The sequence below is a fragment of the Saccharothrix sp. DSM 118769 genome (assembly GCF_052936295.1).
In genome coordinates, this window is the sequence record NZ_CP193627.1 from 2,157,808 (window position 1) to 2,215,478 (window position 57,671).

Genomic DNA, 57,671 nt, shown 5'->3' on the forward strand with positions numbered 1-57,671 from the left:
CCGCCGTGCCCGGCAGCTACATCGTGAAGGTCGAGGAGGGCCGCGCCGACGTCGCGTCCCGCCTCGGCGGCCGCGTCACGCGCACGCTCGACGCGTTCGGCGGCTTCACCGCCTCGCTCACCCCGCGGCAGGCCCGCCTGCTGGCCGGCGACCCGGCCGTGGAGTACGTCGAGCAGGACCAGGTCGTGCACGCCAACGCGACCCAGACCAACGCCCCGTGGGGCCTGGACCGCATCGACCAGCGGTCCCTGCCGCTGAGCGGCACCTACAGCTGGACCACGGTCGGCGCGGGCGTCACCGCCTACGTGATCGACACCGGCATCCGCACCACGCACCGCGAGTTCGCCGGTCGGGCGGTCCACGGCTACGACGCCGTCGACAACGACTTCGTCGCCCAGGACGACAACGGCCACGGCACGCACGTCGCGGGCGTCATCGCCGGCAGCACGTACGGCGTGGCCAAGGGCGTCCGGGTGTGCGGCGTCCGGGTCCTGAACGCCAGCGGCAGCGGCAGCACGTCCGGGGTCGTCGCCGGCGTGGACTGGGTGACCCGGAACGCGGTGCGCCCCGCCGTGGCGAACTTCAGCCTCGGCGGGGCGGCGTCCACCGCCCTGGACGACGCGGTGCGCCGGATGATCGCGGCCGGCATCACCGCCTCGGTCACCGCGGGCGGCAGCAACGGCAGCGTCGCCGGCGTCTCGCCGGCCCGGGTCACCGAGGCCCTCACCTCGGGCGCGACGACCCAGGCCGACGCGCGGGCGTCGTTCTCCAACTACGGGACCGGCGTCGACCTGTACGCGCCGGGCATCGGCATCACCTCGGCGTGGCACACCGGCGACACCGCCACGAACACGCTGAGCGGCACGTCGATGGCGACCGGCTTCGTCACCGGCGTCGCCGCGCGGTACGCGCAGGGCGCGCCGACCGCGACCCCGGCCCAGGTGCACGCGGAGATCGTGCGCGAGGCGACCCCGCTGCCGTGGGGCGGTCGACTCCTGCACTGGTCGCCGGCGCGCTAGCCGGGCAGGTCGGCGGGGGCGAGGTCGTGGGCCATCACGACCTCACCCCCGTCCACCTCGCCGGTCTCGGTGAAGCCGAACGCCCGGTAGAGGCCGACCGCGACCGCGTTGCCGGGCACCACGCCCAGCCTCAGCCGGGTGCGGCCCTCGGCGCGCGCCAGGTCGGCGATCGCGGCCAGCCCCCTGCGGCCGAGGCCGCGGCCCTGGGCGCGGCGGTCGACCATGAACCGGACGACGTGCAGCACGTCGGCCCCCTCGCGTTCGAGCAGGGTGAAGCCGACCAGGTCGTCGCCGTCGCGGAGCGCCAGCGGCTCCAGCCCCGGGCGGTGCACCCACGCGTCGGCGATCGACCGCAGGTTGGTCGCGACGAAGGCGCGCTGGTCCTCGTGCACCTCCAGGTCGATCACGACCGGGTAGTTCTGCTCGGTCACCGGTTCCAGGCGCATGGCCCCGGACGGTAGCGCCGACCGGGCGCAAGGGGCTTTCGAACTCTGGGAAAACGCAGGTCGAACGTCTTCTTGACGCTCCTGCGAAACCGTCAATTGTTCACACTTCCGGGTTAACGGTTCCGTTGCTTACGTTTGTGACCGTCAGCGAGGGCGAGGTGGCCCAACGTCATCGTCCCTGGTCCCTGCAAGAACCGGGGCGGTGCCGAGCCACCACCGAAGAACGGACAACGCATGCGACAGTCACGACAGGCCCGGTTCCTGGCCGGCGTCGGGGCGACGGCGCTCGCCGTCACCGCGACCTCCCTGTTGGCCTCCCCGGCCCAGGCCGCGGAGGGCGAGATCCGTGCGGCGGACGCCGCCGTCAAGGTGCAGAACCACTTCATCGTGAAGCTGAAGGACGGTTCGGCGGCGTCCGCGGACAGCCTGGCGAAGCAGTACGGCGGCCAGGTCGACACGGTCTTCAGCAAGTCGCTCAACGGCTTCACCGTCTCCCTCCCGGAGAAGGCCGCCAAGCGCCTCGCGGCCAACCCGGCCGTCGAGTACGTCGAGCAGGACCAGGTCTTCACCACGCAGGCGACGCAGAGCAACGCGCCGTGGGGCCTGGACCGCATCGACCAGCGCAACCGGCCGCTGAGCACCACCTACAACTACACCTCGACCGGTTCGGGCGTGAACGCCTACGTCATCGACACCGGCGTGCGCATCTCGCACAACGACTTCGGCGGTCGGGCCCGCAACGGCTACGACGCGGTGGAGAACGACAGCGTCGCCCAGGACGGCAACGGCCACGGCACGCACGTCGCGGGCACCATCGCCGGCACCACCTACGGCGTGGCCAAGGGCGCGACGGTCTACGCCGTCCGGGTGCTCAACAACCAGGGCTCCGGCACCACCGCCGACGTGGTCGAGGGCATCGACTGGGTGACCAACAACCACGTCAAGCCGGCCGTCGCGAACATGTCGCTCGGCGGCGGCGTCTCCTCCACGATCGACGCGGCCGTGAGCCGTTCGATCGCGGCGGGCGTCACCTACGCCGTCGCGGCGGGCAACAGCAACGCCAACGCGTCGTCCTTCTCCCCGGCCCGCGTGGCCGCCGCCATCACCGTCGGCGCGACCACCAACACCGACGCCCGCGCCAGCTACTCGAACTACGGCTCGGTCGTGGACATCTTCGCGCCGGGCTCGTCGATCACCTCGGCGTGGTACACCGGCAACACCGCCACCAACACCATCTCCGGCACGTCGATGGCCACCCCGCACGTCGCGGGCGCCGCGGCTCGCTACCTCCAGGGCAACCGCTCGGCCACCCCGGCCCAGGTCGCCAGCTACCTGGTCGCCCAGGCCACCACGGGCGTCGTGACCAGCCCGGGCACCGGTTCCCCGAACCGCCTGCTCTACCTGGCGCCCAGCGCCTGACCGCAGCAGCACCCGACCAGGGCCGCCTCCCCGCGCGGGAGGCGGCCCTGCGCCGTCCCCGGGGGTCGCCGCCGCCGTCGTGACGGCCGGCGCGGTACCGGCCGAAACCCCCTCCCACCTGCGGATTGAAGATTTCTTCAACATTCGTTCAGCACCCGCGGTCCAGACTGGTCACCACGGCGGACCGGGGGGGACCGCCGCATGGGGGGGACAGGACGGCAGGGGCCGCCCCGGCTCACCGGGGTGGCCCCCGCCGTCCGGGGCCCGACGCCGGCACGACGTCGGGAAACCCGGCGGCACCCGCCGCGGGACCCTCGGGAAACCTGGTGGCACCGGCCGCGGGGCCGTTGGCTAGCCTTGACGACCAGTCGTTGGTCGAGCTACCCCGAGGAGAGCAGTACCCGTGATGCGCACGCACGAGGCCGGGACGCTCCGCGCCGAGCACGCCGGGCAGTCCGTCACCCTGACCGGGTGGGTGGCCCGCAGGCGCGATCACGGTGGCGTGATCTTCATCGACCTCCGGGACGCCTCCGGCGTGGCCCAGGTCGTCTTCCGCGAGGGCGAGATGGCGGAGCGCGCCCACCGGCTGCGCTCCGAGTTCGTCGTCAAGGTCGTCGGCGAGGTGTCCCGCCGCCCCGAGGGCAGCGAGAACGCCGACCTGCCCACCGGCGACGTCGAGGTCTACGCCTCCTCGCTGGAGGTGCTGAACGAGGCCGCGCCGCTGCCGTTCCAGCTCGACGACCACCTGGAGGTCGGCGAGGAGGCCCGCCTCCGCCACCGCTACCTGGACCTGCGCCGCAGCGGCCCGGCCAAGGCGATGCGGCTGCGCAGCGAGGCCAACCGGATCGCCCGCGACGTGCTGCACGCGGAGAAGTTCGTCGAGGTCGAGACCCCGACCCTGACCCGCTCCACGCCCGAGGGCGCCCGCGACTTCCTGGTGCCCGCGCGCCTGCGCCCCGGCTCCTGGTACGCGCTGCCGCAGTCCCCGCAGCTGTTCAAGCAGCTGCTGATGGTCGGCGGCCTGGAGCGGTACTACCAGATCGCCCGCTGCTACCGGGACGAGGACTTCCGCGCCGACCGGCAGCCGGAGTTCACCCAGCTCGACATCGAGATGAGCTTCGTCGAGCAGGACGACGTGATCGCCCTCGGCGAGAAGATCGTCTCCGCGCTGTGGAAGGAGCTGGCCGGGCACGAGATCGCCCAGCCGTTCCGCCGCATCTCCTACGCCGAGGCGATGGCCAAGTACGGCACCGACAAGCCGGACCTGCGCTTCGGCCTGGAGCTGACCGAGCTGACCGAGTACTTCAAGGACACCCCGTTCCGGGTGTTCCAGGCCGCCTACGTGGGCGCGGTCGTCATGCCCGGCGGCGCCTCCCAGCCCCGCCGCACGCTCGACGCGTGGCAGGAGTGGGCCAAGCAGCGCGGCTCGCGCGGCCTGGCGTACGTGCTGGTCAACGAGGACGGCACGCTCGGCGGCCCGGTCGCGAAGAACCTCTCGGACGCCGAGCGCGACGGCCTGGCCAAGGCCGTGGGCGCGAACCCCGGCGACTGCGTGTTCTTCGGCGCGGGCGACCCGGACACGGCGCGCGCCCTGCTCGGCGCGGCCCGCGTGGAGATCGCGCACCGGGTCGGCCTGATCGAGGAGGGCTCCTGGTCCTTCGCGTGGGTCGTGGACTTCCCGATGTTCGAGGCCGTGGACAAGATCGGCGACGACGTCGCGGTCGGCAGCGGCAAGTGGACCGCGCTGCACCACGCGTTCACCTCGCCCACCCCGGAGTGGGTCGACCGCTTCGAGGAGGACCCGGGCAACGCGCTGGCCTACGCCTACGACATCGTCTGCAACGGCAACGAGATCGGCGGCGGGTCCATCCGCATCCACCGCGCCGACGTGCAGCAGCGGGCGTTCCAGGTCATGGGCATCACCCCGGACGAGGCGCAGGAGAAGTTCGGCTTCCTGCTCGACGCGTTCAAGTACGGCGCCCCGCCGCACGGCGGCATCGCGTTCGGCTGGGACCGGATCGCCATGCTGCTCGGCGGCTACGACTCGATCCGCGAGGTCATCGCGTTCCCCAAGAGCGGCGGCGGCTACGACCCGCTGACCGCCGCGCCCGCGCCGATCACGCCCCAGCAGCGCAAGGAGGCGGGCGTGGACGCCAAGCCCGCCGAGAAGAACAGCTCCGAGAAGAACGCCGAGAAGAACAGCGCCGAGAAGACCGCCGACAAGCCCGAGAAGAACGCGTAGCCGGACGTGCTGCACTTACGGGCGCTCAGCCCGGTCGGGCAGACCGAACAGGTGCTCGACCTCCTCAAGCGGCACCCCGGCGTCACGCACGTCGTGCTGCTGAAGGGCGCGGCCGTGCTGCCCGAGGGCGACGTGGTCGAGGCCGACGTCGCCCGGGAGGCCACCGACGAGGTGGTGGCCTCCCTGTGCGCGCTGGGCCTGGACCGCGACGGCGGCGTGACGCTGGAGCAGATCGACACGGCGCTGTCCGACGCGGCCGACCGGGCCGAGGAGTCCGTGCCGGGCGACGGCGCGGACGCCGTGGTGTGGGAGGAGCTGCTGGCCCGCACCGGCGAGGAGTCCAAGCTCAACGGCACGTTCCAGGCGTTCCTGACGATCGCGTGCCTGCTCACGGCGGTCGCCGTGGTCACCGACTCGCCGGTCACCCTGGTCGGCGCGATGGTCGTGGGTCCCGAGTTCGGCCCGCTCGCCGCCATCGCCGTCGGCCTGGTGCTGCGGCGCCGGGACCTGGTGAAGCGCGCCTCGCTGGCGCTGGTCGTCGGCTTCCCGCTGGCCATGCTCGTCACCGCGTTCGCCACCTGGCTCGGGTCGTACACCGACCTGTTCGACCGGGACCTGGCGCTGTCCGGGCACCAGGTCGACTTCGTGTTCGAGGTCGGCCCGTTCTCGCTGATCGTCGCGCTGCTGGCGGGCGCGGCGGGCATGCTGTCGATGACGTCGTCCAAGTCGGCGGCGCTCGTCGGGGTGTTCATCTCGGTCACCACGGTGCCCGCCGCCGGGTACGCCGCGGTCGCCGCGGTTCTCGGCCAGTGGGACATATGCCTCCGTTCGGTTGCCCAGTTGGCGGTGAACCTGGTGGGCGTCGTCGTGGCCGCGGCGCTGGTCCTGGTCGTGCGGCACCGCCGAGGGCAGGTTCGTGACCTGGGCAGACCGCTCGCGAAGGGCTGACTCGGCCACCATTTCGACATACCGTTGAGCCCGGCGGTCGGCGCGCACCGCCGGCGCGGCGCCCGGACGGGTCCTGTCAGCCCGGGCACCACCGGGAGTAGGGTCGGAGGCAATGAGCGTGGACATCACCGCCGGCCCGCAGGACATCGACGACGCTGCCCCTTCCGAGCTGGACGACGCGGTGGCGGCGGCGGAGTCGGTCCTGAGCGGGAGGTTCGGAGCACCGGTCCGGCTGGCCGATCCCGAGGACCTCGGGGGAGCCGGCCGGTCCGTGGTGGCCCGCGTCCGCGTGGCGCAGACGCCGTTCTCGCTGCCCCGCACGCTCGTCGTCAAGCGCTACCCGCAGCCGGTGGCCGACCGCGACCCGTTCGCGCACGAGGTCGTGAGCCACAAGCTGCTCACCGCCCTGCCGTCCGAGGAGCGGTTGACGCCCGAGCTGGTCGCGCAGGACAACGCCAAGCGGCTCGTCGTGCTGGAGGACCTGGGCAAGGCGCCGCGCCTGGCGGAGAAGCTGCTCGGCCCGGACGCGCGGGCCGCCGAGCGCGGCCTGCTGTCGTGGGCGCACGCGATGGGCCGGCTGCACGCCACCACCGCGGGGCGCGACGCCGACTTCGACGCGCTGATGCGCCGCCAGGGCAGCCAGTGCTGCGCCGACCCGATCGTGGTGGACGTGCACACGGCCCTCGGCGGCCTGCCCGACCTGCTGTCCTCGTCGCTGGGCGTCGACACGCCCGAGTCCGTGCGCGGGTTCGCGCAGGACGCGGTGCGCGGGTTCACCACGTCCCGCCGGCGGGCGTTCAGCCCGTCCACCTCGTGCCCGGACAACCACCTGGTGACCAGCAGGGGCGTGCGGTTCCTCGACTTCGAGGGCGGCTGCGTGCGCGACATCGTGTTCGACGCGGCGTGCCTGCGGGTGCCGTTCCCGTCGTGCTGGTGCGCCTACGGGCTGCCCGCCGGCATGTCCGAGGCGATGGTCGCGGCGTGGCGGGCCGAGGTGTCCTCGGTGTGGCCCGACCTGGACGACGACGCGGTGTTCCTGCCCCGGCTGCTGGAGGCGCAGCTGCTGTGGGTGTGGCTGGGCACGTGGCGCGGCCTGCCGGGCCTCGACTCGGCGCTGCCGTCCGGGCACCGGCCGCTGGACTCGCCGCCGCGCAGCACCGTGCTGACCGCGCGGTGGGTGCGGCTGCGGGCCGACGCGCTCGCGATGGGCGTCAAGCACGTCGCCGCGCACGCCGACGAGGTGGTCGCGGCGCTGGTCTCCCGCTACGGGTCGACGGTCACCGAACTGCCGCTGTACCCGGCGTTCCGGTAGCGTTCCGCCGCCCGTGGCGGTGGCGGCACCCCCCGGTGCGCCGCCACCGCCCCTGACCGCCGGGGGTCAGCTCAACCGGTAGACGGTCGCGCCGCCGACGGTGGTCGGCTCGTAGTTGTCCGCGACCCACGTCGGGATGTCGCCGCCGCCCCCGCCCACGCCGCCGCCGCGGCCCTCGGCGACGAAGTAGCCGACCCGGCCCTCCGCGACGTACCGCCGGAACTCCTCCAGCGTCGGCGCGGGGTCGCCGCCGCTCCAGCCGCCGATGCCGATGACGGCCTTGCCGGAGGCCAGGGACAGGCTCGCCGCGCCCTGCGCGCTCAGCGTGGCGGCGGCCCACGTGCCGGTGGTGGCCTTGAGCAGCTCGGCCAGCTCGGAGTTGTCGTCCCCCCTCTCCGCGCCCGCGCCGCCCTCGCCCGCGTACCCGGCGGGACCGGACATCGGGATCGAGCCGGAGTGCGGCGTGGCGGCCGTGGCGACGCCGAACGACGCCGCGCCGAGCAGCGAGGTGACGACGGCGAGCGCGGCCACCCGGCGCGCGCCCACGACGATCGCGGTGGCGACGGCCACGGTCAGCGCACCCACCACCCAGCGCAGGGCGGGCAGCCAGTCCGGGAAGCGGTCGAGCAGCGCGAAGCCCCAGAAGCCGCAGGCGGCGACCACCACCGCGAGCGACACGCGCACGGGCAGGTGCGCGCGGCCCCGCCACAGCTCGCGGCCGGTGATGGCCACGAGCGCGGCGACGCCCGGCGCGGCGGCCACCGTGTAGTACGGGTGCGTGATGCCGCTCATGAAGCTGAACACGACACCGTTGACCAGCACCCACAGGCCCCACAGGACGAGCGCGGCGCGGGTGCGGTCGGTGCGCGGCGCGCGGCGGGTGAACCACAGCCCGGCGACCAGGCCGACGAGCGCGGCGGGCAGCAGCCACGAGACCTCCGCGCCCATGCTCGCGCCGAACAGCCGGTCGACGCCGGTGCCGCCGCCGAACCCGAGGCTGCCGTCGCCCGTGCCACCGCCCACGGCCCCGCCGCCGGCACCGCCGAAGATGCGGCCCAGGCCGTTGTAGCCCACGGCCAGCTCCCACAGCGAGTCGTCGGCGGAGCCGCCGATGTACGGGCGCGCGTCGGTCGGCCACAACCCGACCAGCAGGACGAACCACCCCGCCGACACCGCGACCGCGGCGCCCGCGCCGATCAGGTGCAGGAACCGCCTGGCCAACGACGTCGGCGCGGCCAGCAGGTAGGCGACCGCGAACGCGGGCAGCACCAGGAACGCCTGCCCCATCTTCGCCAGGAACGCGAAGCCGACCGCGACGCCCGCCAGCGCGAGCCACCGGCCCGACGCCCTCTCCAGCGCCCGCACCGTGCAGTACGCGCCCGCCACCATCAACAGCACCAGCAGCGCGTCGGGCAGGTTGAAGCGGAACACCAGCACGGCCACCGGTGTGACGGCGAGCGCCGCGCCCGCGAGCAGCCCGGCCACCGGGCCGCTGGTGCGCTTCACGGTGGCGTGCAGCAGCCACACCGCCAGCACGCCCTCGACCGCCTGCGGCGCGAGGACCGTCCAGCTGGAGAAGCCGAACAGCCGCGCGAACACGCCGCTGACCCACAGCGCGGCGGGCGGCTTGTCCACCGTGATCACGCCGCCGGCGTCGAGCCCGCCGAACAGCAGGGCCGTCCAGCTCTGCGCGCCGGCCTGGGTCGCGGCGGCGTAGTAGCTGTTGCCCCACCCGCTGTCGGTGAGGTCCCACAGGTAGAGCGCCGCCGTGCCGACGAGCAGCACGACCAGCGCGGGCGTGGTCCAGCCGCGCTCCGGCGCGGGCACGGCGGGCGCCGGCGCGGGGGCGGGCAGGGTGGCGGTCATCGGGTGGTCTCCAGGGTCTGGTCGGGTGCGGTCCGGACGGGCGCGGCGGCACCGCGCCGCGCGCGGAACACCCAGTTGCGCAGCAGCAGGAACCGCAGCGCGGTGGCGAGCAGGTTGGCCCCGACGACCGCGACCAGGTCGGCCGCACCGCCGGGCGCGGCGAACAGGTGCAGCACGGCGAGCGCGCCGCTGGTCAGCGCCAGGCACAGGCCGAAGACGACGAGCCCCTCGAACTGGTGCCTGCCCGCGCCGCGCCCGCCGCGCACGCCGAACGTGAACCGGCGGTTGGCGGCGGTGTTGGCGACGGCCGTGACGAGCAGGGCCACCAGGTTCGCGCCCTGCGCGCCCAGCCCGCCGCGCAGCAGCACGAACAGCAGCAGGTAGGCCAGCGTGCTGACCGCGCCGACGGCGGCGAACCGCACGAGCTGCCGCACCAGCCCGGCGGGCACGCCCGGCGCGTGCGGCTCCAGCGGTCGCCTCCCCAGCTGCGCGCTCAGCTCGCCGATCGGGATGCGGCCGGTGACGAGGCCGCGGGCCACCCGGGCGACGCCCCTGAGGTCGGCGACCGCGGTGGAGACGATGTCCACCCGGCTGTCGGGGTCGTCCACCCAGTCCACCGGCACCTCGTGGATGCGTGCGCCCGCCCGTTCGGCGAGCACCAGCAGTTCGGTGTCGAAGAACCAGCCGGTGTCTTCCACGTGCGGCAGCAGCCGGTGGGCCACGTCCGCGCGGATGGCCTTGAAGCCGCACTGCGCGTCGCTGAACCGGGTGGCGAGCGCGCCGCGCAGGAGCAGGTTGTAGCAGCGGGAGACGAACTCGCGCTTCGGCCCGCGCACGACCCGCGCGCCGCGCGCCAGGCGGCTGCCGATGGCGAGGTCCGAGTGGCCGGAGATCAGCGACGCGGTGAGCGGCGCGAGCGCGGCGAGGTCCGTGGACAGGTCCACGTCCATGTACGCCAGCACGGCGGCGTCCGACGCCGACCACACCGCCTTGAGCGCGCGGCCCCGGCCCTTCTCGGCCAGGTGCACGGCGGTGACCCCGGGCAGGTCGCGGGCCAGCCCGTCGGCGACGTCCTTCGTGCCGTCCGTGCTCGCGTTGTCCGCGATGGTGATCCGGAAGGTGTACGGGAAGCTCTCGGTGAGGTCCGCGTGCAGCTTGCGCACGCACGGCGCGAGGTCGCGCTCCTCGTTGTGGACGGGGACCACCACGTCGAGCACCGTGGTCGCCGTGGGCGTCGCGAAGGTCATGGCGCCACCGTCGTGCGCGTGGCTGGGCGCTCCGTGTGTCATGCCTGTGCCCCGCCTGTGAGGACCGGCGCGGTGAGGTCGTGGACGGCCACGCCGTCCACCTCGGTGACCTCGAACGTGTCCTCGACCCACTCGGCGATGCGCCGCGACGCGTCGCTGCCGCTCTCCGCGGGCATGCCGGCGCCGCCGAGGAAGTAGCGCACCCGCCGCTCCTCGACCAGCCGCCGGAAGCCCTCCGGCGTGGGGGAGGGGTCGGTGCCGTTGAACCCGCCGACCGCCATCACCGGCACGCCGCTGCCCAGCTGGTACCCGGCCGCCGCGTTCGACCCGACGGCCGCCGCCGCCCACGTGAAGCCCTCGCCGCCGTCCCGCAGCAGCGCCGCCAGCGCCTCGCCGGGTTCCGCCGCGTTCAGCAGGCCGCCCGCGCCGCCCCTCGACGTGCCGCGCCCGCCGTCGAACAGCACCACCCCGCCCGCCTGGCCTCCCCGCGCGGGTCCCGCGGCGGGGATCGCGCCGGAGTGCGGGGTCGCCGCGGTCGCCACCGAGTACGCGCCCGGCCCGAGCAGCGCGGCCACCAGCGCGACCGGTGCCAGCACGGCGACCGGCACGACCGCGGCCAGGAACAGGCCGACGGCCGCCAGCAGGCCGAGCACCAGCACCACCGCGGCGAACGTCGCCGACCAGTCGAGCAGCAGCAGGTAGCACTGGAGCGCCGTCACCGCGAGCGCGCCGGACAGCGCCGCCGCCGCCGGCGGCTCGTGCCGCCTGCGCCACAGCGCCACCGCGCCGGTGCCGGTGACCGCACCGATCGCGGGGGCCAGGGCCACCGTGTAGTAGGCGTGGATGATGCCGTTCATGAAGCTGAACACGGCGGCGGTGACCACGAGCCACCCGCCCCACAGGGCGAGCCCGACCCGTTCCGGTCGCCGGCCGGCCCACCACCCGGCGACCAGCAGCACCAGCGCGGTCGGCAGCAGCCACGCGATCTGACCGCCCATCTCCGCGCCCAGCAACCGGCTCCAGCCGGTGGAGCCCCAGCCGCCACCGCCGCCGACGCTGCCCACCTCGTCACCGGTCAGCCGGCCCAGGCCGTTGTAGCCCAGCGCCAGCTCCAGCACGCTGTTCCGCTGCGACCCGCCGACGTAGGGGCGTGCCGACGCGGGTACCAGCTCGACGGCCAGCACCCACCAGCCGCCCGCGACGACCAGCGCGCCGAGCGCGGCGGCCAGGTGCCACGCCCTGCGCAGCACCGGCGCGGGCGCGAACACCAGGTACACCAGGCCGAACGCGGGCAGCACCAGGAACGCCTGGAGCATCTTCGCCAGGAACCCGGACCCGACCGCGACACCCGCGAGCACCAGCCACCCGACCCGGGCCCGTTCGGTGGCGCGAACCGTGCAGTAGGCGCCCGCCACGAGCAGCAGCACCAGCAGCGCGTCGGGGTTGTTGAAGCGGAACATCAGCACCGCCACCGGCGTCAACGCCAGCACCGCGCCCGCGACCAGCCCGGCCGCCTCGCCCGCCGTGCGCCGGACGGTGGCGTGCAGGAGGGCCACGCTCGCCACGCCCATCAGCGCCTGCGGGACGAGGACGCTCCAGGCGTTGACGCCGAACAGCCGTGCCGACAGCCCCATCACCCAGGTGGCGGCGGGCGTCTTGTCCACCGTGATCGAGCCGGCCGGGTCGGTGGCGCCGAAGAACCACGCCTCCCAGCTCGCCGCCCCGGCCTGCGCGGCGGCGGAGTAGTAGGCGTTCGCCCAGCCGGAGTCGCCCAGGCGCCACAGGTACAGCACCGCCGTCCCGGCCAGCAACAGCAAAAGGGGTAGTCGCGCTCGCATGCCCACACCCTGGGCCCGCCACCTGAGCCACCCCTGTCCCCACCCTGTGAACCACCTGTGCCGCGAGAGTCCAACGCTCAGACCCCGAGAGTCCAACGCTCAGACCCCGAGAGTCCAACGCTCAGACCCCGAGAGTCCAACGCTCAGACCCCGAGAGTCCAACGCTCAGGCCCGGTGAGTTCTTCGTTCGAGCCGACCGGTCGGTATGCCCGAATGAAGAACTCAGGGGTCCTGAGGGTTGGACTCTCGGGACCTGAGCGTTGGACTCTCGGGACCTGGGGGTTGGACTCTCGGGGGTTAGCGGGGGAGGCGGGCGGTGAAGGTGGTGCGGCCGGGGCGGCTGTCGACGCGGACCGCGCCGCCGTGGGCGGCGACCACGGCGGCCACGATGGACAGGCCCAGGCCGGTGCTGCCCGCCGCACGGGAGCGCGACGTGTCGCCCCGGGTGAAGCGCTCGAAGACCTCCGGCTGGAGGTCGTACGGCACGCCGGGGCCGTCGTCGGTCACCGCAACCTCGACGTGCTCGCCCACAGTGGACAGTCGCGTCACGACGGTGGTGCCCGGCGGCGTGTGCGTGCGCGCGTTGGACAGCAGGTTCGCCAGCACCTGGTGCAGCTTGTGCCCGTCACCCGTCACCACCAACGCCTCGGGCGGCAGCTGCAACCGCCACTCGTGCTCCGGCCCGGCGATCCGCGCGTCGCTCACCGAGTCCACCACGATCCGCGACAGGTCGACCGGGTCCCGCGCGAGCGGCCGGCCCGCGTCCAGGCGCGCCAGCAGCAGCAGGTCCTCCACCAGCGACGTCATCCGCACCGCCTCGGACTCCACGCGGCGCATGGCGTGCCCGATCTCCGGCGGCACGGTGTCCTTCGTGCGGCGGGTCAGCTCCGCGTATCCGCGGATCGCCGCCAACGGCGTGCGCAGCTCGTGCCCGGCGTCCGCGACGAACTGCCGCACGCGCGTCTCGCTGGCGTGCCGCGACTCCAGCGCGCTCCCGACGTGGCCGAGCAGCTTGTTCAGCGCCAGGCCGACCTTGCCGACCTCGGTGTCCGCGTTGGTGTCCGCCTCGGGCACGCGCTCCGCCAGCGCCACCTCGCCCTGGTGCAGCGGCAGCCCGGCGACGCGCGTCGCGGTGTCGGCCACCCGGTCCAGCGGTCTGAGCGCGCGCCGCACCACGAACGTCCCGGCCAGGCTCGCCGCCAGCAACCCGGCCAGCGACACCCCGCCGAGGATGAGCCCCAGGCGCAGCACGGTGCCCTCCACGTCGTCCATCGGCAGACCGGTGTAGACGGTCCGGCCCGAGGGCAGGGCGACGGTGACGACCCGGAAGTCCCCGGCGTCGCCCAGCGACACGGTCCGCGGCGGCGAACCCGCGGGCACCGACTCGACGGCGGCGACCTGCTCGTCCACCAGCGCCACGGTCTCGCCGGAGGGGGCGACCAGGCTGCCCCGGAAGGTGCTGCCGGTGTCCTTGATGATCACGATGGTCCCGACGCCGAACCCCGGCCCCTCCAGCGGGTCGTCGGGCCGGCGGTTGCCCGGCGGCGCGAGCTGCGCCCGGATCGCCCGGTCGGCGGTGCCGAACAGCTGCTCGTCGAGCTTGTCGACCAGGAAGTCGCGCAACGCGAACCCGCTGACCACGCCGACGGTCGCGCACACCACGGCGAGCAGGGCCAACTGCCCGACGACGAGCCGCGTGCGCAGCGACCACGTCCTAGGGCGCAGGCTTGAGGACATACCCCGCACCCCGCATCGTGTGGATCATCGGCGTGCGGCCCGCGTCGATCTTCTTGCGCAGGTACGAGATGTACAGCTCGACGATGTTGGCCTGGCCGCCGAAGTCGTAGCTCCACACCCGGTCCAGGATCTGCGCCTTGGACAGCACCCGCCTCGGGTTGCGCATCAGGAACCGCAGCAGCTCGAACTCGGTGGCGGTCAGGTCGACCGACGTGCCGCCGCGGCGCACCTCGCGGGTGTCCTCGTCCAGCACCAGGTCGCCGACGACCAGCTCGGAGCCCGCGGTCGCCCCGGTGACGCCGGTGCGGCGCAGCAGGGCGCGCAGCCGCAGCACGACCTCCTCCAGGCTGAACGGCTTGGTGACGTAGTCGTCGCCGCCCGCCGTGAGCCCGGCGATCCGGTCCTCCACCGCGTCCTTCGCGGTCAGGAACAGCACCGGCAGGGCCGGGAAGTCCGTGCGCAGGCGGCGCAGCACCTCCAGGCCGTCGAAGTCGGGCAGCATCACGTCCAGCACGACCACGTCCGGCCGGAACCCGCGCGCGACGCGCACGGCGGACGTGCCGTCCAGCGCGGTGCGCACCTCCCACTTCTCCATCCGCAGGGCCATGGACATGAGTTCGGCCAGGGTGGACTCGTCGTCCACCACGAGGACCCGCACCGGGCTCCCGTCCGGCCGCCGGATCTCGGGGGAGGTCACCGCGCGCATGCTCCACATCATCGTGCGGGCGCTTGAGCCGCTCCTGTGGCGACCCTGTGTACCACCTGTGAACCGTCCTCGCCGGTCGACGGCGTGCGGGAGGGGCACGGGCGGGTGACGCACAGGCACCGCCCAAGGGCCGCACAGCCCCCGCACAGGCTCGCCCGGGACGGTGGCCGTCATGACTACCGAAACCGAGAACCCGACCTGGGGTGACGAGCCGCCGCCGGGGGCCGCCGCTCCCGGACCGAGCTGGAACGGCCGCAGGACGCTCGTCGCGGTCGCCATCGCCGTGGGCATCGCCGCCGCCGGCGGCGGGGTCATCTACGCCGCGAGCAACTCCGAGGCCGCCCAGCAGGGCATGGGCGGCCCGCGCGGCGCGTACGGGATGCGCGGCGGTCCCGGCTTCACGATCATGGGCGGCCCGTTCGGCGACGCCCAGCACGGCGAGTTCCAGAACGGCGAGGTCACCGGGGTGACCGACTCGTCCATCACGGTCGAGAGCGACGACGGGTTCGTCAAGACCTACCAGGTCGACGACGACACGCAGGTCAACGGCGGTCGGGGCGACCTGGACGACATCGCGGCCGGCGACGCCGTCACCGTGGTGGCGACGGGCTCCACGGCCGACGCGGTCCTGGCGGGCGACGCGGTGCGCGCCGACGGTCGGCAGGGCCGGCAGCAGCCGGGCCAGGACCAACCGCCGGCTGACGGGCAGGACACCCCGCCGACGCGGTAGAAACTACGGCTATGACGCGATTGGCGCTCTCGGCGCTGCTGGCGACCCTGGCCCTGCTCGGCGTCGCGCCCCAGGCGTGGGCGCACACCGACCTGGTGTCCAGCGACCCGGCGAACGGTTCCGCACCGGCCCAGCGGCCCACGCGGCTCACGCTGACGTTCACCGAACCGGTGCCCGCCGAGAGCGCCACCATCACCGTCACCGGCCCTGACGGCAGCGCGTGGCCGTTGGGCGAGGTGGCGGCGCAGGGTGCGACGCTGACCATCCCGATGAAGGACTCCGGCGCGCCCGCCGGGCAGTACTCGGTGACCTGGATGGTGCAGTCGCTGGACGGCGACTTCGTGGACGGGACGTTCGCCTTCACCCTCCCGGCCCCCGCCCAGCCGCCGGCCGCCACGGGCACGCCGGGCGTGCCCGGCACGACCCCGCCCCCGGCCCCGGCGGGGACCACCACCGCCCCGGCCGCCTCGACCACCGGCCAGGTCACGCCCACGACGGACGGGACGGTGGACGCGACGACGGACGGGACGACCGGCGCGCCGACCGCCACGACCGGCGCCGCCACCCCGGCGGGGGAGGGTGGGGAGGGCGGCGGCGTCCCGGTGTGGGTGTGGATCGCCCTGGCCGTGATCCTGGTCGGCCTGGGCGTCGCCATCGCCGCGGGCCGCCGCAAGGGCGGTGAGGGCGACCGGACCCCCACGCCGCCGACCGCCGGTGCCGCGGGAACCGCGGGTGCGGCCGGTGCCGCAGGTGCCGCCGGTGCCACTCCGACGCGGGTGCTGCCCGCCGACGCGCCGACCGAGCGGGTCGACCCGCCGACCGAGCGGGTGGACCCGCCTACCGGGCAACTGCCCGACCCGACTCCCGGCGACCCCACCCCAGGCGACCCGGCGCCCGGCGAGCCGACCCAGCGGTTGACCGGCGAGGCCCCCGACGACCGACCCGGCCCGACCGGCAACGCGACCGGCAAGGCGTGAGCGCGCCACCGCGTCAACGGTCAATGGCTACGGTCACCCCATGACCGGGTCCCCCCTGCCCCGCCGTGCCGTGCTCGCGGGCACCGCCGCGGGCGTCCTCGCTGCCGCCGGGTTCCACGCCGGGACGGCGCAGGCCGCCCCGGACGGGCGGACCGGCGGTCGCCGGTTCACGCTCACCGTCCTCGGCACCACCGACCTGCACGGCAACGTGTTCAACTGGGACTACTTCGCCAACCGCGAGTTCGACGACAGCGCCCACAACGACATCGGCCTGGCGAAGCTGTCCACGCTGGTCAAGGCGGTGCGCGGCGAGCGCGGCGCGCACCGCACCCTGCTGGTCGACGCGGGCGACACCATCCAGGGCACGCCGCTGGCCTACTACTACGCGAAGGTCGAGACGATCGGCCGCCGCAAGGTCCACCCGATGGCCACGGCCATGAACGAGCTGGGCTACGACGCCGCCGCGCTCGGCAACCACGAGTTCAACTACGGCATCCCCCTGCTGCGCGCCTTCGAGAAGCAGCTGGACTTCCCGCTGCTCGCGGCCAACGCGCTGGACGCCGCCACCGGCCGCCCCGCGTTCCGCCCGTACGTGGTGAAGACGGTGTGGCGCACGGGCGCGGCCCCGCTGCGGGTCGGCGTCCTCGGCCTCACCAACCCGGGCATCGCGATCTGGGACAAGGCCCACGTCGAGGGGCGGATGACCTTCCCCGGCGTGCTGGAGCAGGCCCGCGAGTGGGTGCCGAAGGTCAAGCGGGCGGGCGCGGACCTGGTCGTGGTCGCCGCCCACTCGGGCGCGGACCTGTCGTCCTCGCTGGGCGACCTGGTGCCGTTCCCGGAGAACTGCTCGGCGCTGGTCGCCGAGGAGGTGCCGGGCATCGACGCGATCCTGGTCGGCCACGCGCACACCGAGATCGCCCAGCGCTTCGTCACGAACAAGGTCACCGGCCGCCCGGTGCTGCTCACCGAGCCCCTGTTCTGGGGCAAGCGGTTGAGCCTGATGGAGTTCGACCTGGAGTGGACGGCGCGCGGCGGGTGGGCGCTGACCGCCTCGCGCTCCCAGGTGCTCGACACCGCCACGGTCCCCGAGGACGCGGTCATCACCCGCAAGCTGCGCGCCGACCACGACCGGGTCGTCGCGTACGTGAACTCGAAGATCGGCACCTCGCGGTCCGCGATGTCCGCCGCCACCGCGCGCTACGAGGACACCGCCGCGCTGGACTTCGTCAACCGCGTGCAGGGCGAGGCGCTGAAGGCGTCGCTGACCGAGGCGCTGCCGGTGCTGTCGCTGGCCTCGCCGTTCAACCGGGCGGCGGCGATCCCGGCGGGCGACGTGTCGGTGCGCGACGTGGCCGGCCTCTACGCGTTCGACAACACCCTGTTCGGGGTACGACTCACCGGTGCGCAGCTCAAGGACTACCTGGAGCGCTCGGTGAGCTACTTCAAGCCGCTGAACGGTCCCGGCCCGCACGCGCCCGACGCGGTGACCAACGCCGACAACACCCCCGACTACCTGTACGACGTGGCGGCGGGCCTCGACGCGCCGTTGACCTACGACGTCGACCTCGCGAAGCCGGTCGGGCAGCGGGTCACCGGTCTGAGCTACGGCGGCACGCCCGTCGCGGCCGACCAGGCGTTCGCGGTCGCGGTGAACAACTACCGGCAGTCCGGCGGCGGCAACTTCCCGCACGTCGCCACCGCGCCCGTGCTGCACAACCGGCAGCTGGAGATCAGGCAGCTGCTGATCGAGTGGGTGCAGGAGCGCGGCGAGATCGACCCGGCCGAGTTCTCCCGCACCGACTGGCGGCTCGTCGTGGACGGCGTCCCGGTGGTGGTCGCCGGGTGACCAAGCCGCTTCCGGACGTCGTCGGGCCGGGGTTGGACGTGCTGTTCTGCGGCATCAACCCGGGCCTGATGTCGGGTGCCAAGGGGCAGCACTTCGCGCGGCCGGGCAACCGGTTCTGGCCGGCGCTGCACCTGTCGGGCTTCACGCCGCGCCTGTTCACGCCCTCCGAGCAGTTCGAGCTGCTGGAGCACGGCCTGGGCATCACCAACCTGGTCGACCGGCCCACGGCGAAGGCCGACGAGCTGTCGCGCGAGGAGCTGCGGGCCGGCGGGGTGGCGTTGACGGCGCTGGCCGAGCGGTACGCGCCGGAGGTGGTGGCGGTGGTGGGCGTCACGGCCTACCGGACCGCGTTCGACCGCAAGAAGGCCGGGGTCGGCCCCCAGGACGAGCTGGTCGGGCCGTCGCGGCTGTGGGTGCTGCCCAACCCGAGCGGGCTGAACGCGCACTACCGCCTGAGCGACCTGGCCGAGGTGTTCGGGCAGCTGCGCTCAGAGGTGGCGAAGACCGGCTAGCACGCGTTCCAGCAGGGTCAGGTCCGGACCGCCGGGCGCGGACGCGTTGTCGTGCACCGCCACCACGCCCAGCGCGATCAGGTCGCCGAGCAGCACCCGCACCACGCCCAGCGGCACGCTGAGCAGCGCCGACACCTCGGCCACCGAACGCGGGTACCGCGCGCACATCTCCACGATGGACCGCTGCTCGGTGGTCGACTCGCGCATGGCGACGGCGATGCCGTTCTCCTCCAGCGAGACGAGCGTCTCCAGCCTCAGGTCGTAGTCGGACGCGGTGCGCCCGCCCGTCCACGCGTAGGGGCGCACCAGCGGGCCGGAGAACTCCTCGACCGGTTCCGGCTCCGGCGTCGGGGCGGGTCCGCCGCGCGCCACCGGGATCGACGGCCGCGTGGAGTCGTCGAACGGCTCGTCGAACGAACCCCCGAACGGCTCGTCGGACGGTTCCCCGGCCGGCTTCCCGGCCGGCGCGGTCCCCTCCGACCGGTCCTGCTCCTCGTCCAGGGAGCGCCGCAGCGCCGCCGAGCCGAACCGGGCACCGGTGGCCCCGACCTCACCGCGCAGCGACCGCCGCCGGCGGGGCTGCTTGGGCACGTCGACGTCCGGTTCCTCCAGGCTGCGCCGCAGCGCCGACGAGCCGAACCGGGCACCGGTGGTGCCTACCTCGCCGCGCAGGGACCGGCGGCGCTTGCGCTCCCCGCCACCGGTAAACTCCGGGTCCGAGCTGGCTGTGCTCACATTGCGGGAACCGTAGCCGCCTGCGCGCGCGGCGCGTGTCGATCGTGTTTCGAGTCCGTGCAATCCTCGTTAACCGGTGCACGTGCGGGCGCACGTGCGGCCGAGAGGATGATAGGACGATGCGCATCCGCGAGGTCGGGATCTCCGACGACATGATCAGGTTGGGCCAGTTCCTCAAGCTGGCGGACCTGGCGGACAACGGCGCGCACGCCCGTGACCTGGTGGAGTCCGGGCAGGTGACGGTCAACGGCCGGGTGGAGAACCGGCGCGGGGCCCAGTTGGGCGACGGTGACGTGGTGGCCGTCGGCGACGAGAAGGTCCGCCTGGTGACGAACGCGTAGCCGCACCCCGCCGCACTCCCGCGGCCCCGCGCCACCGGGGTGGGGTGGGGCGCGGACCGAGGTGAACCGGCGCTCACCCCCGCCCGTCGCGGACCGCCCCCGGTGGTGTCGCCCAGTGGTGTCCGTCACCCTTGATCGGCCGGCCGGGTGGGAATTGCCCGGCGGCCATCACCGGAAGTGGCGACGCCGTTGCGCCGAATAGCTGCTGCCGGTCTGTGAATGGGTGATCGCGGCCCGCCACGATGCGGTCTCGGAGAAGGGGCGGAAGACCCTTTCCGGACTCATTCCCGGACGACGTCGGCGACGACCGGAAACCCCCTGTAACAGAACGCGGCCGTGCGGCGATAGTGGGGTCCGCTCGTACCCGGCGAGGTCTCCGACCACTGTGTACGGGCACGCTACCGGTTTCCGGCAAGCCTTTCCGGCCCGGACGCCGGTAACCCGAAGTCACCTCGTGATGCTCCTGGGTGTGCGCCGTGTGCCGCACCGGGGAATGTCCGACCGGCCCACGTTCGCCGTGTGTGTAACGCACGTCGGTGCCAAGACGAATCACGGTTTGCCGAGGCGAAAAATCGCCGAGCGCCATTTGCCGTACACCACACGCGGGTCCGTCGGGGATGCCCTGCGAACGTGCACGTCCGAACCGGCTCAACCGGGGGAGTACCACGATGAGCGAGCAGGTCCAGCCCACGCGACGCAGACCGGTCGCGCGGGTCGGCACCACCACCAACCGCACGACCCACCCCACCGTCGACAGCTGGGAACCCGCCTACCGCTACGGCGTCATCGCCGCAGACGTCCTGTGCACCCTGCTGGTCGTCGCCCTGGCGGGCGCCGTGCTGTCCCACTACCACGCCTCCTTCGGCCCGCTGCCGCTGCTCGCCCTCGAGGCGGTCACGGTCGTGGTGGTCATCGGGTCGCTGTTCCTCAACCGGGTGTGGAACACCACGGTGCTGGGCCAGGGCGCGGAGGAGTTCCGCCGCCTCGGCCGGGGCCTGTTCGGCTCCGTCGTCGCGCTGGGCCTGGGCGCGCTGGCGGCCGGGCTGCCCGGCGCCCGCCTGTGGGTGTTCGTCGTGGGACCGGCCGTCGCGCTGGTCGTGTTCCCGGTCCGCTACGCGCTGCGCCGCCCCCTGCACCGGGCCCGCGGCGAGGGCCGCTGCCTGCTGCCGGTGCTGGCCGCCGGCAACGTCGACACCGTCAAGGACCTCATCTCGCGCACCCGCCGCGCCCCGCACCTGGGCTGGCGCGTGGACGCGGTGTGCACCGTGGACGGCCGCGCCGAGATCGGCGTCGAGCTGGAGGGCACGCCCGTCGTCGGCCGGTTCGCCGAGCTGGCCGAGCAGGTCCGCCGCGGCGGCTACCGCGTCGTCGCCGTCACCCCGGACGCCTACTGGACGCCGCGCCGGCTCCAGCAGCTCGCCTGGGACCTGGAGGGCACCGGCACCGAGATGGTCGTCGCGCCCGCCCTGATGGACTTCGCCGGACCGCGCCTGCACGTCACCGGCGTGCTGGGGATGCCGCTGCTGCGCGTCTCCGAGCCGTCGTTCACCGGCGTGCGCCGCATGGTCAAGGCGACCGTGGACAAGATCGGCGCGTTCCTCCTGCTGAGCCTGCTCGCGCCGGTGCTGCTGGCGGTCGCCGTGGCGATCATGGTCGACACCCGCGGCCCGGTGCTCTACAAGCAGCGCCGCGTCGGCAAGGACGGCGCGCACTTCACGATCCTGAAGTTCCGCACCATGGTCACCAACGCCGACGCCCTGCGCGCCAAGCTCCAGGCGGTCAACGAGGGCGCGGGCGTGCTGTTCAAGATGAAGCGCGACCCCCGCGTCACCGCGGTCGGCCGCGTCCTGCGGCGGTACTCGATGGACGAGCTGCCGCAGCTGCTCAACGTGCTCACCGGCGCCATGTCGCTGGTCGGCCCCCGGCCGCCGCTGCCGGAGGAGAGCGCGAAGTACGGCCCCGACATGCGTCGCCGGCTGCTGGTCAAGCCGGGCCTGACCGGCCTGTGGCAGGTCTCCGGCCGCAGCGACCTGTCGTGGGAGGAGTCCGTGCGGCTCGACCTGCGCTACGTCGAGGACTGGTCGCTCGCCCTGGACGCGCTGATCCTGTGGAAGACCTTCCGCGCCGTCTTCGGTGGGCAGGGGGCCTACTGAAGTGGTGGCCGAGAGAATGGGGAACGAGATGGACCAGCCGATCGGCATCGCCGTCATCGGCGCCGGCTACTGGGGACCGAACCTGGTGCGCAACGCCCAGGCCACCCCGGGGCTGAAGCTGCGCTACCTGTGCGACCTGGACACCGAGCGGGCCCGCCGCGTGCTGGGCGACTACTCGACCGTCCGCGTGTCGGGTTCGCTCGACGACGTGCTGGCCGACCCGGCGGTCGACGCGGTGGCCATCGCCACCCCGGCCGCGACCCACCTGCCCGTCGCCCTGGCCGCGCTGCGCGCCGGGAAGCACGTGCTGGTGGAGAAGCCGCTGGCGGCGGGCTACGCCGAGGGCCTGGAGCTGGTCCGCGAGGCCGAGGAGCGGGGCCTGACCCTGATGCTCGACCACACGTTCGTCTACACGCCGACCGTGCAGCACCTGCGGCACCTGGTGCGCTCCGGCGAGCTGGGCACCGTGCAGTACCTGGACTCGGTGCGCATCAACCTCGGGCTCGTGCAGCCCGACGTGGACGTGTTCTGGGACCTCGCGCCGCACGACCTGTCGATCTTCGACGCGATCCTGCCCGACGACGTGCGCGTCACCCGCGTGTCGGCGCACGGATCGGACCCGATCGGCGCGGGCCGCGCGTGCGTCGGCCACCTCACGCTGGAGCTGTCCGACGGCGTGCTGGCCCACGTGCACGTGAACTGGCTGTCGCCGACCAAGATCCGCACCATGATCGTCGGCGGTTCCCGCCGCACCGTCGTGTGGGACGACCTCAACGCCGTGCAGCGCCTCTCCGTGCACGACCGGGGCGCGGACCGCATCGAGAGCGACGAGGACCGCCACCAGGCGATCATCTCCTACCGCCGGGGCGACACCGTCGCGCCCGCGCTGCCGGAGAAGGAGGCGCTGCGCGGCGTCATGGCCGAGTTCGCGGCGTCCATCACGGAGAAGCGCGCACCGCTCACCGACGGCTGGTCGGGCCTGCGGGTCCTCGCCATCCTCGAAGCGGCCTCCGCCAGCCTCGCCGCCGGCGGGGAGTTCGTCACCGTCGGCCGGACCACCGGCCTCGCGGCCGTCTGAAGAAGCACCGGAAGGAACAGGCATCATGTCGGAAGCGGCTCAGCCGATCAGCGGGCAGCGGGCCCTCGTCACCGGAGGGGCGGGCACCATCGGCTCCGCGGTGGTCGACCAGTTGCTCGCCGCCGGGGCCGCCGAGGTGGTCGTGCTGGACAACTTCGTGCGCGGCCGTCGGGAGAACCTGGCCGACGCCACCGCCGCCGCGGGGGACCGGCTCACCGTCGTCGACGGCGACATCAACGACCGCGACCTGGTCGGCCGCCTCACGCAGGGCGTCGACCTGGTGTTCCACCTGGCCGCCATCCGCATCACGCAGTGCGCCGAGGAACCCCGGCTCGCGCTGGAGGCCCTGGTCGACGGCACGTTCACGGTGGTCGAGGCCGCCGCCGCGGCGAACGTGAAGAAGGTGATCGCCTCCTCGTCCGCGTCGGTCTACGGCCTGGCCGAGGAGTTCCCGACCACCGAGCGGCACCACCCGTACAACAACGACACGTTCTACGGCGCGGCCAAGGCCTTCAACGAGGGCATGCTGCGCAGCTTCAAGGCGATGTACGACCTGGACTACGTGGCGCTGCGCTACTTCAACGTCTACGGCCCGCGGATGGACGCCCACGGCAAGTACACCGAGGTGCTGATCCGCTGGATGGAGCGCATCGCCGAGGGCGAGTCGCCGCTGATCTTCGGCGACGGCGCGCAGACCATGGACTTCGTCCACGTGCACGACATCGCGCGCGCCAACGTGCTGGCCGCGAAGGCGCCGGTCACCGACGCCGTCTACAACATCGCGAGCGCCCAGGAGACCAGCCTCAGGGAGCTGGCGCTGGCGCTGCTGTCCGCGATGGACTCCGACCTGCCGCTGGAGCACGGTCCGGAGCGCGCGGTCAACGGCGTCACGCGCCGCCTGGCCGACATCTCCGCCGCCGCCCGCGACCTGGGCTGGAAGCCGGAGATCGGCCTGGTGGACGGCCTGCGCGAGCTGGTCGCCTGGTGGGTCGGCCTGGGCGACGGCGCCGCCGAGGCGGTGCGATGATCCCGGTCATGAAGCCCTGGCTCGGCCAGGAGGAGGCGGACGCCGCCGCGGCGGCCGTGCTCTCCGGCTGGGTCGCGCAGGGGCCCAAGGTGGCCGCGTTCGAGGACGCGTTCGCCCGCCGGGTCGCCGCGCTGCACGCGGTCGCGGTGTCGTCGTGCACGACCGCGCTGCACGTGGCGCTGCACCTGCTCGACGTCGGCCCCGGCGACGAGGTCGTCGTGCCGTCGCTGTCGTTCATCGCGACCGCCAACGCGGTCCGCTACTGCGGTGCCACGCCGGTGTTCGCCGACGTGGACGCGGAGACCGGGAACCTGTCGGCGGCCACCGTCGGGCAGGTGCTCACCGGCCGCACCAAGGCCGTCATCCTGGTCCACCAGGGCGGCGTGCCCGCGGACGTGGAGGCGCTGCGCGCGCTCTGCGACCCGAAGGGCGTCACCGTGGTCGAGGACGCGGCCTGCGCGGCCGGGTCCACCTACCGCGGCGTGCCGGTCGGCGCGGACGCGGCGATGGCCGCCTGGTCGTTCCACCCGCGCAAGCTGATCACCACCGGCGAGGGCGGGATGCTCACCACGAACCGCGAGGAGTGGGCGGTCCGGGGCAGGCGGCTGCGCGAGCACGGCATGAGCGTGAGCGCGGCGGAGCGGCACTCCGGTGGCGGGGCGGTGGTCGAGAGCTACCTGGAGACCGCGTTCAACTACCGCATGACGGACATCCAGGCCGCCGTCGGCCTGGTGCAGCTGGGCAAGCTGGACGCGATCGTGCGGCGCCGGCGCGAGCTGGCGGCGCGCTACCACGAGCTGCTCGCCGAGGCGTTCGGCCAGGACGGCCCGGACCTGCGCGCCGTGCGCGACCCCGCGCACGGGACCACCAACTACCAGTCGTTCTGGGTGATGCTGCCCGAGGGGGCGGCGCCGGGCCGCAACGAGGTCCTGGCCAGGCTCGCCGCGCGGGGGGTGTCGGCGCGCCGGGGGATCATGGCCGCCCACCTGGAACCCGCGTACGCGGGCCACCCGCACGTCGACCTGCCGGTGACGGAGGCGTTCACCGGTCGGTCGCTGATCCTCCCGCTCTACCACGACATGACGGCCGCGGAGCAGGACACCGTGGTCGAGGAGCTGCGCGCGGCGCTGGCCCTGCCCCTGGTGTCGCACTAGCAAGGTCGACGACCACCCACACGACACCCCCGGCGGCGGGCGCCCATCACCGCCCGCCGCCGGGGCGTGTCGCATAGCGGCTACTGCCCGTGACCGCCCACCGAGGTGGGCCGGTTCTCGGCGGTGAGTCCGCTTCCCCTGTGGTGTAACGCGTAACAGGACTCGCACGACGATCGGAGCAACAGCGCTCCGCTGGTCGGGGCAGTGCCGACGCGGTCACGCCCAGTGAACAGGCCGCTTTGTCCGAAAGGTGAACTCCCATGACCGCCGATGCGACGCGGGCGAGACCCGCGCTTGCGGTGCACCTGCTGCGACTACTGGTGGTGACCGCCCTCGTGGCCTCGACGGTGGTCGTCGTCTCGGTGCTGCGCGCACCCGAGGCCGTCGCCGCGCCGTGCGACGCGCCCGTGGTCAACAAGGTGGCGTGCGAGAACACCCTGACGGGCACCCCGGACTGGCAGGTCGGCTACCGCGACGAGGCGATCCTGGGCTTCACCACGGACATCAGCGTCAACCCCGGTGGCCGGGTCGACTTCAAGATGCTGACCGCCGGCACGAACTACCACCTCGACATCTACCGCCTCGGCTACTACGGCGGCGTCGGCGCGCGCTTCAAGCAGCGGGTCGACCCCGACAGGCTGACGAACCAGCCGCTGTGCAAGCGCGGCACGGACGGCAGCGCGCTCATCGACTGCGGCAACTGGGAGGTGTCGGCGCACTGGAACGTGCCGACGAACGCCGTCTCCGGCCTCTACTACGCGCGGGCCGTCCGCGACGACGGCAGCGGCGCGGAGAACGAGATCGTCTTCGTCGTGCGCGACGACTCCAGCACCTCCAAGGTCCTGTTCCAGACCTCGGACTCCACCTGGGTGGCCTACAACCGCTACGGCGGCAACAGCCTCTACTTCGGCGACGGCCCCGGCCAGGGCGGCCAGGCGTACAAGGTCAGCTACAACCGCCCGTACACCGGCGGCGACGGCGACGACAACTTCATCTTCAACGCCGAGTACCCGATGCTGCGCTTCATGGAGGCCAACGGGTACGACGTCAGCTACACCACCGACGCCGACTCGGCCCGCCGCGGGCACCTGATCAAGAACCACAAGGTGTTCATGGCCGTCGGCCACGACGAGTACTGGTCCAACGAGCAGCGCGCCAACGTCGAGGCCGCCCGTGACGCCGGCGTGCACATGGCGTTCCTGACCGGCAACGAGATCTTCTGGAAGCACCGGTGGGAGAAGTCCATCGACGACTCCCGGACCGACTGGCGCACGATCGCCTGCTACAAGGAGACCAAGGGCACCCAGAACGACAACCTGGCCGACTGGACCGGCACCTGGCGCGACCCGCGCTACAGCCCGGCGCAGGACGGCGGACGGCCGGAGAACGCCCTGCTGGGCAACATCTTCACCGTCAACGGCCGCCGCGAGGACTCCCTCCAGGTGCCCGCCGCGTACGGCAAGATGCGGCTGTGGCGGCACACGTCGCTGCAGAACATGAGCGCCGGCTCCACCTACACCTTCCAGCCGGGCACCCTCGGCTACGAGTGGAACTCGGTGGAGGACAACGGCTTCCAGCCGCCGGGCGTGGCGCAGCTCTCGCGCACCACGGTCACCATGGACGACGGCCCGTACGTGCTCCAGAACCACGGCGACCTCTACACGCCGGACACCAAGACCCACGCCATCACCTACTACAAGCACCCCAGCGGCGCCCTCGTGTTCGGCGCGGGCACGGTGCAGTGGGCGTGGGGCGTGGACGACGAGCACGCGTTCCTCACCAACACGCCGACCTCCGACATCCGGATGAAGCAGGCCACGGTCAACTTCCTGGCCGACATGGGCGTGCAGGCGACCACCCTCCAGCCGGGCCTGGTGCAGGCGACCGCCACCGGTGACGCCGCCGCGCCGACGGTGGCGTTCACCTCCGTCCCGCCGGTGTCGTCGGTCGGCACCCCCTACGCGTTCGCCGGCACGGTGGCCGACGCCGCCGGCCGGGTCGCGGGCGTCGAGGTGTCCACCGACGGCGGCACCCGCTGGCACCCGGCGGTGTGGCAGGCCGGGCAGACCTCGTGGAGCTACACCTACACGCCGGGGAAGTCCGGTCCCGCGAGCCTGCGGGTCCGCGCGGTCGACGACTCGCTCAACCTGTCCACCCCCGTCGTCGCCACCCCGGGCGTCACCGCCCGCACCTGCCCGTGCGGCCTGTTCACGAACAACGACGTGCCCGACACCGCGGACAGCGGCGACCCGTCGCCGCTGGAGCTGGGCGTGAAGTGGCGCGCCAACAGCGACGGCTACGTGCGCGGCGTGAAGTTCTACAAGGGGCCCGGCAACACCGGCACGCACACCGGCACGCTGTGGTCCTCCACCGGTCAGGTGATGGCGACCGGCACGTTCCAGGACGAGACGGTGACCGGCTGGCAGACCCTGGTGTTCGCGCAACCCGTCGCGGTCACCGGCGGTACCACCTACGTCGTGTCGTACTTCGCGCCCAAGGGGCACTACTCCTACGACCTGGAGTACTTCTTCCAGCAGGAGCGCCACCTGGAGCCGATGACCGGCCTCAAGAACGGCGTGGACGGCGTCAACGGCCTGTTCCGGTTCGGCTCGACGGGCTTCCCGACGCAGTCGCACTGGGGCAGCAACTACTGGGTCGACGTCGTGTGGGCGCCGGACCCCGGCCCCGACCTGCGCGCGCCGCTGCTGGTGTCGAACAACCCGCTCAGCGGCGAGGGCACGGTGTCGCTCACGCCGGCCGTCTCCGGCACCTACGACGAGGTCATCGCACCCGGGTCCGCGCAGTTCACGGTCACCGGCCCGAGCGGCGCGGTGTCCGGCTCGACCGCGCTGTCCAACGGGGACAAGACGGTCGCGTTCACGCCGAGCGCGCCGCTGACCCCGAACACCTCCTACACCGCGGCCCTGCGCGTCAAGGACGCGGCGGGCAACCAGACCGTGCAGACGACCTGGACGTTCACCACCGGCGCGACCCGGCCGGCCACCTGCCCGTGCACGGTCTGGGACGACTTCGCCCGGCCCGCCACGTACACCGCCGACGACACCACCCCGATCGAGGTGGGCACCAAGGTCCGCTTCAACGGCAAGGGCGAGGTGCTGGGCATCCGCTTCTTCAAGGGCGCGGGCAACAGCGGCACGCACACCGGCACCCTGTGGTCGTCCACCGGCCTGATCATGGCCACCGGCACGTTCCAGGACGAGACCGCCGCCGGCTGGCAGAAGCTGACGTTCGCCTCGCCGGTCCAGGTGCAGGCGAACACCACCTACATCGTGTCGTACTACGCGCCCAACGGCCGCTACTCGGTCACGCCCGGCGGGTTCGCCGGCGTGGGCGCGAGCTACGCGGGCCTGCGGGCCCTGGCCGACGGCGTGGACGGCCCCAACGGCGTCTACCGCTACGGCGCGGGCGGCGGGTTCCCCGAGTCGACCTACAACGCGACGAACTACTGGGTCGACGTCGTCTACCGCAACGGCCTCAACGGCGACACCACCCCGCCGACCATGACCGCCCGGTCGCCGGGCGTGGACGCCACCGGCGTGGCCGCGACCGCCCCGCTCACCGCGACGTTCACCGAGGCCCTCGACCCGGCGTCCGCGCAGATCTTCCTGGCCGACCCGCGCGGCGCGAAGCTCACCGGCTCGCTGTCGCTGTCCGGCGACCAGAGGACCGTCACCTGGACGCCGTCGGCGAAGCTGGTCGCGAACACCCGCTACACGGCGAGCGTGCTGATCGCCGACGCCAACGGCAACCCGCTGCCGGAGCCGGTGACGTGGTCGTTCACCACGTCCCCGACGGTGATCTGCCCGTGCTCGCTGTTCAGCCCCGCCACCGTGCCGACCGTCCCGGCGGCGGCCGACAGCGGCACCTTCGAGCTGGGCGTCCGGTTCACCCCGACCGCGGGTGGCCAGATCACCGGCGTGAAGTTCTACAAGGGCGCGGGCAACACCGGCACCCACACCGGCACCCTGTGGTCCCCGACCGGTCAGGTGATGGCGACCGGCGCGTTCCAGAACGAGACGGCGACCGGCTGGCAGACGCTGGTCTTCGCCGCACCGGTCTACGTGCAGACGGGCGTCACCTACACCGCCTCGTACACCACGACCGCCGGCCGGTACTCGGTGGACGCCGGGTACTTCAGCGGCTACTCGGTGGCCTCCGGGCCGCTGAGCGCGCCGGCCGCGGGCGACGGCGGCAACGGCGTCTACCGCTCCGGCACCGGCCACCCGACGAACTCCTACGGCGGCGGCAACTACTGGGTCGACGTCGTCTACCTGCCCAACACCGACAACACGCCGCCGGTGGTCACCGAGCGCACGCCGCTGGCGAACGCCACCGGGGTGTCCCGGACCTCGCCGCTGACCGCGGCGTTCGACGAACCGGTCGACCTCGGCTCGGCCCAGTTCACCCTGGTCGACGCCGGCGGCGCGAAGCTCGCGGGCGCGCTGACCCTGTCGGCGAGCCAGCAGCAGGTGACGTGGACGCCGGCCGCGCCCCTGGGCGGCGGGACGACGTACACGGCGAGCCTGCGGATCGCGGACGTCTACGGCAACCTGATGGCCGCGCCGACCACCTGGTCGTTCACCACGACGACCGCGGGCGCCTGCCCGTGCTCGCTGTTCAGCGCGGCCACCGTGCCGACGGTCCAGTCGGCCGACGAGGGCGACCCCTTCGAGCTGGGCGTGCGGTTCGTGCCCTCGGCGAACGGGACGGTCACCGGCGTGAAGTTCTTCAAGGGCGCGGGCAACACCGGCACGCACACCGGCACGCTGTGGTCGGCGACCGGCCAGGTGATGGCGACCGGCACGTTCCAGAACGAGACGGCGACCGGCTGGCAGACCCTCGTGTTCAGCCAACCGGTCCTGGTCAACGCGGGGACGAGCTACGTGGCCTCCTACACCGCCCCGAACGGCCACTACTCGGTCGACACCGGGTACTTCATGGGCAACTCGGTGACCGCGCCGCCGCTGAGCGCCCCGGCCTCCGTCGAGGGCGCGCCGAACGGGCTCTTCAAGGCGGGCACGGGCTTCCCGGAGCAGTCCTACTCGGGCGGCAACTACTGGGTCGACGTCGTGTTCACCACCGGATGAGCACGACACCACGACCCCTGCTGCTGGTGGGCGGCGGCGGACTGGCCCGCGAGGTCCTCGCGGCCGTCCGCCTCCTCCCGGAGCGGTGGCGACCCGTCGGCGCGCTGGACGACGACCCGGCGCGGCGCGGCGCGGACCTGGACGGCCTGCCGGTCATCGGCGGGTCGGACCTGGTGCACGAGATGACCGACGCGGCGGTGCTGGTGTGCGTGGCGAACGCGCACCGGCCCCGCGGCCGGCTGGGCGTGGTGGCCCGGCTCGGCCTGCCGGAGGACCGGTACGCGTCCGTGGTGCACCCGGCGGCCTCGGTGGCCGCCGGCGCGGTGGTGGGACCGGGGACGGTCCTGCTCGCCGGAGCGGTGGTGACGACACCGCTGCGCCTGGGGGCGCACGTCGTCGCCATGCCGCACGTGCTGGTCACGCACGACGACGAGGTGGGCGACGGCGTCACGTTCGCCGGCCGCGCGTCGCTCGGCGGGTCGGTGCGCGTGGGTGAGGGCGCCTACCTCGGACAGGGCTCGGCGGTCCGGGAGGGCGTGTCGATCGGCGCGGGCGCGGTGGTGGGCATGGGCTCGGTGGTGCTCACGGACGTGCCCGCGGGTGAGGTCTGGGCGGGGAACCCCGCCCGGAGGCTGCGAGAGGGGAACGGTTCGTGATCGACATCCCGCTGGTCGACCTGGGTGCCCAGCACGAGCAGGTGGCCGACGAGGTCGCCGAGGGCTGGGCGGAGGTCCTCAGGACCACCGCGTTCATCGGGGGGCGGCAGGTCGCCGCCTTCGAGGCGGAGTTCGCCGCCTACCAGGGCGTCGCCCACTGCGTCGGCGTCGGCAACGGCACCGACGCCCTGGAACTGGCGCTGCGCGCCCTGGACGTGGGTCCCGGCGACGAGTGCGTCGTGCCCGCCAACACGTTCATCGCCACCGCCGAGGCGGTCGCCCGGACCGGTGCCACGCCGGTGCTCGTGGACTGCGCGGCCGACACCGGGCTCCTCGACACCTCGCTGGTGGCCGACGCGCTGTCGCCGCGCACCAAGGCGCTGCTGCCGGTGCACCTGTACGGCCAGGCCGCCCCGGTGGAGGAGCTGAGGGCGTTCGGCGTGCCGATCGTCGAGGACGCGGCGCAGGCGCAGGGCGCGCGGCGGCACGACGTGCCCGTGGGCGGTCTCGGCGACCTCGCCGCGACCAGCTTCTACCCCGGCAAGAACCTCGGCGCCTACGGCGACGGCGGGGCCGTGCTCACCTCGTCCGCGTCGTTGGCCGAAGCCGTGCGGCTGCTCAGCCAGCATGGGTCGCCGCGCAAGTACGAGCACACCGTGCTCGGCTTCAACAGCCGCCTCGACACGCTCCAGGCCGTGGTGCTGTCCGCGAAGCTGCGCCGCCTGGAGGGCTGGAACGCGGCCCGCCGCGCCGCCGCCGACCGGTACACCGGGCTGCTGGCCGGCGTGGACGGCGTGACCACGCCCGTCGTGCTGGACGGCAACCTGCCCGTGTGGCACCTGTACGTGGTGCGCGTCGCCGAGCGCGACCGGGTGCTCAAGGCCCTGCACGCGGCGGGCGTCGGCGCGGGCATCCACTACCCGACCCCGGTCCACCTGACCGGCGCGTTCGAGAACCTGGGCCACGCGCCCGGCGACTTCCCGGTGGCCGAGGCCGCGGCGGGGGAGATCCTGTCGCTGCCGCTGTTCCCGGAGATCACGCCCGCCCAGCAGGAGCGGGTCGTCGAGGCGCTGGCGGAGGCCGTGCGGTGAACGTCTTCGTCCACCCCAAGGGGTTGTGCGAGAGCGACGAGGTGGGCGACGGCACGCGCGTGTGGGCGTTCGCGCACGTGCTGCCGGGCGCCCGCGTCGGCCGCGACTGCAACATCTGCGACGGTGCCTTCGTGGAGGGCCGCGCCGTGCTGGGCGACCGGGTGACGGTGAAGAACGGCACCCTCGTGTACGACGGCGTGACGTGCGAGGACGAGGTGTTCCTCGGCCCCAACGTGCTGTTCACCAACGACCTGCGCCCGCGCGCGGCGATCAAGCGGGGCGGCGACGAGCTGCTGACCACGCTGGTGCGGCGGGGCGCGACGCTCGGCGCGGGCACCGTCGTGGTGTGCGGCGTCGAGATCGGCGAGCACGCCTTCGCGGCGGCCGGGTCCGTGGTGACGAAGGACGTGCCGGCGCACGCGTTCGTCGCCGGCAACCCGGCCCGCCACAAGGGCTGGGTGTGCGCCTGCGGGCAGCGCCTGGACGCGTCGCTGACGTGCCCCGACTGCGGCGACCGCTACGCCGAGGACGACAAGGGCCTCACCCGGGCCTGAGCCGCGACGCGCCGCCGGTGCAACGCCGGCGGCCGTTCGCGGGTGTACGGGTGTCCGCCGACAGAGGAGAACCCGTGGGCAAGGTCACCGGCAAGGTCGTCTTCGAGGACGACGAGGGTGAGAAGAGCCAGGTGCCGTTCGGCACCTGGCTGCTGCTGACGATCAAGCAGAAGGCGCCGGCCGCCCCCGCCGACCCGCGTCCGCGCGGACGCGGGTCGGCGGGGGCACCCCTCGGGCGGACGTGCCCGGGTGACGGTGCTCAGGTGTCGAGGAACGGGCCCTCCGGGCGGTCGCCCGCCCGCTCCGCCTGGGCGATGCGCAGGGCCGCGCCGGACAGGCCGATCATGGTGAACACCATGCCGGTCGCCACGCCGAAGCTCAGCAGGTCGAACGTCACCGACGCGATCCCGCCCACCAGCACCGCCGCCAGCAGGCAGCTCGCCAGGCCGCGCAGGCCGTCGTCCCGGGTCAGGTACCGGGTGCGGACCGCCGCGTAGCAGGCCGCCAGGAACATGCCGATCAGCGCGAACAGCCCCAGGTAGCCGTTCTCGATGATGGTCAGCAGGAACTGGTTGTCCAGGATCGTGTACTTCGTCGGCAGGAACGTGCCGAAGCCGCGCCCCAGCAGCGGGTGCAGGTCGATCTGGTCGGCCGCCGCCTCGTAGTCCGCGGTGCGGGCCTTCACGCTCGGGTCGTCCTCGATGTTGGCGAACATGCCGCGCAGCGTGCCGAACAGGCCGGGCACGACGAGGCTCGCGCCGAGGAAGAAGCCCAGCCCCAGCACGGCCACGGTCATCTTGCGCTCGCGCGGCAGCGTGGCCACCAGCACGATGCCCGACACCGCCATGCCCAGGATCGCGGTGCGCGACAGGGCGGTCAGCGCGCCCAGGCCCACCAGCGCCAGGCAGAACCACCAGCGCAGCTGCGGCTCGCCTTGGTCGCGCGCGTGGAACACGTAGTGCACGCCCAGCGGCACCGCCATCGCGCACACCAGGCCGAACTCGATGGGGTGGTTGGTGGTGCCGGTGGGCCGGCGGAAGATCGACCGGCTCTCCATCGCCGAGTACGCGTTCTCCTGCACCCGCAGGCCGGGCAGGCCCACGTAGGACGCGAGGTCGACGCCCGCGCCGAACTGCACGAGCCCCACGAACGCGATCATGCCGGAGCAGGCCAGCACCAGCTTGAGCACCCGGTCCAGGCGCTCGCGGGTGCGGATGGCGTCGCAGGCGAAGATGGCCACGCTGATGGTCGCCACGATCCGCACCATGCTGCTGTCGGCGACGGTCAGCTCGTCGGTGGGCATCCAGCGGCGCGTGGCGACCGCGTAGGTGGCCAGGTGCATGGCCAGGTAGACCGCGACGGCGGTGCGCAGGGCGTTGCGGCCCTTGCCCATGCCGAGGGTGTCGACCATCTGCGCGGACAGCCACAGCACGCCCAGCAGCAGCGCCACCACCAGGGCGGGCGGCAGGGTCATCGGCACGAACGACAGCACCAGCCGCGCCGGCACCACCAGCAGGGCGAGCAGGTAGAGGCAGACGAGCGTGGCGCCGTCCGCGCGTTGGCGCACGCGGGTGAGGGCGGTCATCTCACGGTGAGTCTTCGCGCGTGGGCCACGCGGTGCCGCCGTTCGGCGGTGCCACGCCGTTCGGCGGCTTCGCACCGTCCGGGACGCCCACGGCGGAGATCTTCACGGTCCGCTCGCTCGCCGTCGGCTGGGGCTTCACGGGCGGCTGGGGCTTCGCGGGCGGCGGCGCGAGGGCCTGCCCGTGCACCTGCCCGGGGGCCTGGACGGGCGCCTGCACCTTGACCGTCTGCTCGCTGGCCGTGGGGGGCCTGCGCACGGGCGGGCGCGGTGCGGTCCCCTGCGCCGGGGGGAGGTGCGGGGCGTGCGCCTGCTCGGGACGGCGCGGCGGGCCGTTCAGCGGCGGCCTGGGGCCGTTCTGCGGGACTTCCTCGTGCGGCCGCGGGTTGTCCGGGCGGAAGTCCGACGGCGTGGCGGGCGTGGTGGGCGCCGCGGCGGGCGTCCCCGGTCCGCCGTCCGGCCCGTCGTCCGGTCCCTCGTCGGGTCCGTCGTCCGGCCCGTCGTCGGCCCCGCCACCGCCCCCGGCCGCCTCGCGGCGGCGCTTGAGCTTGCCCATGACGCTGTCCGAGGCGAACGTGGCCGCCAGCGTGAACAGCATCAGCAGCACGAACGCCGCGCCCGCGTACCGGACCTTGCCGCCGATCTGCGCCTCCGCGGTGGTCGGGTTCACGATCACCTGCGAGGTGATGAACGTCGACTCCGGCGCGTTGAGCTTGCGCTGCTGGTCCGCCAGCTCCTTGTGCGCGAAGTCCAGCACCGTGGTGACGAGCTTCTCCGCCTCGTCCGGCGACTCGGCGTCGGTCACCACGAACATGAACGGGCCGTTGACCCCGCCGCCGGCGGCGGTGAAGTTCGCCGTCGAGCTCGCGGTGATGCCGAGCCCCTCGCGCGTCTTCGGGTCGGCCAGGATCTGCGCGATGATCTGCGACGTGGTCGAGAGGCTGCCGTCGAACGCCAGCAGCGGGTTGATCTTCACCGCTTCCTCGGGCGAGACGTTCTGGTTGAACGTGCCCCCCGCCGACGGCGAGGTGAACACCATCACACCGGTGGACTCGTAGCGGGTCGGGATCGACACGAACACACCCGCCGCGAGGCCCACGGCCAGGAGCGCCGACGGCAGGGCGATGTACCACCGCCGCCGCAGCACACGCAGCGCGCCCCAGAAGTCCATCCGCTCCCCGATCCGCATTTACCCCGCGTAGAGGTGCGCAAGGTGTTGTTACCCTGAAATCGGCCGACTCGCGGCTTTCCGTTACAGGTGGTGATGATTTGGCCCCGCGCCGCACCGTGCTCGCCGTGACCGCCATCGTACTGGTCGTCGTGGCCGGTGCGGTCTACCTGACGGCGGTGGCCCGCGAGGACCGGCCGGTGGCCGCCGCGGAGGGCGCCCGCAGCCCCGACCTGCTGTACGTGGAGCTGGCCGACGGCCGGTCGCGGGTCGAGCAGCTCAGCCTGGCCGACCCGGCGGCGCGGTCGGCGACCGACCTGACGTGCCAGCGGTTCTACCGCGCGGGCGGCACGGAGGTGTGCCTCGCGCTCGCCGGCCCCGGCCCCACCTACGCGGCGGAGATCAGCCGGGACGGGGTCGTGCTGCGGACCGTGCCGCTGCCCGGCATCCCGAGCCGCGCCAAGGTGTCCGCGTCCGGTCAGGTCGTGTCGTGGACGTCGTTCGTGACGGGCGACTCGTACTCGGTGCCGGGCGGCTTCTCCACCCGCACCGGGTTCTTCGACGTGCGCAGCGGCGAGGTCGTGGAGTCCCTGGAGGGCTTCGCGGCGGAGGTCGAGGGACAGCCGCACTCGGCGCAGGACGTCAACTACTGGGGCCTGACGGTGGGCGCGGACGACCGGACGTTCTACGCGACCCTCGCGTCCGGCGGCCTGACCTGGCTGGTGCGGGGCGACCTGGTGGACCGCCGCGTGCGGTCGCTGCGCCGCGACGCCGAGTGCCCGTCGCTGTCCCCGGACGGCACCAAGGTCGCCTACAAGAAGCGCATCGGCCGCCTGGGCCCCTGGGACCTCGCCGTCCTGGACCTCGCCACCGGCACCGAGGTGCGCCTCCCCGGCACCGCGGGCGTCGACGACCAGGCCACCTGGCTGGGCGCCGACCGCCTGGCGTTCGCCGCCGTGCCGAAGGACGCGCAGCGGGCCGCCGTCCACCTGGTGGCCGCCGACGGCGCGGCGCCCGCCGAGGTCCTCGTGCCGGACGCCACCTCGCCGTCCCCGGCCTGAACCGCCGGTCACACCAGCAGCTCGCGGCGCAGGACCTTCTCCAGCTCGTGCCCCGCCGCGTCCCACGAGCGGCTCGACACGCTGGCGGAGGCGGTGCGGGCCACCGAGGCGAAGTCGGGCAGGCCGACCACGTCGGACAGCGCGCGCGCCAGGTCGTGCGGGGTCGCGGGGGCGTAGCGGACGTGGTCGTTGTCCAGCACCACGCGGTTGTGCGCGGCGTCGTTCACGACCGGCACGCAGCCCGCCGCCAGCATCTCGTGCGGCACCAGCGACACGTTCGTCATCGACAGCGTGAGACCGGCGTAGCACCGGTTGTAGATGTCGTTCAACGCGTCCGGCGAGACGAGGCCGTGGTCGACGTGGTTCGGGCCGAGCGAGCCGATCTTCTCCCCGTAGGTGTGGATCTTCACGTCGGGGTGCCGCTCCGCGAAGACCTCCAGCGCCAGCAACCCGACCTCGATCGCCCGCCGGGGCGCCAGCCGCCGCGCGTAGAACACCACGCCGTCCCGGCGGACGCCCTCGCGCAGGTGGTAGCGGTCGGCGTCGCAGCCGAAGTCGAAGAAGTCGGCGGGCATCCCCACCTCGGTCCGCAGCTTGTCCGCCAGGTAGCGGCCCGCGGTGAACCCGTGGAAGCCCATCCGGTAGGTGTTGTCGGCCAGCGCGGACAGGCCGCCGACCGGGAAGAACCACGGCTCGTAGTCCTGCACCAGGTAGAACCGCTTCCCGGCGCACGGGTCGTTGAACACCGGGTAGGCCGTCATCCACGCGGTGGCGAACACGGCGTGCGCGTCGGCCATGCCCCCGGTGACGTCGTGCACCGTGCCGCGGAACCCGGGGAACGCCGACCGGATGACCCGCTCGTGGTCCGCGGCGCGGCTGCCGTAGACGTCGTACAGGTACAGCCGGTTGGTGTGGCCGAGCGACTGGAGGTGCTCGACCAGCCGGAACATCGTCGTGTGCCCGCCGGACCCCGGCGACGGCGGCGTGCTCACCCAGTTGACCGTCAACGCCCCGTCGGCGGGCACGGGCGGCACCTCGACGGGCCGGCGCGCGGAGATGTCCGCCGCCCGCACGTCCTCCAGGCGCACCGGGAACACCTCGCTGTCCGCGCCGAACCGCCGCGCCGCGCGCACCAGGGCACGAGCACCGAGCTGACGCACGCCCCCGTCGCGCACGATGTGCGAGACCTGGTGCGCTCGTCGCTGCAACTGCCGGACGACCCTCACGCGTTGCTCCTCTTCAGCAGCCCCAGCACCTCGTGGCGCAGGGGGAAGACGACGGCGGCGTAGGCCAGCGACGCGAGCGCACCGCTCACCAGGAGCCGCCACAGGGGTGCCTCGACCAGGCGCTCCACGCCGAGCGCGACCGCGACCATCACGAGGCCGCCGAGCAGGGGGCGCGCGACCGCCGCGCCGAGCACGCCCGCGCGCAGCCCGTAGGGCCGGAACGCCACCAGGTAGGCGGGCACCACGACCACGAGCACGACCACGCTCTGCGCCACCGCCACGCCGCGGATGCCGTCGACGTGGGCGCCCAGCACGAGCAGCGGCACCAGCGCCACGAGCCAGACGAGGTGGATGACGAAGATGGCGCGCGACCGGCCCGCGCTGGCCAGGTAGTCGTAGCCCAGCTCCAGCGCCACGCGCAGCGCGCCGAGCGCCACCAGCATCGCCAGCGCCTGGGCCGCGGGCGCCCACCGCTCGCCGTAGACGACCCGCACCAGCGGGTCGGCCAGCACGGCCAGCAGCACGCACGCGGGCACGGTGGCCAGCGCGAGCAGCCGCAGGGCGCGCGCGAACGTCCGCGCGAACAACGCCGGGTCGTCCCTGACCTGCGAGAACGCCGCCAGGGACACGCTGCGCACCGGCTGCGAGAACGCCGCGACCGGCCAGTTCGCCAGGTTGAACGCGAGCAGGTAGTAGCCGAGCTGCACGGTGCCGAGCACGCTGCCGACCACGATCTGGTCGACGTTGAGCACGCCGAACACCAGCAGGCTCGCCCCGGCCAGCGGCAGGCCGAACGACAGCAGCTCCCGCGCCTGCCGCGGGTCGAACCCGGGCCGGTACCAGCGCTCGGTGTAGGCGAACATGACGCCGGTCGACACCAGGTTGGTGGCGATCCGCGCCCAGGCGAGGCTCCACGCGCCGAACCCGAGCAGGGCGAGCACCACCGTCACGGAGGTGCCCACGACGAACGCCGACGTGTCGGCGACGAACTTGTGGTTCTGCCGGAACTCGCGCTGGAGCAGCGCGCCGGGCACCGCCGACACACCCGCCACCACCAGCGACAACGACATGAGCTGGATCACGCCGGTGGCCTGCGGGGTGCCCATGGCGCCCGCGAACCACGGCGCGCCGAGCACGCACAGCAGGCACAGCAGCGCGCCGGAGGCGATGGACAGCGTGGTCACCGTGGGCGCCAGCTCCTCGACCGGCCGCTCGGTGCGCACCAGCGCGACGCTGACGCCCATCTCGCTGATGCTCATCACGATGTTCATCACCACGAGCGCGACGGCGAACACGCCGAACTGCTCGGGCGCCACCAGCCGGGCGACGAGGACGCCGACGCCCACCTGGCCCAACCGCTGCACCAGGCTGTTGACCGCGCTCCAGCGGATCGCCGAGGTGACCTTCCGCTCCAGGCCGGCGGTCACTGCCCGCGCCACTTCCAGACCTGCTTGGACACCAGGCCCCGTCCCCGCTTGACCAGGTGGCTGCCGACGAACAGCTGCGTGCGGCTGCACACCTTCGGCCCGAGGGCCCGCCTGCGCCGCAACGCCCGGTACTCGCCCAGCCGCGGGGTGTCGGGGTAGACGCGCCGGGCGAACTCGACCAGCTCGTCCACCGGGATGTCCGCCAACCGGTCGCGGTCGTAGGCGCGGACGGCCCGCCACAGGGCGTCCTTGGCGATGGACCGGTCCGCCAGCGACCTCAGCCGCGGGGGCAGGTCCGGGTGCTCGCGGAAGAACAGGTCGAACACGGCCCGCCGCTGCTCCAGGTCGGCGAACAGCGAGGAGAACTGCGTGCGCATCATCGACTGCTGGTGCACCCGGTAGTAGGCGGCGGGCGCGCCCCGCACGTAGCCGATGTCGGAGACGGCCGCGATGCGCATCCACATCTCCAGGTCACCGGCGTGCGGCAGGTCGGACCGGTAGCCGCCGACGCGCTGCTGCACGGACGTGCGCACGACCGCCTCGGGCGAGGACAGCACGTTCTGGCCGGTCCGGCAGCGCGCCTCGATCCAGTCCACACCGGACCACACGGTCGTGCCCGCCGGCGGCGAGACCACCGACGGCAGGTCGTCGTGGTCGCTGTAGTAGACGACCCGGCCGTACACCATGCCGACGGCCGGGTTGGCCTCGAACACCGCCGCCGCGCGGGCGAGCGCGCCGGGGGCCAGCAGGTCGTCCGCGGACAGCAGCACGGTGTAGTCGGCCTTGGCCCACTCCAGCAGGCCCTCGTTGTAGGTGGCGATGTGCCCCTTGTTGACCTCGTGCCTGCGGCCCTCGACCCGCGGGTCCCGCGTCAGCTCCGCCACCACCTCGGGCGTGTCGTCGCTCGACGTGTCGTCGATGATCAGCACCCGGACGTCGACACCGGGTTGGTCGAGGACGCTCCGGACGCAGGCCCGGAGGAACCTCGCGTAGTTGTAGCAGGGGACGACGACGTCGACCGTCGGTCGTGTCGAGGGATCAGTCACGACCTACACATCGTGATCGGTCGCGGATCGTTAACGCCCGACCCCGATTCCCGATGTACGGGACATACGGGAAGGGGTTCTCGATGGACCACGTCGTTCTGACGCGCTTCAACCTGCCGTCCGTGGGCGCCGAGAGCGTCGTGCGGGCGCAGGAGGGCTGGCTGACCAAGCGCGTCGGGCTGTTCGAGCGGTACTGCCTGCCCTCGGTGGCGGCGCAGACGTGCCCGGACTTCCGGTGGCTCATCTACTTCGACCCGGAGAGCCCCGGGTGGCTCAAGGACCGGATCGCCGCGCACGGCGACGCCTACACCCCGGTGTTCCGCACGCAGGTCAGCCGCGAGGAGCTGCTGGAGGACGTGGCCAAGCTGTTCCCGACCAGGGGCGACGAGCTGATCACCACGAACCTCGACAACGACGACGGCCTGGCCGCGGACTTCGTGGCGCGGCTCCGGGCGGTGCCGAGCACCGGCCGCCGCACCGCGCTCTACCTGGCGAACGGCCTGGTCAAGAGCCCGGGCGGGCTGTTCTCGCACCACGACCCGGACAACGCGTTCGCCTCGGTGCGGGAGAGCTGGGCCGACCCGGTGACCTGCTGGGCGGACTGGCACAACCGGCTGCACCGGCACGCCGAGGTGGTGTCGCTGGGCGGTGCGCCCGGCTGGCTCCAGGTCGTGCACGGCGGCAACGTGAGCAACCGGACGCGAGGAAGGCTCGTGTCCCCGGCGCCGCACCGGGCGCTGTTCGGCGCGGCGCTCGACGACGTTCCGGAACCCGCCGGTCGGGTGGTGGCGCGTGACCGGTTCGTGGGACATCCCTTGCGGGTGGCGCGCGACGGGGCCAGATTCGTGGCCAAGACGGCCGCGCAGCGGCTCCTCGGCCCCGGCGGTTTCGAGAAGGCCAAGCAGGTGCTGGCCGCGCGCGGCCGGACCCGGACCCCGAGTTGAAGAGGACCGTGACGATCATGGCCAGACCCCGTGCCGCCCTGGCGGTCCTCCTGCTGCTCGCCGCCGGGTGCACCGCGCGGGCCCAGGTCCCGCCCGACCCGACCGCGCCCCCGCCCGTCGTCGTCCCCTCCGTCGACTACTACAAGCAGTGGGCCAACGGCCCCAACCCCACCGCCGACCCGAACGTCTTCCCGATCAACGTCTGGATGCAGGACCCCTCCGGCGTGGAGAACGACGAGAAGCTCGGCCGCGCCTACCCGCGGATCGGCGTCGACTTCGGCATCGGGCTGTGGGAGGACGAGTGGTGGTGGCTGCGCCAGGAGGGCCTCTACGAGACCGACTGGCGGGTCTACGTGGACCCGACGCGGGCGGACGCCGTGCTCGCCGACACCGCGCACGCGCGCAACTACGTCGGCTACCTGGTGTCCGACGAACCGGACATGAACAAGGTCTACGGCGACGTGTTCAACCCGGACATGCAGCCCTCGGCGATCCTCAAGGCCGCCGACGCCGTGCGCGCGAAGGACCCGACGCGGCCCACGTACATCAACTTCAGCCCGTGGATGGGCACGCCCACCGGTGAGATCGGCTACGGCTACGTCGAGGAGTCGTACGAGGCCGACATGCGCAAGTACTGCTCGGCCGCCGACATCGCCTCGGCCGACTACTACGCGTGGACGCACCCGGACCGCAACCACACCGTCGGCGCGTACGCCTACGGCGAGGTCATCGACACCATGCGCAAGTGGTGCGGGCCGGACAAGCCGCTGTACGGGTTCGTCGAGACCGGCCACCCGCACACGCACGGCGAGATCATCGACGCCGATCAGATGGAGTCGGCGGTCTGGAACACCGTCCTGCACGGCGCGACCGGCCTCAACTACTTCGCGCACAGCTTCTACACCGAGGGCAAGGGCGAGTACTCCAGCATCCTGACCCGGCCCGAGATCACCGCCCGCGCGGCGGCCGTCAACGCCCGGCTCAAGTCGCTCGCGCCGGTGCTCAACGCGCCCAACCTGCCCGGCGTCACGGCCAGGAGCGACAACGGCATCCCGGTGGCGGTCCTGCACAAGCAGGTCGGTGACCAGCGGTGGGTGCTGGCGCAGACCGACGGGAACAAGGACAACCCGAAGAGCCGCGCGGCGAAGGTGCAGTTGATCGTGCCGGTGGCCTCCGGCACGGCGACCGTGGAGGGCGAGGACCGGACCGTGCCCATCGTGGACGGGCGGATCGTCGACGACTTCGGACCGTACTCGGTCCACGTGTACCGGTTCTGACCGGCTAACGGCTCAACCGCGCGCAGCGATCAGGGCAGTGTCGGGGCCCGTCGACGCTCGGAGGCCGGCAGTGCTGACCAGACCCTCTTCCCACACCCGCGTGGTGGCGGCGACCGGCGCGTCCGCGCTGGTCGCCGCGCTGCTGCTGGTGCCCTCCGCGACGGCCTCGGCCGCCCCGGCCCGCGTGCTCGGCTACGTGGCCAACAACGGCGGCGGGGTGTCCGTGCTGGACACCGCCACCGACACCGTCACCAGCACCCTCGGTGACGGCACCAGCGGGTCGCCCTACGGAGTCGGCGTCGCGTTCGACGGCGCGCGGGGGTACGTGACCAACGTCCGCGACGACACGCTGACGGTCATCGACACGCCGACGAACACGGTGGACGCGGCGGTGCCGGTCGGCGACGGCCCGGCCGGTGTCGTGGTGTCGCCGGACGGCGGCCACGTGTACGTGTCGAACTACTCGGCGGGCACCGTGTCCGTGGTGGACGCGGCGACGCTGACCACGACCGAGACGATCCCGGTGGGCGCGAACGCGGACGGCGTGGCGATCACCCCGGACGGGTCGCGGCTGTACGTGGCGCACGACGTGGTCGGCGCCGGCACGGTGTCCGTGGTGGACACCGCGACCAACACCGAGGTCGCGGACATCGCCACCGGCAACACGCCGACCGCCGTGGCGGTCACGCCGGACGGCGCGAAGCTGCTGGTGGTCAACAAGTTCTCGAACAACGTGGCCGTCGTGGGCACCGCGTCGAACGCGGTGCTGGGGACGATCCCGGTGAGCTTCATCCCGCACGGCGTGGCGATCTCGCCGGACGGCGCGCGGGCGTACGTGACCAACAGCGAGGGCCACAGCGTGTCCGTGCTGGACGTCGCCGCGATGGCGCCGGTCGCCACCGTGCCGGTGGGCGACCGGCCGATCGCCGTGGCGCTCACCCCGGACGGCGGGCGCGCCTACGTGACGAACTTCGGCGGCGGCACGGTGTCCGTGCTGGACACCGCGACCTTGACGGTCACCAACACCGTGGCGGTGGGCCTGAACCCGGTCGGCATCGCGGTCCACGCCGTGCCGCCCGCGCCGACGTCCCTGGCCGGCGGCCACGCCCACCTCCAGCTGCGCCTGCTCGGCTTCACCCTGCGCGGTCTGGACGCCACCCTCACCGAGTCGCACACCGGCAAGCCGGTGGTGGGCAGGACCGTCGCGTTCCGCACGATCAAGGGCCACCCCCTGTGCACCGCGACGACGAACGCCCAGGGCACCGCGACGTGCGACGCGAACGTCCCCCTCCTGGTCGGCCTGGGCACCCTCCTGAGCGGCTACACGGCGAGCCACGCGGGCGACACCACCCACGGCCCGTCCCGCACCCACGGCCACACCACCCTCCTCTAACCCCCGAGAGTCCAACCTCCAGGCCCCGAGAGTCCAACGCCCAGGCCCCGAGAGTCGTACCTCCAGGACCCCTGAGTTCTACGTTCCGGACGTAGAACTCAGGGGTCCTGGGCGTTGGACTCTCGAGGCCCCGGCGTTGGACTCTCGGGGCCTGAGCGTTGGACTCTCGCGGGGTCAGGGGGTGGCTGTGGTGGTCAGGTAGCAGGCGGCGGCCACGGACAGCAGGAGCGCGGCGATCGCGGTGTGGACGGCGGTGCCGAAGGCGGCGTACTGGAGCAGGAAGCCGAACGCCACCGAGGACACCAGGCGGGCGAGGGCCTGGCCCGTCTGGACCACCGAGAGGCCCGAGGCGCGCAGCGACTCCGGGACCAGGGCGGCCACCCGCGCGGACAGCACGCCGTCCGTCGCCGCGTAGAACAGGCCGTGGCACAGCAGGGCCGCGGCCACCCCGGAGTAGCCGGTGCCGGGGACGAGCAGCAGCACGTAGACGGCCAGCAGCGCCACGTGCCCGCCGAGGAACACCGGCCACCGGCCCACGCGGTCGGCCAGCCGGCCCACGGGCGCGGCGGCCAGCAGGAACACCAGCGCCGTGCCCAGCGGCAGCAGGGGGAGCAGGTGCAGCGGCGCGCCGGTCGCCTGCTGCACGAGGATGAACACGAACGCGTCGGACAGCGTCGCCAGCCCCAGCACGGCCGACGCGACGGCCACCTTCCGGTACCCGGCCTGCCGCAGCAGGGCCAGGCCCGCCCGCACGGACGGGCGCGGACCGGTCACCGCGGGGCGCGGGTTCTCCCGCACGAACGCCACCAGCACGATCAGCCCGATCGCGGCGAAGCAGCCGCTGACCACGAACACCGGGCCGGCGACCGTGCCCAGCTGGTACAGCAGCAGGAACGTCACCAGCGGCCCGAGCAGCGCGCCGACCGTGTCCATGCTGCGGTGCAGGCCGAACGCCGCGCCGAGCCGGTCGGGCGGGGTGGCCAGGGAGATCAGCGCGTCACGGGGCGCGGTGCGCAGCCCTTTGCCCGCGCGGTCGGCGGCCATCGTCGCGCCGATGCCGAACGCGGACGCGCCGACGAGCGGGAAGATGAGCTTCGTCACCGCGGACAGCCCGTAACCGGCCGCGGCCACCGCCTTGTGCCGGTGCGTGCGGTCGGACACGAGCCCGCCGACGAGCCGCAGCACGGCCGTGGCGCCCGTGTAGAGACCGTCCAGCACGCCGAACTGCGCGTAGCTCATGTTGAGCGTGAACAGCAGGTAGACCGGCATGAACGCGGTGACCATCTCGGCCGACACGTCGGTCAGCAGGCTCACCGCCCCGAGGGCCACCACCGTGCCGGGCACCTTGCCCCTGGCGCGCTCGGGGGGTCGGCTGGACGCAACGTACATGTCCCCGATATCGGTCACGTGCGGTGACCGTTACCGCGATCGGCCCAGCCGCGGCGGCAACGGTAACGGCGTCCCCGCCGCGGCCGATGACGCGGGTATGCCGGACATCTCGCAGGCCCGCGTCCGCGTGGGCGCCGTCGACGTGTGGGCCGTCAGCGAATCCGGTCTCGCCGACCACGTGGTCGAGGCGTGGCGCGGGTCCGCGGGCGGCGCGATCGTCACGGCCAACGTGGACATCGTGCGCGCCGCGACGCGCAGGCCCGAGCTGGCCGCGCTGATCGCCGAGTCCGAGGTCGTCGTCGCGGACGGGATGCCCGTGGTGTGGGCCGGCCGCCTCGCCGGGGTGCCCGTGCCCGAACGCGTCACCGGCTCGTCGCTGGTGTTCACCCTCGCCGGGGCCGCCGCGCGCGAGGGCCGCTCGGTCTACCTGCTGGGCGGCAACCCCGGCGTCCCGGAGAAGGCCGCCGAGGTGCTGACCGGCAGGTTCCCCGGGTTGCGCGTCGCGGGCACGGACTCGCCGCCCTTCGGGTTCGACCGGGACGCGGCGCTGACCGCCGAGGCCGTCGCGAAGGTCGTGGAGGCCAAACCGGACCTGGTGATGGTCGGCCTGGGCTTCCCCAAGCAGGAGAACCTGATCAAGGTCTTGCGCGCCGAGCTGCCGCACGCCTGGTTCCTCGGCTGCGGCGCGGGCATCCCGATGGCCGCGGGCGAGTTCGCGCGCGCCCCCGGCGTGGTGCAGAAGGTCGGTGCGGAGTGGGTGCACCGCCTCGCCCTCGAACCGCGCCGGCTCGCCAAGCGCTACCTGCGCGACGACCTCCCGTTCGCGTTCCGCCTCCTCGGGGGCGCGCTGCGCACCCGTTTCCGCCGCACGGGGGAGTAGAAGTGCCGCTTGCCGTGGTCGTCGTGACCTACCACAGCGCCGACGTGGTGGAGGAGTGCCTCACCTCTGTCGCCACCGCTCTGGGGTCCATCCCGGACAGCCGGGTCGTCGTGGTGGACAACGCCTCCGCCGACGACACGCTCGACGTCGTGCGCCGGGTCGCCCCGCACGCCCAGGTCGTCGCCCGCGACACCAACGACGGGTTCGCGGCGGGCGTGAACGCCGGGTTCGCCGCCGCGCCCGACTGCGACGTGCTGGTGCTCAACCCCGACGTGCGCCTGGACCCGGAGGCGGTCGCGTTCCTGCGCGCCGCCCTCGCGCTGCCCGGCACGGGTGTCGCGGTGCCCCGCCTGGTGGGCCGCGACGGGGAACCGCAGTCGTCGCTGCGCCGCACCCCGAACCCGGTGCGCGCGCTCGGCGAGGCGTTCCTCGGCGGCACCCGCGCCGGGCGGCACGCCGCGCTCGGCGAGCTGGTCGTCGACCCCCGCGCGTACGCGGCGGCCGGGTCGGCGGACTGGGCGACCGGCGCCGCGTGGCTGATCTCCCGCGAGGCCCGCGAGGCGACCGGCGTGCTGGAGGAGCGGTACTTCCTGTACTCCGAGGAGACCGAGTACATGCTGCGCGCCGGCGAACGGGGGTACGCCGTGCGCTACGAGCCCCGCGCGCGGGCCGTGCACCTGGGCGGCGAGCAGTCCACGTCGCCGGTGCTGTGGTCGATGGCCACCACGAACCGGGTGCGCATGGTCCGCGAGCGCCGGGGTCGCCTCGCCGCGCTCGCCATGTGGGGCGCGGTGCTGGTCAACGAGCTGCTGCGGGCGCCCCGGCACGCCAAGCACCGCACGGCCGTCCGGGACCTGCTGCGCTGGCGGCGGTGGCCGGCCCGACCCGGCGCGAGCACGGGGGGCGAGGACGAGCGGCCCGGTTGGATCTGCTTCTCCGCGCAGGACTGGTGGTACCACAACCGGGCGCACTCGGACTTCCAGCTGATGCGGTCGGTCGCGGAGGGCCGCCGGGTGCTGGTGGTCAACAGCATCGGCATGAGGATGCCCACGCGCGGCAACAGCACGCACGTGACCCGCCGCGTCCTGCGCAAGCTGCGCAGCGTGGCGAAGTTCGTGCGCCGGCCGCTGCCGAACTTCTACGTGATGTCACCGCTGCCGCTGCCGTTCTACGGCTCGCCGTTCCTGCGCCGGGTCAACGCCGTGCTGGTGCGCGCCCAGGTGCGGCTGGTGGCCGCGTTCCTGCGCCTGCGCACGCCGGTGATCATGGTGACCATCCCGACCGCGTGGGACGTGGTCGCGCCGATGCGCCGCCGCAGCCTCGTGTTCAACCGCTCCGACCGGCACTCCGACTTCCCCGAGGCGGACCGCGGCGCGATCGAGGCGCTGGAGCACCGGCTGCTGGAGCACGCCGACCACGTCGTGTACGTCAGCCACGCCCTGATGGCCGAGGAGGCGCCGCGCACCGGCGACCGGGCCCACTTCCTCGACCACGGCGTGGACGTCGACCACTTCACCGCGCGGTCGGAGCCCGAGTGGCCGGACGACGTGCGGGCCGTGCCGGGGCCGCGGATCGGGTTCTTCGGGGCGCTCGACGACTTCGTGGTCGACTTCGACCTCCTCGAACGCCTCGCCGCCGAGCTGCCGGGGGCGTCGCTGGTGCTCATCGGCGACGCGACGCACCCGATGGAGCGCTTCGACAAGCACCCCAACGTCCACTGGCTCGGGTTCCGCCCCTACGACCTCATCCCGGCCTACGGGTCGGCGTTCGACGTGGCGGTCATGCCCTGGCAGGACAACAACTGGATCAAGCACTCCAACCCGATCAAGCTCAAGGAGTACCTGGCCCTGGGCCTGCCGGTGGTCAGCACGGACTTCGCCGAGCTGGCCGGTTACGCCGACCGGGTGCGCGCCGCCCGGTCGCACGCGGAGTTCGTCGAGGCCGTGCGCCGCACGCTCGCCGACGGCGGACCGCTCCCGGCCGGGGCGCTCCGGGAATCCGTGCTGGGCTTCTCGTGGCGGTCGCGCGCGGCCGAACTGGTCTCGCTGGCGGAGCAACGCCGCAGGTGAGGCCCCCCGAATGGCGGGGTGCGACCGGGTTGCGCCGGTGTGGCGGGGATATCGAACCGGCCCGTGCGGCTGAACGGCGACGCCGGCACATCTAATGTGGGTGTCGTGCAGCCCCTGCCCCCGAACGCCCCGTCGCGGATCGGCGACTACGCGCTGCTCGCCGCGCTCGGTCGCGGCGCGATGGGCTCCGTGTACCTGGCGCGTTCGCGCGGCGGCCGGCCGATCGCGGTCAAGGTCGCCCGCGCCGAGCTCGCCGACAACCCCCAGTTCCGCGAGCGCTTCCGCCGCGAGGTCGAGATGGCCCGCGCGGTCGGCGGTTTCTGGACCGCGACCGTGGTGGACGCCGACCCGGACGCCGAGCGCCCCTGGATGGCCACCGAGTACATCCCGGGCCTGAGCCTCCAGCAGGCCGTGGAGGACCACGGCCCGCTGCCGGAGCGCGCCGTGCGGCGGCTCGCGGGCGGCCTGGCCGAGGCGCTGGTCGCGATCCACGGCGCGGGCCTCGTGCACCGCGACCTCAAGCCGTCCAACGTGCTGCTGGCCGACGACGGTCCGCGCGTCATCGACTTCGGCATCGCCCGCGCGCTGGAGCACTCCGCGCTGACCGAGGCGGGCATCGTGTTCGGCACGCCCGGCTACCTGTCGCCGGAGCAGGTCGTGGGCAAGGAGATCACCGCGCAGAGCGACGTGTTCGCCCTCGGCTCGGTGCTCGTGCACGCGGCGACCGGCGGCGGGCCGTTCGGCGAGGGCGCGACGTCCGCGCTGGTGTACCGGGTCGTGCACCAGGACCCGGACCTGTCGCGGGTGCCGCTGTCGCTGGTGCCGCTGATCACGCCGTGCCTGGCGCGCGACCCGGCGGCGCGGCCGACGCCCGCGCGGCTGCTGGAGCTGATCGGGCCGCCGTCGACCGAACCGTCGTGGCTGCCCTCGCGCATCCGCAGCGTGGTGGAGAAGCGGCACACCGAGCTGAGCATGCTGCCCGCGAAGCCGCCCACGCGCGTCCTGGTGGACGACGCGCCGCCCGCCGCGCCCCCGCCCCTGCCGGTGCCGCCCGCGAACAAGCCCGTCACCAGGGTCGCGCCGGTGGTGCCCGCGCCCGTCCCGGCCGGGAAGTCGCCCGTCAAGCACGTCCCGGCCGACGTGCGGCCGACCGGCTCGCGGTTCCGCACCTCCCGCCTGGTCGGCACGACCTGGGGCGGGGTGAACCTGCTGGCGGCGCTCCTCGCCCTGGCCGTCGCCGACGCGCAGGCGGGCGCGGAGACCGGCCGGGCGGTCGGGGTGCGGGTCGCCGCGTTCGCCGCGTTCGTGCTGTTCTCGCTGGCCGCGATCCGGCTGCTGGTCAACGTGGCCCGCGCCGCGCTGGTCCTCGACGTCGGCCCGGACGGCATCACGCTGTCCAACGGCGCGGAGACCCGGCGCCTGCCCTGGTACGCCATCGCCCGGGTCAAGGTGGAGGCCCACCACGCCCGGCCGTGGCTGGTGGTGTGGCTGGTCGGCGCGGCGCAGAAACCGGCGACGCTGGGCCGGGGCAGCTTCACCAAGCACAAGGGCGGCCTGCGGGTCTACCCGATCTCCCACGAGCGCTACCGCAAGCGCCGCGACCGGGACGTGGTGGAGCTGCGCTCGGCGCTGGCGTGGTACGGATCGGCCGCCTACGACCCCCGGTGATCCCTAGGATGCCGAACGTGGAGCAGCCCACGCCCGCCCAGCCCCAGCCCGCCCAGCCCCAGCCCGCGCAGCCCCAGCCGGCAGGGACCCGGCCCGCCCAGCCGGCAGGGACCCAGCCCGCACAGCCGACGCCCGCCGACCCGGGCGCGCGCCCCGCCGCGAGGTCCGGCCTGACGCCGCACGAGCTGGCCCTGGACCTGCTGGAGCGGGTCGACGGCGCGCGCTCCTTCGGCCGCACCCGCAAGGAGGGCTTCCGCCGCCGCTCGGTGGCGCTCAAGGTGTCCCTGCTGGGGATGTCGGCCACCGCGACGATCATCCTGGGCTGGCAGGACCTGGACTTCTGGACCGGCCTGGCGTTCTCGCTGGTGGCGCTGACGACGGTGTTCGCCGCGCTGGAGCCGTTCTTCGCGTGGCGGTCGCTGTGGGTGCTGATGGAGGAGTCGCAGGCCCGGTTCAACCGGCTGCGCGACGACCTGGCGCACTACCTGGCCGCGACGCCGCCCGCCGAGGTGGACCCGGAGCGGGTCGACGAGATGTACCGCCGGTACCAGGACGTCTGGCAGCGGCAGAACGAGCGCTGGATGGAGTTCCGGCGGATCAGCGACCGGTGAACGTCGCCTTGCCGGGCCCGTCCGCGAGGAACGACCGCACCGCGCCGCGCAGGTCCTCGGTGTCGAACAGCTCGGCCGCGATGGACGTGATGTGCTCGTTGGCCTCGGCCACGCCGCCGCTCTCGTAGTGCGCCAGCACCCGCTTGGTGGCGGCGTGCGCCCTCGTGGGGCCGGTGGCGAGGGCGTGGGTGAACTCCAGCGCGGCATCGTCGAAGCCCTCGTCGGGCAGCACCCGGTTGACCACGCCCCACCGCTCCAGGGTGGCCGCGTCGTAGGTGTCGCCGGTCATCACCAGCTCCTTGGCCCGGCCCACGCCCGCCCGCGCGGCCAGCCGCTGCGTGCCGCCCATGGTGGGGGTGAGGCCGACGACCTTCTCCACGAGCCCGAACCTGGCCCGTTCGGCGGCCAGCAGGATGTCGCACGCCACGGCCACCTCGAACGCCCACGTGAGGCACAGGCCGTGCGCGGCGAACACGGTCGGGAACGGCAGGGCGGCGATGCGCTCCGGCAGGTCCAGCATGGCGTCGAACAGCGCCTTGGCCTGCGCCCGGGACTTCTGCGCCGCGAACAGGTTCACGTCGACGCCACCGCTGACGACCCGGCCCTCGGCCCGGATCAGCAGCGCCCGCGCCGGTCGCGCCTCCAGGTCCTCGACGGCGGCCTCCAGGAGGTCCTGCAACCCGTCGGTGTAGAGGTTCAGGGGAGGGGCGTCGACGGTGAGCACGGCGAGGTCGACCGCGTCCCGCTCCAGGCGGACCTGTTGCGCTGCCACGGGCCGGGACTTTACACGCGTCCGGAATGCGGAAAACCAGGTGTCCGAATGGACCAACGAAGGTGAAAACCTGTCGGTGACTTCATGGACCGTTCAGCTCGCGCCGGTGGACGGCCCGGCCGCGGTGGCCCTCGTCCGGGAGTACCCGGCGGACGTCACCGCCCGCTACCACGGCCGTCCGGCCAGGTCGGAGGAGGTGGACCCGGCGATCGCCGAGGACCCGACGACGACTTGGTCGGGTTTTTCCTCGCCGGGCGGGGGTCGGTGGCGGAGGGGTGCGTCGGCTTCCGGCTTGTCAACCCCGGAACGGCGGAGCTGAAGCGGTCGTGCGTCCGCCTGGGAGCCCGGGGCACCGGCGGGGGAGCGGCGCCGCCGACCGCCGCGGAGGAGGGGGCCGTCTCGTCCGGCGCGACGTCCGTCCGCCTCGACACGCGCGCTGACCTGGGCGAAGCCCGCGCGCTGCACGCGCGTCGCGGTTGCGCCGAGGTTGCGCCGTTCAACGACGACCGCTGTGCGGAGCACTGGTTCGAAAAGCGGCTATAGGTGCCATCGGGTTCCCGTATCAGGGGTGTGACCCGTCTCACTTGACACTCATTAAAGCCCACAGTTGAGTATGTGGCGAATATTGGTGCCGCTGAATGAAATGGGGATCAGTCCAGTGGCCTTCGCCGTTGAGTTGACTTTTCGCGATGCGCGACAGGTGCGGAGATCCATTCATCTCGCGCACCGCGAATACTGGCGCCCGCTCGCCGAGCAGGGCGTTCTCGTGGGCACCGGGCCGTGGGCCGACGGTTCCGGCGTGCTGCTGATCGTGCAGGTGCCCGACGACGCCGCCGCGCGCGACCTCGTGCGGGGCGACCCGTACGTGCGCTCGCAGTCGATCGCCGAGGTGCGCATCCGTCACTGGCACGTCCTGCTGGGGCTGCCGGAGGGCGAGCGCGTGCCGGGCATCGTCCGGCCGCGCGACGGTCAGACCGCCGACTCGCGCTCGCGCGAGCCGCTGACGCCGCACGAGCACCGGATCGCCCTGATGATGTTGGAGGGCATGACGAACCGGCAGATCGCCGAGCACTTCTCGGTGTCCACCCGGGCCGTGGAGCTCCACATCACGCGCATCTACCGCAAGCTGGACATCGGCAGGCGCGCCCAGTTGGCCGCCGCGATGCCGTGGGGCCAGCGCTCGTACCTGTAGGACCGCCGCGGTCGCGGGGGACCTCCCCGCGACCGCGCCCGGGTGATCCCGTAGTCGGTGCGGTCCCGCGCGAGCGGGGGCGCGACGCCCTGTTCATGCGGCGACAGGGCGTCGCCGCAGCCGCACCGTCCGCCGGTGATCCCCTTTTGCATCGGGACCCGATCATTTACCGTCGGTGTCACTCGCCTTCCGGGTGTTCCGCGGTAGTGCGCCGTTCGAGTGATGCGCCGACGATTCCCTGTGACATACCGACCGTGCGGTATGTCACAGGATTAGGCGATCCGGACCACGCCCGCCAATACTCCTACCGCTCGGTAACCGGAGGCGGGAGTTCACTGGTGCGCAACCTGATCGTCATGACGGCCGCGGTCGCCCTGGCCGTCACGAGCTGCTCCGGCGGGGACGACGGACAGGTCGAGGCCGGGCCGGGCGTCACCGGCACGACCATCTCGCTCGGCGTCCTCACCGACCTGACCGGTCCCTTCTCGGCGACCTCGTCGCTCCGGATCAAGGGCTACGAGCTGTTCTTCGGCGAGCTGAACGAGCGCGGCGGCATCTGCGGGCGCAAGGTCGAGCTGGTCCAGGAGGACCACGGCTACGACGTCGCCCGCGCCCTGGAGGGCTACTTCGAGCTGGAACCCCGCGTGCTCGGGTTCGTCGACGTCACCGGGGCCCCGATGACCGAGGCCATCGAGCCGGACCTGATGCAGACCCGCGCCCTGGTCGCGCCCGCGTCCTGGTCGGCGAGCCTGCTCGGCAACCCGCACATGGTCGTCGTCGGCACCACCTACGACCTCGACGTGATCAACGGCCTCGACCACCTCAAGCGGTCCGGCGCGATCGGCGCGGGCGACACCGTCGGGCACCTGCACGTCGACGGCGACTACGGGCTCAACGCGCTGGAGGGCAGCCGGTTCGCCACCGAGCGGTGGGACATGCGGCTGGTCGCGAAGTCCGTGCCCGAGACGGCCGACGTGTCCGCCCAGGTCGCCGAACTGCGCGCCGCGGGCGCGAAGGCGGTGTTCCTCAGCACCTCGCCGCAGCAGACCGCGACCGCCGTGGCCACCGCCGAGCGCCTCGGCTGGGACGTCCCCTTCCTGGTCAACGCCGTGGGCTACGACCCGCTGATCCTCGACTCCCCGGCCGCCGCGGCCGTCGTCGAACGCCTCCGGGTCGTCTCGCCGATCGCCCCCTTCGCCGCCGACGCGCCCGGACCGCGCGACGTCGCCCGGGCGTTCGCCGAGGAGTTCCCCGGCGTCGAGCCCACCGGCTCGGTCGACCACGGCTACGTCATCGGCGTCGCGTTCGCCGCCGTCCTGGAGAAGGCGTGCGCCGAGCGCGACCTGACCCGCGACGGCGTGCTGCGGGCGTTCGCCGACACCAACGCCGTGGACACCCGCGGCCTCACCGGCCCGCTGCGCTTCTCCCTCGCCGGCCGCCCCTCGGCCACCCGGTCCTACGTGGCCAGGCCCGACCCGGCCACCCCCGGCGGCCTGGCCGTGGTGGCCGACCTGTTCGAGTCGGAGCTGGTCGCGCTCAAGGGCACCCGCGCCCGCTAGTTTCCGCAGCCCGCTCCGGGGATACCCGGCGGGTGTGATCGAGGTGCGCGCGGTGGTGCCGACGACTGTCGACCGGGTGTTCGCGGTGCTCGCGGACGGCTGGTCCTACGCGGGCTGGGTCGTGGGGGCCGCCCACATCCGCGAGGTCGACGACGGCTGGCCCGCGATCGGCACGCGCATCCACCACAGCGTGGGCGCGTGGCCGGTCGCGGTGAAGGACGTGACGACGGTGGTGGCGCACGAGCCGGGGCGGCTGCTGGAGCTGGAGGCCCGGCTGTGGCCCATCGGCGCGGCGCGGGTGCGGTTCGAGCTGGCCGAGGTGCCGGGCGGCACCGAGGTGGTGATGTCCGAGGAGGCCGTCAAGGGACCGACGGCCCTGCTCCCGGAGGCCGCGCAGGCGCTGTTCCTCAAGCCCCGCAACCACGAGACGCTGCGCCGGCTCGCAGACCTCGCGACCCGCCAGCAGGGCTGAACGACCCCCGACGCCGGGCACCCGCGGGTGCCCGGCGTCCGCGCGGGTCGGCACCGCGCGGGAGGTCAGTACACGGCGCGGTGCAGGCCGCGGATCAGCAGCTTGTAGGCGTCCCCGGCCAGGCCGTTGCGCGCCAGCGCCGCACGCGCCGCGTTCGCGCCCGGCGCGCCGTGCACACCGCCACCGGGGTGCGCCGACCCGCCCGCCAGGTACAGCCGGTCGACCGGCGTGTCCGCCCGGCCCAGCCCCGGCACCGGCCGGAACACCAGCTGCTGGTGGATGCCCGCCGTCCCCGAGTTGATCGACCCGCCGACCAGCGCCCGGTTCCGGTCCTCCAGCTCGCCCGGCCCCTGGACGAACCGGCCGCGCACCAGGTCGCGGAACCCCGGCGCGTGCTGCTCGACCAGCTGCTCCACCCGGTCCGCCCGCCGCCGCACGCGGTCCGCCGACCACTGCTCGCCGCGTGGCACGTGCGTGTAGGCCCACGCGGTCTCGGTGCCCTCCGGCGACCGGGTCGGGTCGCTCGTCGTCATCTGCCCCATGATCACGAACGGGGTGCGCGGCAGCCTCCCGCACGCGATCTCCGTGCTGCTCGCCGCCAACCCGTTGAGGTCGCCCCCCAGGTGCACGGTCCCCGCGCCGCGCGCCCCCGGCGCGGTCCACGGGATCGGCCCGTCCAGCGCCCAGTCCACCTTGACCGTCGCGTCGTCCCACTCGAACCGCTCCAGGTCGGTGACCAGCCGCGGCGGCAGGTGCTCCGGCCCCACCATGTCCAGGTACAGGGTGGGCGCCGGCACGTCCGCCAGCACCGCCCGCCGCGCCCGCACGAACCCGCCCTCGGCGTCGCGCACGCCCAGCGCGCGACCGCCCGCCACGACCACCTGCGCCACCGGCCGCGAGCACTGCACGACCGCGCCGAGCCGCCGCACCAGCGCCCGCGTCAACGCGCCCGCCCCGCCCTCGGGCACCGGGTAGCCGTACTCCTGGCCCAGCATCGACAGCAGCCACCCGAACGCCGCGCCGCCCGCCTGGTCCGGGCCGAGGTCGGTGTGCATCGCGTTGCCCGCGAACAGCAGCGGCGCGCCCTCGCCCGCGAACCGGTCGTCGCCGAACGCCCGCACGGACTGCACGAACGACCGCGCCAACCGCAGCGCCCCGCCCGCGCCCAGCGCGCCGAGCAGCCCCGCGCCCGCCCTCACCGGCGGGAACGGCCGCATCAGCGCCTCCAGCATCCCGTCGCGCACCCGCTGCCAGTCGGCGAACTCGGCCAACCACGCGTCACCGTCGCCCGCGCCGAACGACTCGACCGACGCGGCCGTGCGCTCCGGGTCCCGCGACAGCACCACGGCCCGGTCGTCCGGCAGCACGTGCGCCAGCACCTCGGGCGCGTGCCGCCACGCCAGCCCGTGCCGCGCCAGGTCCAGCCCGGCGATCACCGGCGACGCCACGCCCAGCGGGTAGAACGCGCTGAACAGGTCGTGCTTGAACCCCGGTTCCACCAGCTCCGCCGTGCGCACCGCCCCGCCGGGCTCGTCGGCCGCCTCCAGGACGAGGACGTCCCAGCCGGCGTCCGCCAGCAGGTTCGCCGCCACCAGCCCGTTGGGCCCTGCTCCCACGACCACCGCGTCCACGACGTCGCTCAACGCAACCCTCCCCGTCCGCCCGGCCGTCCACGGCCCAGTCTGCGCCACCGCGCGCCGCCGTGCCCACCGGGCCGCGCGGTCGCGTCGCGTCCACAGTGGACGCTGAGGCGGCGGGGGACGGGCGTCGCACCGGACCCACCGCCGGCAGGGTCGTCGTCCCGGGGCGCGCGGCGCGGGGCGGTGCCCGCCCCGCCGCCGGTCCCGGTGACGACGACCCCCATGCCGCGCGGGTACCCCTACCGGCCGCCGCCAAGCCCCGCGCGCCGCAGCGCTTCGGCCATCGCGCCGTTGGCCGGCGGGCGCTCCTGCTGCCGACCGCCGCCACCGCCGCCGCCGCCGGCGCGCTGACCGCCACCGCGCTGACCACCGCGCTGCCCGCCGCCGCCACCGCGTCGACCGTCCTGCTGCTGGTCGCGCGGCTGCTTGCGGCCCGGCTCGTCCTGCAACCGCAGCGTCAGCCCGATCCGCTTGCGCGGGATGTCGACCTCCAGCACCTTCACCCGCACCACGTCACCGGACTTCACCACGTCTCGCGGGTCCTTGACGTAGGTGTCGGACAGCGCCGAGATGTGCACCAGGCCGTCCTGGTGCACGCCGATGTCGACGAACGCGCCGAACGCGGCCACGTTCGTCACCACGCCCTCCAGCACCATGCCGGGCTTGAGGTCGGCGATCTTCTCCACGCCGTCGGCGAACGTCGCGGTCTTGAACGCCGGGCGCGGGTCGCGACCCGGCTTCTCCAGCTCGCGCAGGATGTCCGTGACGGTCGGCAGGCCGAACTTGTCGTCCACGAACTCCTGCGGCCGCAACGACTTCAGCACCGCCGTGTTGCCGATCAGCTGCTCCGTGCCGGCCCGCTGCTGGATGCGCCGCACCACCGGGTACGCCTCGGGGTGCACGGCGGACCCGTCGAGCGGGTCGTCGCCGTTGGGGATGCGCAGGAAGCCCGCGCACTGCTCGAACGCCTTCGGCCCGAGCCGCGCCACGTCCTTCAACGACCGGCGCGAGCGGAACGGGCCGTTCGAGTCGCGGTGCAGCACGATGTTCTCCGCCAGGCCCGCCGTGATGCCCGAGACCCGGGTCAGCAGCGGCACCGACGCGGTGTTCAGGTCCACGCCGACCGCGTTCACGCAGTCCTCGACCACCGCGTCGAGCGAGCGCGACAGCTTCGACTCCGACAGGTCGTGCTGGTACTGGCCCACGCCGATCGACTTCGGGTCGATCTTCACCAGCTCGGCGAGCGGGTCCTGCAACCGGCGCGCGATGGACACCGCGCCGCGCAGCGACACGTCCAGGCCGGGCAGCTCGGCCGAGGCGAACGCCGACGCCGAGTACACCGACGCGCCCGCCTCCGACACCACCACCTTGGTGAGCTTGAGGTCCGGGTGCAGCTTGAGCAGGTCGCCCGCCAGCTTGTCCGTCTCGCGCGAGGCGGTGCCGTTGCCGATCGCGATCAGCTCCACGTCGTGCTTCTTCGCGAGCACGGCGAGCTTGGCGACCGACTCGTCCCAGCGGTTCGCGGGCACGTGCGGGTAGATCGTGTCGGTGGC

General features: G+C 73.5%; 45 protein-coding genes (2 of these 45 only partly in view). 29 read left to right on the top strand and 16 right to left on the bottom strand.

Annotated features, from left to right (window positions below; all coding sequences use genetic code 11):
* A protein-coding gene (locus ACRAKJ_RS10220; protein WP_438922535.1) for a S8 family serine peptidase crosses the window boundary here: on the top strand, positions 1-1,019 show its 3' portion. It extends 166 nt beyond the left edge of the window; only the last 1,019 of its 1,185 coding nucleotides appear in the window; the start codon falls outside the window, past its left edge; it ends in the stop codon at positions 1,017-1,019.
* Here the strand turns inward: ACRAKJ_RS10220 and ACRAKJ_RS10225 are convergent.
* Entirely contained in the window at positions 1,016-1,465 is a 450-nt protein-coding gene (locus tag ACRAKJ_RS10225; protein WP_438922536.1) for a GNAT family N-acetyltransferase, read from the bottom strand. The two genes, ACRAKJ_RS10220 and ACRAKJ_RS10225, sit on opposite strands and share 4 nt — an antisense overlap.
* Positions 1,466-1,699: 234 nt before the next feature.
* Here ACRAKJ_RS10225 and ACRAKJ_RS10230 point away from each other — a divergent pair, with 234 nt between their 5' ends.
* From ACRAKJ_RS10230 to ACRAKJ_RS10245, 4 genes are all read left to right on the top strand, one after another.
* Entirely contained in the window at positions 1,700-2,884 is a 1,185-nt protein-coding gene (locus tag ACRAKJ_RS10230) for a S8 family serine peptidase (RefSeq protein WP_438922537.1), read from the top strand.
* Between the two features lie 403 nt (positions 2,885-3,287).
* Positions 3,288-5,126 carry an aspartate--tRNA ligase gene (aspS, locus tag ACRAKJ_RS10235; protein ID WP_438922538.1) on the top strand — a complete coding sequence of 613 codons (1,839 nt, stop codon included), beginning with the start codon at positions 3,288-3,290 and terminating at the stop codon, positions 5,124-5,126.
* Between the two features lie 6 nt (positions 5,127-5,132).
* On the top strand, positions 5,133-6,074 hold the full coding sequence (locus tag ACRAKJ_RS10240) for a DUF389 domain-containing protein (protein WP_438922539.1): 942 nt from the start codon (positions 5,133-5,135) through the stop codon (positions 6,072-6,074).
* 112 nt (positions 6,075-6,186) lie between these two features.
* Positions 6,187-7,386 (top strand): hypothetical protein, encoded by a 1,200-nt coding sequence (locus ACRAKJ_RS10245; RefSeq protein ID WP_438922540.1) that lies wholly within the window; start codon positions 6,187-6,189, stop codon positions 7,384-7,386.
* A gap of 66 nt (positions 7,387-7,452) precedes the next feature.
* Here ACRAKJ_RS10245 and ACRAKJ_RS10250 read toward each other — a convergent pair whose 3' ends face one another.
* From ACRAKJ_RS10250 to ACRAKJ_RS10270, 5 genes are all read right to left on the bottom strand, one after another.
* Positions 7,453-9,252: a glycosyltransferase family 39 protein gene (locus ACRAKJ_RS10250; RefSeq protein ID WP_438922541.1), complete on the bottom strand. Its 1,800-nt coding sequence runs from the start codon at positions 9,250-9,252 to the stop codon at positions 7,453-7,455.
* Complete coding sequence (locus ACRAKJ_RS10255) at positions 9,249-10,499, bottom strand: glycosyltransferase (RefSeq protein ID WP_438922542.1); 1,251 nt, start codon at positions 10,497-10,499, stop codon at positions 9,249-9,251. The genes ACRAKJ_RS10250 and ACRAKJ_RS10255 overlap by 4 nt, the downstream gene beginning before the upstream one ends.
* 38 nt (positions 10,500-10,537) lie before the next feature.
* Positions 10,538-12,337, bottom strand: a complete 1,800-nt coding sequence (locus tag ACRAKJ_RS10260) for a glycosyltransferase family 39 protein (RefSeq protein ID WP_438922543.1) — start codon at positions 12,335-12,337, stop codon at positions 10,538-10,540.
* A 297-nt stretch (positions 12,338-12,634) separates the two neighbouring features.
* A complete protein-coding gene (locus tag ACRAKJ_RS10265) occupies positions 12,635-14,074 on the bottom strand; it encodes a sensor histidine kinase (protein ID WP_438922544.1) in 1,440 nt (479 codons plus the stop codon).
* Positions 14,052-14,789, bottom strand: a complete 738-nt coding sequence (locus ACRAKJ_RS10270) for a response regulator (RefSeq protein WP_438922559.1) — start codon at positions 14,787-14,789, stop codon at positions 14,052-14,054. Before ACRAKJ_RS10270 ends, ACRAKJ_RS10265 begins: the two co-directional genes overlap by 23 nt.
* A 163-nt stretch (positions 14,790-14,952) precedes the next feature.
* On the opposite strand from ACRAKJ_RS10270, the gene ACRAKJ_RS10275 reads away from it, so the two are divergent.
* From ACRAKJ_RS10275 to mug, 4 genes are read left to right on the top strand one after another with little or no spacing between them, the layout of a single operon-like run.
* Entirely contained in the window at positions 14,953-15,510 is a 558-nt protein-coding gene (locus ACRAKJ_RS10275; protein WP_438922545.1) for a hypothetical protein, read from the top strand.
* 11 nt (positions 15,511-15,521) lie between these two features.
* Entirely contained in the window at positions 15,522-16,487 is a 966-nt protein-coding gene (locus tag ACRAKJ_RS10280; RefSeq protein ID WP_438922546.1) for a copper resistance protein CopC, read from the top strand.
* Positions 16,488-16,527: 40 nt separating this feature from the next.
* On the top strand, positions 16,528-18,333 hold the full coding sequence (locus tag ACRAKJ_RS10285; RefSeq protein WP_438922547.1) for a 5'-nucleotidase C-terminal domain-containing protein: 1,806 nt from the start codon (positions 16,528-16,530) through the stop codon (positions 18,331-18,333).
* Entirely contained in the window at positions 18,330-18,845 is a 516-nt protein-coding gene (gene mug, locus ACRAKJ_RS10290; protein WP_438922548.1) for a G/U mismatch-specific DNA glycosylase, read from the top strand. The genes ACRAKJ_RS10285 and mug overlap by 4 nt, the downstream gene beginning before the upstream one ends.
* Here mug and ACRAKJ_RS10295 read toward each other — a convergent pair.
* The gene (locus tag ACRAKJ_RS10295) at positions 18,822-19,580 is read right to left on the bottom strand and encodes a DUF742 domain-containing protein (protein WP_438922549.1); all 759 of its coding nucleotides are present in this window, start codon (positions 19,578-19,580) and stop codon (positions 18,822-18,824) included. The two genes, mug and ACRAKJ_RS10295, sit on opposite strands and share 24 nt — an antisense overlap.
* Positions 19,581-19,699: 119 nt before the next feature.
* Between ACRAKJ_RS10295 and ACRAKJ_RS10300 the strand changes: the two genes are divergently transcribed.
* From ACRAKJ_RS10300 to ACRAKJ_RS10340, 9 genes are all read left to right on the top strand, one after another.
* On the top strand, positions 19,700-19,921 hold the full coding sequence (locus ACRAKJ_RS10300; RefSeq protein ID WP_438922550.1) for an RNA-binding S4 domain-containing protein: 222 nt from the start codon (positions 19,700-19,702) through the stop codon (positions 19,919-19,921).
* 668 nt (positions 19,922-20,589) lie between these two features.
* Positions 20,590-22,074 carry an exopolysaccharide biosynthesis polyprenyl glycosylphosphotransferase gene (locus tag ACRAKJ_RS10305; RefSeq protein ID WP_438922551.1) on the top strand — a complete coding sequence of 495 codons (1,485 nt, stop codon included), beginning with the start codon at positions 20,590-20,592 and terminating at the stop codon, positions 22,072-22,074.
* 16 nt (positions 22,075-22,090) lie between these two features.
* On the top strand, positions 22,091-23,152 hold the full coding sequence (locus ACRAKJ_RS10310; protein WP_438922552.1) for a Gfo/Idh/MocA family oxidoreductase: 1,062 nt from the start codon (positions 22,091-22,093) through the stop codon (positions 23,150-23,152).
* Positions 23,153-23,177: 25 nt separating this feature from the next.
* On the top strand, positions 23,178-24,179 hold the full coding sequence (locus ACRAKJ_RS10315) for an SDR family NAD(P)-dependent oxidoreductase (protein WP_438922553.1): 1,002 nt from the start codon (positions 23,178-23,180) through the stop codon (positions 24,177-24,179).
* A gap of 8 nt (positions 24,180-24,187) precedes the next feature.
* Positions 24,188-25,333: an aminotransferase class I/II-fold pyridoxal phosphate-dependent enzyme gene (locus tag ACRAKJ_RS10320; RefSeq protein ID WP_438922554.1), complete on the top strand. Its 1,146-nt coding sequence runs from the start codon at positions 24,188-24,190 to the stop codon at positions 25,331-25,333.
* Between the two features lie 260 nt (positions 25,334-25,593).
* Positions 25,594-30,441 (top strand): DUF4082 domain-containing protein, encoded by a 4,848-nt coding sequence (locus ACRAKJ_RS10325; protein WP_438922555.1) that lies wholly within the window; start codon positions 25,594-25,596, stop codon positions 30,439-30,441.
* Positions 30,438-31,097 carry a NeuD/PglB/VioB family sugar acetyltransferase gene (locus tag ACRAKJ_RS10330; RefSeq protein WP_438922556.1) on the top strand — a complete coding sequence of 220 codons (660 nt, stop codon included), beginning with the start codon at positions 30,438-30,440 and terminating at the stop codon, positions 31,095-31,097. The genes ACRAKJ_RS10325 and ACRAKJ_RS10330 overlap by 4 nt, the downstream gene beginning before the upstream one ends.
* Positions 31,097-32,188, top strand: a complete 1,092-nt coding sequence (locus ACRAKJ_RS10335; protein WP_438922560.1) for an aminotransferase class I/II-fold pyridoxal phosphate-dependent enzyme — start codon at positions 31,097-31,099, stop codon at positions 32,186-32,188. Before ACRAKJ_RS10330 ends, ACRAKJ_RS10335 begins: the two co-directional genes overlap by 1 nt.
* Positions 32,185-32,742, top strand: coding sequence for an acyltransferase (locus ACRAKJ_RS10340; RefSeq protein WP_438922557.1), 558 nt, complete (start codon positions 32,185-32,187; stop codon positions 32,740-32,742). The genes ACRAKJ_RS10335 and ACRAKJ_RS10340 overlap by 4 nt, the downstream gene beginning before the upstream one ends.
* 259 nt (positions 32,743-33,001) lie before the next feature.
* Here the strand turns inward: ACRAKJ_RS10340 and ACRAKJ_RS10345 are convergent, their stop codons facing one another.
* Both ACRAKJ_RS10345 and ACRAKJ_RS10350 read right to left on the bottom strand, forming a co-directional pair.
* Positions 33,002-34,327, bottom strand: coding sequence for an O-antigen ligase family protein (locus ACRAKJ_RS10345; protein ID WP_438926629.1), 1,326 nt, complete (start codon positions 34,325-34,327; stop codon positions 33,002-33,004).
* Position 34,328: 1 nt separating this feature from the next.
* The gene (locus tag ACRAKJ_RS10350; RefSeq protein ID WP_438926628.1) at positions 34,329-35,513 is read right to left on the bottom strand and encodes a hypothetical protein; all 1,185 of its coding nucleotides are present in this window, start codon (positions 35,511-35,513) and stop codon (positions 34,329-34,331) included.
* 107 nt (positions 35,514-35,620) lie between these two features.
* On the opposite strand from ACRAKJ_RS10350, the gene ACRAKJ_RS10355 reads away from it, so the two are divergent.
* Positions 35,621-36,553, top strand: a complete 933-nt coding sequence (locus ACRAKJ_RS10355; protein WP_438926627.1) for a hypothetical protein — start codon at positions 35,621-35,623, stop codon at positions 36,551-36,553.
* A gap of 8 nt (positions 36,554-36,561) precedes the next feature.
* Here the strand turns inward: ACRAKJ_RS10355 and ACRAKJ_RS10360 are convergent, their stop codons facing one another.
* From ACRAKJ_RS10360 to ACRAKJ_RS10370, 3 genes are read right to left on the bottom strand one after another with little or no spacing between them, the layout of a single operon-like run.
* Positions 36,562-37,779, bottom strand: coding sequence for a rhamnosyltransferase WsaF family glycosyltransferase (locus ACRAKJ_RS10360; RefSeq protein ID WP_438926626.1), 1,218 nt, complete (start codon positions 37,777-37,779; stop codon positions 36,562-36,564).
* Positions 37,776-39,218 (bottom strand): oligosaccharide flippase family protein, encoded by a 1,443-nt coding sequence (locus ACRAKJ_RS10365; protein WP_438926625.1) that lies wholly within the window; start codon positions 39,216-39,218, stop codon positions 37,776-37,778. The genes ACRAKJ_RS10360 and ACRAKJ_RS10365 overlap by 4 nt, the downstream gene beginning before the upstream one ends.
* Positions 39,203-40,252, bottom strand: a complete 1,050-nt coding sequence (locus tag ACRAKJ_RS10370; RefSeq protein WP_438926624.1) for a glycosyltransferase — start codon at positions 40,250-40,252, stop codon at positions 39,203-39,205. Before ACRAKJ_RS10370 ends, ACRAKJ_RS10365 begins: the two co-directional genes overlap by 16 nt.
* Positions 40,253-40,335: 83 nt before the next feature.
* On the opposite strand from ACRAKJ_RS10370, the gene ACRAKJ_RS10375 reads away from it, so the two are divergent.
* The 3 genes from ACRAKJ_RS10375 (at position 40,336) to ACRAKJ_RS10385 (ending at position 43,866) form a co-directional block, all read left to right on the top strand.
* Positions 40,336-41,196, top strand: a complete 861-nt coding sequence (locus ACRAKJ_RS10375; protein WP_438926623.1) for a glycosyltransferase — start codon at positions 40,336-40,338, stop codon at positions 41,194-41,196.
* A gap of 17 nt (positions 41,197-41,213) precedes the next feature.
* Positions 41,214-42,473 carry a hypothetical protein gene (locus ACRAKJ_RS10380; protein ID WP_438926622.1) on the top strand — a complete coding sequence of 420 codons (1,260 nt, stop codon included), beginning with the start codon at positions 41,214-41,216 and terminating at the stop codon, positions 42,471-42,473.
* 70 nt (positions 42,474-42,543) lie between these two features.
* Positions 42,544-43,866, top strand: coding sequence for a cytochrome D1 domain-containing protein (locus tag ACRAKJ_RS10385; protein ID WP_447008921.1), 1,323 nt, complete (start codon positions 42,544-42,546; stop codon positions 43,864-43,866).
* A gap of 174 nt (positions 43,867-44,040) precedes the next feature.
* On the opposite strand, the gene ACRAKJ_RS10390 is transcribed toward ACRAKJ_RS10385, so the two are convergent.
* Positions 44,041-45,255, bottom strand: a complete 1,215-nt coding sequence (locus tag ACRAKJ_RS10390; RefSeq protein ID WP_438926701.1) for an MFS transporter — start codon at positions 45,253-45,255, stop codon at positions 44,041-44,043.
* A gap of 97 nt (positions 45,256-45,352) precedes the next feature.
* Here ACRAKJ_RS10390 and ACRAKJ_RS10395 point away from each other — a divergent pair, with 97 nt between their 5' ends.
* The 4 genes from ACRAKJ_RS10395 to ACRAKJ_RS10410 all read left to right on the top strand — a co-directional run bounded on the left by ACRAKJ_RS10395 (position 45,353) and on the right by ACRAKJ_RS10410 (position 50,483).
* Complete coding sequence (locus ACRAKJ_RS10395) at positions 45,353-46,135, top strand: WecB/TagA/CpsF family glycosyltransferase (RefSeq protein WP_438926700.1); 783 nt, start codon at positions 45,353-45,355, stop codon at positions 46,133-46,135.
* Between the two features lie 2 nt (positions 46,136-46,137).
* The gene (locus ACRAKJ_RS10400; protein ID WP_438926699.1) at positions 46,138-48,204 is read left to right on the top strand and encodes a glycosyltransferase; all 2,067 of its coding nucleotides are present in this window, start codon (positions 46,138-46,140) and stop codon (positions 48,202-48,204) included.
* Between the two features lie 105 nt (positions 48,205-48,309).
* The gene (locus ACRAKJ_RS10405; protein WP_438926698.1) at positions 48,310-49,872 is read left to right on the top strand and encodes a protein kinase domain-containing protein; all 1,563 of its coding nucleotides are present in this window, start codon (positions 48,310-48,312) and stop codon (positions 49,870-49,872) included.
* Positions 49,873-49,889: 17 nt separating this feature from the next.
* On the top strand, positions 49,890-50,483 hold the full coding sequence (locus tag ACRAKJ_RS10410; RefSeq protein ID WP_438926697.1) for an SLATT domain-containing protein: 594 nt from the start codon (positions 49,890-49,892) through the stop codon (positions 50,481-50,483).
* On the opposite strand, the gene ACRAKJ_RS10415 is transcribed toward ACRAKJ_RS10410, so the two are convergent.
* Positions 50,470-51,255: an enoyl-CoA hydratase-related protein gene (locus tag ACRAKJ_RS10415; RefSeq protein ID WP_438926696.1), complete on the bottom strand. Its 786-nt coding sequence runs from the start codon at positions 51,253-51,255 to the stop codon at positions 50,470-50,472. The genes ACRAKJ_RS10410 and ACRAKJ_RS10415 overlap by 14 nt on opposite strands.
* Positions 51,256-51,898: 643 nt before the next feature.
* On the opposite strand from ACRAKJ_RS10415, the gene ACRAKJ_RS10420 reads away from it, so the two are divergent.
* The 3 genes from ACRAKJ_RS10420 to ACRAKJ_RS10430 all read left to right on the top strand — a co-directional run bounded on the left by ACRAKJ_RS10420 (position 51,899) and on the right by ACRAKJ_RS10430 (position 54,478).
* Positions 51,899-52,447: a LuxR C-terminal-related transcriptional regulator gene (locus tag ACRAKJ_RS10420; protein WP_447009096.1), complete on the top strand. Its 549-nt coding sequence runs from the start codon at positions 51,899-51,901 to the stop codon at positions 52,445-52,447.
* A 338-nt stretch (positions 52,448-52,785) separates the two neighbouring features.
* Positions 52,786-54,006, top strand: coding sequence for an ABC transporter substrate-binding protein (locus tag ACRAKJ_RS10425; protein ID WP_438925969.1), 1,221 nt, complete (start codon positions 52,786-52,788; stop codon positions 54,004-54,006).
* Between the two features lie 34 nt (positions 54,007-54,040).
* Positions 54,041-54,478 carry an SRPBCC family protein gene (locus ACRAKJ_RS10430; RefSeq protein WP_438925968.1) on the top strand — a complete coding sequence of 146 codons (438 nt, stop codon included), beginning with the start codon at positions 54,041-54,043 and terminating at the stop codon, positions 54,476-54,478.
* 65 nt (positions 54,479-54,543) lie between these two features.
* On the opposite strand, the gene ACRAKJ_RS10435 is transcribed toward ACRAKJ_RS10430, so the two are convergent.
* Together ACRAKJ_RS10435 and ACRAKJ_RS10440 are read right to left on the bottom strand one after the other, a co-directional pair.
* Positions 54,544-56,121 carry an FAD-dependent oxidoreductase gene (locus ACRAKJ_RS10435; RefSeq protein WP_438925967.1) on the bottom strand — a complete coding sequence of 526 codons (1,578 nt, stop codon included), beginning with the start codon at positions 56,119-56,121 and terminating at the stop codon, positions 54,544-54,546.
* Between the two features lie 236 nt (positions 56,122-56,357).
* Positions 56,358-57,671 carry the 3' portion of a Tex-like N-terminal domain-containing protein gene (locus ACRAKJ_RS10440; RefSeq protein WP_438925966.1) on the bottom strand. 1,035 nt of this gene lie beyond the right edge of the window, so the window shows 1,314 of its 2,349 coding nt (coding positions 1,036-2,349); its start codon lies off the right edge, out of view; its stop codon occupies positions 56,358-56,360.

What these genes read in the sequence shown, in the direction of transcription:
- ACRAKJ_RS10395 (WP_438926700.1), top strand. Translation starts at nt 45,353, where the DNA reads ATGCCGGACATCTCGCAGGCCCGCGTCCGCGTGGGCGCCGTCGACGTG.
- ACRAKJ_RS10325 (WP_438922555.1), top strand. Translation starts at nt 25,594, where the DNA reads ATGACCGCCGATGCGACGCGGGCGAGACCCGCGCTTGCGGTGCACCTG.
- ACRAKJ_RS10280 (WP_438922546.1), top strand. Translation starts at nt 15,522, where the DNA reads ATGACGCGATTGGCGCTCTCGGCGCTGCTGGCGACCCTGGCCCTGCTC.
- ACRAKJ_RS10245 (WP_438922540.1), top strand. Translation starts at nt 6,187, where the DNA reads ATGAGCGTGGACATCACCGCCGGCCCGCAGGACATCGACGACGCTGCC.
- ACRAKJ_RS10320 (WP_438922554.1), top strand. Translation starts at nt 24,188, where the DNA reads ATGAAGCCCTGGCTCGGCCAGGAGGAGGCGGACGCCGCCGCGGCGGCC.
- ACRAKJ_RS10265 (WP_438922544.1), bottom strand. Translation starts at nt 14,074, where the DNA reads ATGTCCTCAAGCCTGCGCCCTAGGACGTGGTCGCTGCGCACGCGGCTC.
- ACRAKJ_RS10225 (WP_438922536.1), bottom strand. Translation starts at nt 1,465, where the DNA reads ATGCGCCTGGAACCGGTGACCGAGCAGAACTACCCGGTCGTGATCGAC.
- ACRAKJ_RS10230 (WP_438922537.1), top strand. Translation starts at nt 1,700, where the DNA reads ATGCGACAGTCACGACAGGCCCGGTTCCTGGCCGGCGTCGGGGCGACG.
- ACRAKJ_RS10305 (WP_438922551.1), top strand. Translation starts at nt 20,590, where the DNA reads ATGAGCGAGCAGGTCCAGCCCACGCGACGCAGACCGGTCGCGCGGGTC.
- ACRAKJ_RS10260 (WP_438922543.1), bottom strand. Translation starts at nt 12,337, where the DNA reads ATGCGAGCGCGACTACCCCTTTTGCTGTTGCTGGCCGGGACGGCGGTG.
- ACRAKJ_RS10275 (WP_438922545.1), top strand. Translation starts at nt 14,953, where the DNA reads ATGACTACCGAAACCGAGAACCCGACCTGGGGTGACGAGCCGCCGCCG.
- ACRAKJ_RS10250 (WP_438922541.1), bottom strand. Translation starts at nt 9,252, where the DNA reads ATGACCGCCACCCTGCCCGCCCCCGCGCCGGCGCCCGCCGTGCCCGCG.
- ACRAKJ_RS10330 (WP_438922556.1), top strand. Translation starts at nt 30,438, where the DNA reads ATGAGCACGACACCACGACCCCTGCTGCTGGTGGGCGGCGGCGGACTG.
- ACRAKJ_RS10380 (WP_438926622.1), top strand. Translation starts at nt 41,214, where the DNA reads ATGGCCAGACCCCGTGCCGCCCTGGCGGTCCTCCTGCTGCTCGCCGCC.
- ACRAKJ_RS10390 (WP_438926701.1), bottom strand. Translation starts at nt 45,255, where the DNA reads ATGTACGTTGCGTCCAGCCGACCCCCCGAGCGCGCCAGGGGCAAGGTG.
- ACRAKJ_RS10375 (WP_438926623.1), top strand. Translation starts at nt 40,336, where the DNA reads ATGGACCACGTCGTTCTGACGCGCTTCAACCTGCCGTCCGTGGGCGCC.
- ACRAKJ_RS10255 (WP_438922542.1), bottom strand. Translation starts at nt 10,499, where the DNA reads ATGACCTTCGCGACGCCCACGGCGACCACGGTGCTCGACGTGGTGGTC.
- ACRAKJ_RS10420 (WP_447009096.1), top strand. Translation starts at nt 51,899, where the DNA reads ATGGGGATCAGTCCAGTGGCCTTCGCCGTTGAGTTGACTTTTCGCGAT.
- ACRAKJ_RS10345 (WP_438926629.1), bottom strand. Translation starts at nt 34,327, where the DNA reads ATGACCGCCCTCACCCGCGTGCGCCAACGCGCGGACGGCGCCACGCTC.
- ACRAKJ_RS10285 (WP_438922547.1), top strand. Translation starts at nt 16,528, where the DNA reads ATGACCGGGTCCCCCCTGCCCCGCCGTGCCGTGCTCGCGGGCACCGCC.
- ACRAKJ_RS10270 (WP_438922559.1), bottom strand. Translation starts at nt 14,789, where the DNA reads ATGTGGAGCATGCGCGCGGTGACCTCCCCCGAGATCCGGCGGCCGGAC.
- ACRAKJ_RS10315 (WP_438922553.1), top strand. Translation starts at nt 23,178, where the DNA reads ATGTCGGAAGCGGCTCAGCCGATCAGCGGGCAGCGGGCCCTCGTCACC.
- ACRAKJ_RS10310 (WP_438922552.1), top strand. Translation starts at nt 22,091, where the DNA reads ATGGGGAACGAGATGGACCAGCCGATCGGCATCGCCGTCATCGGCGCC.
- ACRAKJ_RS10350 (WP_438926628.1), bottom strand. Translation starts at nt 35,513, where the DNA reads ATGCGGATCGGGGAGCGGATGGACTTCTGGGGCGCGCTGCGTGTGCTG.
- ACRAKJ_RS10300 (WP_438922550.1), top strand. Translation starts at nt 19,700, where the DNA reads ATGCGCATCCGCGAGGTCGGGATCTCCGACGACATGATCAGGTTGGGC.